The 57,077-nt window shown below is 72.3% G+C and carries 48 protein-coding genes (1 of these 48 running past the window's edge); 18 read left to right on the top strand and 30 right to left on the bottom strand.

All coding sequences use genetic code 11. From position 1 onward, the window contains the following. Positions 1-132 precede the first annotated feature (132 nt). On the bottom strand, positions 133-1,245 hold the full coding sequence (locus ACWGH0_RS07145) for a hypothetical protein (protein ID WP_453403145.1): 1,113 nt from the start codon (positions 1,243-1,245) through the stop codon (positions 133-135). A gap of 75 nt (positions 1,246-1,320) precedes the next feature. Here ACWGH0_RS07145 and ACWGH0_RS07150 point away from each other — a divergent pair, with 75 nt between their 5' ends. Next, positions 1,321-2,220: a hypothetical protein gene (locus ACWGH0_RS07150; RefSeq protein ID WP_453403146.1), complete on the top strand. Its 900-nt coding sequence runs from the start codon at positions 1,321-1,323 to the stop codon at positions 2,218-2,220. On the opposite strand, the gene ACWGH0_RS07155 is transcribed toward ACWGH0_RS07150, so the two are convergent. Continuing rightward, on the bottom strand, positions 2,153-3,538 hold the full coding sequence (locus tag ACWGH0_RS07155; RefSeq protein ID WP_453403147.1) for a transcriptional regulator: 1,386 nt from the start codon (positions 3,536-3,538) through the stop codon (positions 2,153-2,155). The genes ACWGH0_RS07150 and ACWGH0_RS07155 overlap by 68 nt on opposite strands. Before the next feature lie 323 nt (positions 3,539-3,861). On the opposite strand from ACWGH0_RS07155, the gene ACWGH0_RS07160 reads away from it, so the two are divergent. The 3 genes from ACWGH0_RS07160 to ACWGH0_RS07170 all read left to right on the top strand — a co-directional run bounded on the left by ACWGH0_RS07160 (position 3,862) and on the right by ACWGH0_RS07170 (position 7,170). After that, positions 3,862-4,548, top strand: coding sequence for a bifunctional DNA primase/polymerase (locus ACWGH0_RS07160; RefSeq protein ID WP_453403148.1), 687 nt, complete (start codon positions 3,862-3,864; stop codon positions 4,546-4,548). Positions 4,549-4,591: 43 nt separating this feature from the next. Next, positions 4,592-5,413, top strand: coding sequence for an ABC transporter ATP-binding protein (locus ACWGH0_RS07165; RefSeq protein ID WP_453403149.1), 822 nt, complete (start codon positions 4,592-4,594; stop codon positions 5,411-5,413). A gap of 113 nt (positions 5,414-5,526) precedes the next feature. After that, positions 5,527-7,170, top strand: coding sequence for a transporter (locus tag ACWGH0_RS07170; RefSeq protein WP_453403254.1), 1,644 nt, complete (start codon positions 5,527-5,529; stop codon positions 7,168-7,170). Positions 7,171-7,272: 102 nt separating this feature from the next. On the opposite strand, the gene ACWGH0_RS07175 is transcribed toward ACWGH0_RS07170, so the two are convergent. Together ACWGH0_RS07175 and ACWGH0_RS07180 are read right to left on the bottom strand one after the other, a co-directional pair. Next, on the bottom strand, positions 7,273-8,163 hold the full coding sequence (locus ACWGH0_RS07175; protein ID WP_453403255.1) for an alpha/beta fold hydrolase: 891 nt from the start codon (positions 8,161-8,163) through the stop codon (positions 7,273-7,275). A 501-nt stretch (positions 8,164-8,664) separates the two neighbouring features. Continuing rightward, the gene (locus tag ACWGH0_RS07180) at positions 8,665-9,357 is read right to left on the bottom strand and encodes a metal-dependent transcriptional regulator (protein WP_453403150.1); all 693 of its coding nucleotides are present in this window, start codon (positions 9,355-9,357) and stop codon (positions 8,665-8,667) included. 175 nt (positions 9,358-9,532) lie between these two features. Between ACWGH0_RS07180 and ACWGH0_RS07185 the strand changes: the two genes are divergently transcribed. Continuing rightward, positions 9,533-10,288 carry an SIS domain-containing protein gene (locus ACWGH0_RS07185; RefSeq protein ID WP_453403151.1) on the top strand — a complete coding sequence of 252 codons (756 nt, stop codon included), beginning with the start codon at positions 9,533-9,535 and terminating at the stop codon, positions 10,286-10,288. 271 nt (positions 10,289-10,559) lie between these two features. On the opposite strand, the gene ACWGH0_RS07190 is transcribed toward ACWGH0_RS07185, so the two are convergent. Both ACWGH0_RS07190 and pdxH read right to left on the bottom strand, forming a co-directional pair. Then, positions 10,560-11,918 carry a PAS domain S-box protein gene (locus ACWGH0_RS07190; RefSeq protein ID WP_453403152.1) on the bottom strand — a complete coding sequence of 453 codons (1,359 nt, stop codon included), beginning with the start codon at positions 11,916-11,918 and terminating at the stop codon, positions 10,560-10,562. 366 nt (positions 11,919-12,284) lie between these two features. After that, positions 12,285-12,911, bottom strand: coding sequence for a pyridoxamine 5'-phosphate oxidase (gene pdxH / locus ACWGH0_RS07195; RefSeq protein WP_453403256.1), 627 nt, complete (start codon positions 12,909-12,911; stop codon positions 12,285-12,287). Between the two features lie 358 nt (positions 12,912-13,269). On the opposite strand from pdxH, the gene ACWGH0_RS07200 reads away from it, so the two are divergent. Further along, positions 13,270-14,370 (top strand): citrate synthase 2, encoded by a 1,101-nt coding sequence (locus tag ACWGH0_RS07200; protein WP_453403153.1) that lies wholly within the window; start codon positions 13,270-13,272, stop codon positions 14,368-14,370. A gap of 101 nt (positions 14,371-14,471) precedes the next feature. Here the strand turns inward: ACWGH0_RS07200 and ACWGH0_RS07205 are convergent, their stop codons facing one another. From ACWGH0_RS07205 to ACWGH0_RS07250, 10 genes are all read right to left on the bottom strand, one after another. Beyond that, positions 14,472-15,197, bottom strand: a complete 726-nt coding sequence (locus tag ACWGH0_RS07205; protein WP_453403154.1) for a TetR/AcrR family transcriptional regulator — start codon at positions 15,195-15,197, stop codon at positions 14,472-14,474. Then, a complete protein-coding gene (locus ACWGH0_RS07210) occupies positions 15,185-15,922 on the bottom strand; it encodes an enoyl-CoA hydratase family protein (protein ID WP_453403155.1) in 738 nt (245 codons plus the stop codon). Before ACWGH0_RS07210 ends, ACWGH0_RS07205 begins: the two co-directional genes overlap by 13 nt. Then, on the bottom strand, positions 15,919-17,517 hold the full coding sequence (locus ACWGH0_RS07215) for a 4-coumarate--CoA ligase family protein (protein WP_453403156.1): 1,599 nt from the start codon (positions 17,515-17,517) through the stop codon (positions 15,919-15,921). Before ACWGH0_RS07215 ends, ACWGH0_RS07210 begins: the two co-directional genes overlap by 4 nt. Before the next feature lie 44 nt (positions 17,518-17,561). Beyond that, positions 17,562-18,725, bottom strand: coding sequence for an acyl-CoA dehydrogenase family protein (locus ACWGH0_RS07220; RefSeq protein ID WP_453403157.1), 1,164 nt, complete (start codon positions 18,723-18,725; stop codon positions 17,562-17,564). Next, a complete protein-coding gene (locus ACWGH0_RS07225; protein WP_453403158.1) occupies positions 18,722-20,707 on the bottom strand; it encodes an acetyl/propionyl/methylcrotonyl-CoA carboxylase subunit alpha in 1,986 nt (661 codons plus the stop codon). Before ACWGH0_RS07225 ends, ACWGH0_RS07220 begins: the two co-directional genes overlap by 4 nt. Positions 20,708-20,718: 11 nt before the next feature. Then, a complete protein-coding gene (locus ACWGH0_RS07230; protein WP_453403159.1) occupies positions 20,719-22,317 on the bottom strand; it encodes an acyl-CoA carboxylase subunit beta in 1,599 nt (532 codons plus the stop codon). Positions 22,318-22,375: 58 nt separating this feature from the next. After that, on the bottom strand, positions 22,376-24,079 hold the full coding sequence (locus ACWGH0_RS07235) for an acyclic terpene utilization AtuA family protein (protein WP_453403257.1): 1,704 nt from the start codon (positions 24,077-24,079) through the stop codon (positions 22,376-22,378). 80 nt (positions 24,080-24,159) lie between these two features. Further along, positions 24,160-24,963 (bottom strand): TIGR03084 family metal-binding protein, encoded by an 804-nt coding sequence (locus ACWGH0_RS07240; RefSeq protein ID WP_453403160.1) that lies wholly within the window; start codon positions 24,961-24,963, stop codon positions 24,160-24,162. A gap of 113 nt (positions 24,964-25,076) precedes the next feature. Further along, positions 25,077-26,054, bottom strand: coding sequence for an EamA family transporter (locus ACWGH0_RS07245; RefSeq protein WP_453403161.1), 978 nt, complete (start codon positions 26,052-26,054; stop codon positions 25,077-25,079). A 100-nt stretch (positions 26,055-26,154) separates the two neighbouring features. After that, a complete protein-coding gene (locus ACWGH0_RS07250; protein ID WP_453403162.1) occupies positions 26,155-29,013 on the bottom strand; it encodes an FAD-linked oxidase C-terminal domain-containing protein in 2,859 nt (952 codons plus the stop codon). Positions 29,014-29,170: 157 nt separating this feature from the next. On the opposite strand from ACWGH0_RS07250, the gene serC reads away from it, so the two are divergent. Then, entirely contained in the window at positions 29,171-30,289 is a 1,119-nt protein-coding gene (gene serC, locus ACWGH0_RS07255) for a phosphoserine transaminase (protein ID WP_453403163.1), read from the top strand. A 310-nt stretch (positions 30,290-30,599) separates the two neighbouring features. Next, entirely contained in the window at positions 30,600-31,280 is a 681-nt protein-coding gene (locus tag ACWGH0_RS07260; RefSeq protein ID WP_453403164.1) for a DUF4360 domain-containing protein, read from the top strand. Positions 31,281-31,489: 209 nt separating this feature from the next. Here the strand turns inward: ACWGH0_RS07260 and ACWGH0_RS07265 are convergent, their stop codons facing one another. The 3 genes from ACWGH0_RS07265 to ACWGH0_RS07275 form a co-directional block, all read right to left on the bottom strand. Then, positions 31,490-32,779: an ATP-binding protein gene (locus tag ACWGH0_RS07265; protein ID WP_453403165.1), complete on the bottom strand. Its 1,290-nt coding sequence runs from the start codon at positions 32,777-32,779 to the stop codon at positions 31,490-31,492. A gap of 430 nt (positions 32,780-33,209) precedes the next feature. After that, on the bottom strand, positions 33,210-33,401 hold the full coding sequence (locus tag ACWGH0_RS07270; protein ID WP_453403166.1) for a DUF6381 family protein: 192 nt from the start codon (positions 33,399-33,401) through the stop codon (positions 33,210-33,212). A 95-nt stretch (positions 33,402-33,496) separates the two neighbouring features. Then, a complete protein-coding gene (locus ACWGH0_RS07275) occupies positions 33,497-34,531 on the bottom strand; it encodes a WD40 repeat domain-containing protein (protein ID WP_453403258.1) in 1,035 nt (344 codons plus the stop codon). Positions 34,532-34,574: 43 nt separating this feature from the next. Between ACWGH0_RS07275 and ACWGH0_RS07280 the strand changes: the two genes are divergently transcribed. Beyond that, complete coding sequence (locus tag ACWGH0_RS07280; RefSeq protein WP_453403167.1) at positions 34,575-35,285, top strand: GDSL-type esterase/lipase family protein; 711 nt, start codon at positions 34,575-34,577, stop codon at positions 35,283-35,285. Positions 35,286-35,457: 172 nt separating this feature from the next. Here the strand turns inward: ACWGH0_RS07280 and ACWGH0_RS07285 are convergent, their stop codons facing one another. After that, a complete protein-coding gene (locus tag ACWGH0_RS07285; RefSeq protein ID WP_453403168.1) occupies positions 35,458-35,883 on the bottom strand; it encodes a DUF6281 family protein in 426 nt (141 codons plus the stop codon). A 330-nt stretch (positions 35,884-36,213) separates the two neighbouring features. Beyond that, positions 36,214-37,131 (bottom strand): class I SAM-dependent methyltransferase, encoded by a 918-nt coding sequence (locus ACWGH0_RS07290; protein WP_453403169.1) that lies wholly within the window; start codon positions 37,129-37,131, stop codon positions 36,214-36,216. A 372-nt stretch (positions 37,132-37,503) separates the two neighbouring features. On the opposite strand from ACWGH0_RS07290, the gene ACWGH0_RS07295 reads away from it, so the two are divergent. Further along, positions 37,504-38,502, top strand: a complete 999-nt coding sequence (locus ACWGH0_RS07295; RefSeq protein ID WP_453403170.1) for an aldo/keto reductase — start codon at positions 37,504-37,506, stop codon at positions 38,500-38,502. A gap of 223 nt (positions 38,503-38,725) precedes the next feature. On the opposite strand, the gene thpR is transcribed toward ACWGH0_RS07295, so the two are convergent. After that, positions 38,726-39,295 carry an RNA 2',3'-cyclic phosphodiesterase gene (gene thpR / locus ACWGH0_RS07300; protein ID WP_453403171.1) on the bottom strand — a complete coding sequence of 190 codons (570 nt, stop codon included), beginning with the start codon at positions 39,293-39,295 and terminating at the stop codon, positions 38,726-38,728. Between the two features lie 111 nt (positions 39,296-39,406). Between thpR and ACWGH0_RS07305 the strand changes: the two genes are divergently transcribed. Then, positions 39,407-39,655: a hypothetical protein gene (locus ACWGH0_RS07305; protein WP_453403172.1), complete on the top strand. Its 249-nt coding sequence runs from the start codon at positions 39,407-39,409 to the stop codon at positions 39,653-39,655. After that, complete coding sequence (locus ACWGH0_RS07310) at positions 39,652-40,023, top strand: fic family toxin-antitoxin system, toxin component (protein ID WP_453403173.1); 372 nt, start codon at positions 39,652-39,654, stop codon at positions 40,021-40,023. The genes ACWGH0_RS07305 and ACWGH0_RS07310 overlap by 4 nt, the downstream gene beginning before the upstream one ends. Positions 40,024-40,076: 53 nt before the next feature. On the opposite strand, the gene ACWGH0_RS07315 is transcribed toward ACWGH0_RS07310, so the two are convergent. Next, positions 40,077-41,456, bottom strand: a complete 1,380-nt coding sequence (locus tag ACWGH0_RS07315; protein ID WP_453403174.1) for an MFS transporter — start codon at positions 41,454-41,456, stop codon at positions 40,077-40,079. 31 nt (positions 41,457-41,487) lie between these two features. After that, positions 41,488-41,925 (bottom strand): MarR family winged helix-turn-helix transcriptional regulator, encoded by a 438-nt coding sequence (locus tag ACWGH0_RS07320; RefSeq protein WP_138898141.1) that lies wholly within the window; start codon positions 41,923-41,925, stop codon positions 41,488-41,490. A 120-nt stretch (positions 41,926-42,045) separates the two neighbouring features. Between ACWGH0_RS07320 and ACWGH0_RS07325 the strand changes: the two genes are divergently transcribed. Then, positions 42,046-42,228, top strand: coding sequence for a toxin-antitoxin system HicB family antitoxin (locus ACWGH0_RS07325; protein WP_453403175.1), 183 nt, complete (start codon positions 42,046-42,048; stop codon positions 42,226-42,228). A 64-nt stretch (positions 42,229-42,292) separates the two neighbouring features. On the opposite strand, the gene ACWGH0_RS07330 is transcribed toward ACWGH0_RS07325, so the two are convergent. Then, entirely contained in the window at positions 42,293-43,750 is a 1,458-nt protein-coding gene (locus ACWGH0_RS07330) for an NCS2 family permease (RefSeq protein ID WP_453403259.1), read from the bottom strand. Positions 43,751-43,958: 208 nt separating this feature from the next. On the opposite strand from ACWGH0_RS07330, the gene ACWGH0_RS07335 reads away from it, so the two are divergent. Both ACWGH0_RS07335 and ACWGH0_RS07340 read left to right on the top strand, forming a co-directional pair. After that, entirely contained in the window at positions 43,959-44,291 is a 333-nt protein-coding gene (locus ACWGH0_RS07335; RefSeq protein ID WP_453403176.1) for a DUF2530 domain-containing protein, read from the top strand. A gap of 173 nt (positions 44,292-44,464) precedes the next feature. Beyond that, positions 44,465-46,903 carry an HAD-IC family P-type ATPase gene (locus ACWGH0_RS07340; protein ID WP_453403177.1) on the top strand — a complete coding sequence of 813 codons (2,439 nt, stop codon included), beginning with the start codon at positions 44,465-44,467 and terminating at the stop codon, positions 46,901-46,903. On the opposite strand, the gene ACWGH0_RS07345 is transcribed toward ACWGH0_RS07340, so the two are convergent. The 5 genes from ACWGH0_RS07345 to ACWGH0_RS07365 all read right to left on the bottom strand — a co-directional run bounded on the left by ACWGH0_RS07345 (position 46,885) and on the right by ACWGH0_RS07365 (position 54,065). Next, positions 46,885-47,718, bottom strand: coding sequence for a calcium-binding protein (locus ACWGH0_RS07345; RefSeq protein WP_453403178.1), 834 nt, complete (start codon positions 47,716-47,718; stop codon positions 46,885-46,887). The genes ACWGH0_RS07340 and ACWGH0_RS07345 overlap by 19 nt on opposite strands. 99 nt (positions 47,719-47,817) lie before the next feature. Next, entirely contained in the window at positions 47,818-48,561 is a 744-nt protein-coding gene (locus ACWGH0_RS07350) for a calcium-binding protein (protein WP_453403179.1), read from the bottom strand. Positions 48,562-48,787: 226 nt separating this feature from the next. Then, positions 48,788-49,615 (bottom strand): DUF5707 domain-containing protein, encoded by an 828-nt coding sequence (locus tag ACWGH0_RS07355; RefSeq protein WP_453403180.1) that lies wholly within the window; start codon positions 49,613-49,615, stop codon positions 48,788-48,790. Positions 49,616-49,723: 108 nt separating this feature from the next. Further along, the gene (locus ACWGH0_RS07360; RefSeq protein ID WP_453403181.1) at positions 49,724-52,855 is read right to left on the bottom strand and encodes a sacsin N-terminal ATP-binding-like domain-containing protein; all 3,132 of its coding nucleotides are present in this window, start codon (positions 52,853-52,855) and stop codon (positions 49,724-49,726) included. A 286-nt stretch (positions 52,856-53,141) separates the two neighbouring features. Then, positions 53,142-54,065 (bottom strand): DUF3027 domain-containing protein, encoded by a 924-nt coding sequence (locus ACWGH0_RS07365; protein ID WP_453403182.1) that lies wholly within the window; start codon positions 54,063-54,065, stop codon positions 53,142-53,144. Between the two features lie 474 nt (positions 54,066-54,539). On the opposite strand from ACWGH0_RS07365, the gene ACWGH0_RS07370 reads away from it, so the two are divergent. The 3 genes in view from ACWGH0_RS07370 to ACWGH0_RS07380 are tightly spaced (at most 27 nt apart) and all read left to right on the top strand, a layout consistent with a single transcriptional unit that may run on beyond the window. After that, positions 54,540-55,925 carry an MFS transporter gene (locus ACWGH0_RS07370; protein ID WP_453403183.1) on the top strand — a complete coding sequence of 462 codons (1,386 nt, stop codon included), beginning with the start codon at positions 54,540-54,542 and terminating at the stop codon, positions 55,923-55,925. Positions 55,926-55,952: 27 nt separating this feature from the next. Then, positions 55,953-56,447 carry a DUF2771 domain-containing protein gene (locus ACWGH0_RS07375; protein ID WP_453403184.1) on the top strand — a complete coding sequence of 165 codons (495 nt, stop codon included), beginning with the start codon at positions 55,953-55,955 and terminating at the stop codon, positions 56,445-56,447. Positions 56,448-56,449: 2 nt separating this feature from the next. Beyond that, a protein-coding gene (locus tag ACWGH0_RS07380) for a futalosine hydrolase (protein WP_453403185.1) crosses the window boundary here: on the top strand, positions 56,450-57,077 show its 5' portion. The gene runs 41 nt beyond the window's last position; 628 of the gene's 669 nt are visible here — the first part of the coding sequence; its start codon is at positions 56,450-56,452; the stop codon falls past the right edge of the window.

Below are 57,077 nucleotides of genomic sequence, written 5' to 3' on the forward strand. Positions count from 1 at the left end.
GGCGCGGAGTACGACGCGCCCGCCCCCTTCTCCGTCCGCCGTCGGCTGTCGGCTGTTTCGGCTGTCCGTGCCGGCTTTCGCCGGTGCGGTGGCCGCCGAGTGCCGGCAGGGGGGTGACCCTGCCGGCCGCTGTCAGAGCTGCGTGGCGTCGCGTTCCGTGAGGCCGTGGCGCCTGGCGATGCTGTTCCACATGCCGACGGCCTCCTTCTTGGCCTGCGACGCCTTGCCGCTCTCGCGGTTGCCCGCCTGGTGCTGCGGCGTCGACCTCGCCTGGCCCTTGTGGCAGCCCTTGCGGCCGGCGACCTGGTCGGCCCAGGCGGCGTAGTGGTTGTCGGCCGCTGCCGACGCCTTCCACGCGGTGGTGAGCGACACCGAGAGTTCCTGGTGCTTCGGCAGCTTGTCGATGGTCAGTTCCTGGAGACGGGTCACCAGTTCGTTGCGCTGCTTGGCGGCGGCGCGCAGGTCGCTCGCGGCCTTCGGCAGGTTCTTGCACGTTCCGATGGCCTTGACGGCGCTGATCACCGAGGCGCGGCTGTCGTTGCTGTCGGCGAGCAGCGCGTCGAGCGACTTGGCCTGCGGTTCCGCGGGGTCGGCGGCGGCCTGCGGCGAGGCGTCGGCCCCCGTCGAACTGGGCGCGGCGATCGGCTTCTTGGGCGCGGGCTTCTCCTCGCCCCCGCTGAGCAACGCGCCCGCGCCGAGGCCGAGTACGGAACAGCCGACGACCACGGCGGCGATCAGCACGAGCGGCGAGTTGCGCTTCTTCGAGGCGGACCCGCCCGAGGACGCGGGTCCCCCGGACGCCGGCGGCCCGGCCGGGGAGTGGCCCGGCAGCGGGGAACCGTACTGCTGCTGGTGGTACGGCTGCTGCTGGTGCGGGGACCGCGCGCCGACGGGCGGCATCTGCTGCGTCGGGTCCGCCGGGGCGGCGTCCGCCCTGAAGAGGTTGTCGAACTCCGCGGGCGGCTGCCGGTCCTCCGGAGCGCCCGGGCGGATGCCGAAGGGGGCGCCGGGGGGCGCTTCGGGCGCGCCCTGAGCGTCCACGACGGGCGGGAGGTACTGGGTGGCGTCGCCGTCGCCCCCGGGGGCCGCCGGCCCCTTCGGGTGCCGGCCGAGGAACTGCGTGGACTCCGCCGGGCTCTCGGGCGGCAGCGCGCCGGGCCCGGCGGGCGGCACGTACGGGAGGTACTGGGTCGCGTCCGCGTCGGCAGCCCCGCCTCCGGCGGGCGCCTCGGGAGGCAGCGGCAACGGCTGCGCCTGGGGCTGCCCCGGCCCCTGGTGAGCGCCGTACTGCTGCTGCGGCGGCGGGAGAGGAGCGGAGGAGTGCGGCTGGGGCGCCTGGTGCTGCTGGTGCTGGGACGCCTGGTGCTGCTGCTGAGGCGGCTGGTGGTGCTGCTGGTGCTGCTGGTGCTGCTGGTGCTGCTGTGGTGCCTGGTGCTGAGGCTGGGACTGCTGAGCGCCGTACGGCTGCTGTGCCTGCTGCCCCTGCTGTCCCTGTCCCGGTTGCTGCCCGTGCGGCGAGCCGTACTGCGGCGTCTGCGGCTGCTGGGACGGGTGCGGCTGCTGTACGGGCTGCTGAGCACCGTATTGCTGTGGCTGCGGCTGCTGAGCGCCGTACTGCGGCTGCGCGCCGGGCTGCGGCAGGGGGCCCGGTCCCTGCTGCTGCGGCGGAGGCAGCGGCGCACCCGGCTGCGGGGCGCCGTACTGCTGCTGGGCTCCGTACTGCTGCTCCCCGTACTGCGGCTGCTGCTGCGGCGCGCCGTACTGCTGCTGCGGCCGGCCGGCGGCCTGCTCCGGCCCCCACGGCTGGCCCCACGGCTGTCCACCCGCCGGAGCGACCTGCTCCTCGGGCGCCCCGGGTATCCAGGGACCGCTGCCGTCTGCGGGCAGCACGACACCTTCGTGCGCGGGCGGCCGCGCGGCGGGAAGCCGCGACTCGTCACCCTGTCCGCTCTGCGTCACCGGGACTCCTACGTGTGGACGTATGTGTGGACCTACGGAACCGTCGGTTCACGCTACCGGGTGACGGCGAGCCTCTGCCACGCGCCCACGGTCCCCACACATACCGCCGGAGCCCCGGCGGGCGGCCCCGCTGAACGATGCGCCCCCTATCGGTGGTCAAGGGGCGTTTCGTACGCGTACCGCTGCTGCCTTCCTAGGCCGCCTGCATCTCCATCCGCGCACCGAATTCCCGGACGGCGGGTTCGTCGCGGTACGGCGTGAGCCGCTGCTGGAAGTCCTCCAGATACTCCGTTCCCCGGTTCGACCGCAGTGTGCCCAGCAGGCGCACCGCCTCCGAGCCCGTGTGGCAGGCCTGCTCGACCTCGCGCTGCTGGACCTGCGCCGTCGCCAGCAGGAGGAGCCCGATCGCCCGGCGGCGCGCCCGCCCCTCCGGGTGCCCGTCCAGCGCATCCTGGGCGCGCCGCGCCGCCGCCTGCCCCTGCCCCAGGTCACGATGGCAGTGCGCGAGTTCGTCGGCGAGGTACGCGTGGTCGAAGTGGGCGATCCACACGGGATCGTCACCCGCTCCCTCCTCGGCGCGCTCCAGTGCGGCCAGTGCCCTGCCCGCCACCTGGTTGCAGGCCCGGGCGTCGCCCATCAGCGCGTGCCCGCGCGCCTCCGCCGCGCAGAACATCGCCTCCGCCCGGGGCGTCACCCGCCCCCGCGCGCCCTCCTGGGCGGCCCGCGCCAACTGCGCGATCTCGCGGGGGTTCCCGAGCTGGGCGGCGAGGTGGCTCATGGAAGCGGCCAGTACGTACCCCCCGTAGCCGCGGTCGCCCGCCGCCTGGGCGAGCCGCAGCGCCTGGATGTAGTAGCGCTGGGCGAGCCCGGGCTGTCCCGTGTCGACGGCCATGTAGCCGGCCAGTTCCGTCAGGCGGGCCACGGCCGCGAAGAGGTCCCGGCCCACCGATTCGCGGTACGAGCCCGAGAGCAGTCCGGACACGACGCTGTTGAGGTAGTGCACGACGATGGGCCGCACGTGCCCGCTGCCGAAGCGGTGGTCGAGTTCCACCAGGGCGTCCGTCGTCGCCCGTACCGCCTCCACGTCCGACGGGCCGACCCGTCCGCCGCCCGCCGTCCTGGCGACCTGGCTGTCCGTTCCCGTGATCAGCCAGTCGCGGCTCGGCTCGACCAGCGCGGAGGCGGCCACCGTCGAGCCCGAAAGGAAGTCGCGCCGCCCCACGTCGCTGCGCCACAGCTCGCAGACCTGCTCGATCGCACCCGGCACGGTCGGCGAGAACTGGAGGCCGATCCCGGAGGACAGGTTCTTGCCGTTGGCCATCCCGATCTCGTCGATCGTGACCGTCCGGCCGAGTTTGCGCCCGATCGCCTCCGCGATGATGCCGGGCGCCCGGCCGCGCGGCTGCTGGCCGCGCAGCCAGCGGGCCACGGACGTCTTGTCGTACCGCAGGTCGAGGCCGTGTTCGGCGCCGCACATGTTCACACGCCGGGCGAGCCCGGCGTTGGAGCACCCGGCTTCCTGAATGAGCGCCTGCAACCGTTCGTTCGGCTGGCGGGCGACGAGAGGCCTGGCTGCCATTGACTACCCCCTGGTGCCGCAGTGGTCGGTGATGGTCCGTGAGTCGTGGTCCATTGGTCGTGGTCCGTGGATCCGTGAACTGATCACGCCGGTCCCGCTGATCACTGCCCGGCAGATATACAGAGAATGCGGAACATGCCGGACGAGACGGTATTGACGGCCTTTCGACCGCCATTCCCGCCCTTCCCCACATGTGGTTACCCGCCCGCCGCCCCGCGGCCTCGTGCGCGCCCCCGCCCATGCACCGGTGCGCCCCGCGTGCAGGATCGATGTTCCTCCGCAAGCCGACCGCACGCCCGTAACCCAAGGTGACGGCGAGAGTTGTGTTCATCGTGGAAGACACCATCGGAGTCACGGACGCCGCCCAGATCCCCAAGCAGCGCGGCGATCAACTGCTGGACAGCGCCGTGCGGTACGCGGAAGAGCGCCACTGGGACGTGTTCCCGGGCACCTGGCTGGAGGCGGACGAGGGTGTGGAGCGCTGCTCCTGCGGCGTCCCCTCCTGCGCCTCGCCCGGTGCGCACCCCGCCACCGCCGACTGGGCGTCGCAGGCGACGGGCAGCGCCACCGCGGCGCGCCGCATGTGGTCGAAACAGCCCAGGGCCTCGATCCTGCTGCCGACGGGCCGCTCCTTCGACGCCCTGGACGTTCCCGAGTCCGCCGGTTTCCTCGCGCTGGCCCGGATGGAGCGCATGGACCTGACGCTCGGCCCGGTGACCTGCACCCCGGACCGCCGGATGCTGTTCTTCGTCCTGCCGGGCGCCGGCGCCAAGGTGCCCGATCTCGTACGGAAGCTGGGCTGGACGCCGTCCGCGATCGACCTGGTCACGCGGGGCGAGGGGGACTACGTCGCCGGGCCGCCGACCCGGCTCGGCGGGATGGGTGCGGTGCAGTGGGCGCGCCGTCCCACCCCCGCGAACCGGTGGCTGCCCGACGTGGAGGAGCTGATCAGCCCGCTGGCGTACTCCTGTGGGCGGGAAGCAGCGGCGGCGCGCACACGCCGACCGTAGGGTGGCCCCGTAGCTGCACGGGGCCACGGGGAGGTTGTGCGACATGCCCGAGAACACAGCGGAACCGGACGAGGCGGGCGGAGCGCGGAACGCGCCGCCCGCCGCCGTACGTGTGGAGGGCCTGTGGAAGCGCTTCGGCGAGCAGATCGCCGTCGCGGGCATCGACCTGGAGCTGCCCTCGGGCAAGTTCGTCGGCCTCGTCGGGCCGAACGGCGCCGGCAAGACCACCACCCTGTCGATGGTCACCGGTCTGCTGCACCCCGACGCGGGCACGGTGCTGGTCGGCGGGCACGACGTGTGGCGGGACCCGGTGGCGGTCAAGGCCAGGATCGGCGTTCTGCCGGAGGGGCTGCGGCTCTTCGACCGGCTTTCGGGGCGTGAGCTCCTCGCCTACTCCGGCCGGCTGCGGGGGCTGCCCGGCGACGAGGTCGACAAGCGGGCGACGCAGCTTCTCGACGTACTGGACCTCGCGGGCGCGCAGCACAAACTGGTCGTCGACTACTCGACCGGCATGCGCAAGAAGATCGGTCTCGCGGCGGCTCTGCTGCACAACCCCGAAGTGCTCTTCCTCGACGAGCCGTTCGAGGGTGTCGATCCCGTGTCGGCGCAGACGATCCGCGGTGTGCTGGAGCGCTACACGCTGTCGGGCGCGACCGTCGTCTTCTCCAGCCATGTGATGGAACTCGTGGAGTCGCTCTGCGACTGGGTCGCGGTGATGGCCGCGGGCCGCATCCGGGCGCAGGGCACGCTCGCGGAGGTACGCGGCGCGGCGCCCTCCCTGCAGAGCGCCTTCCTGGAACTGGTCGGCGCGAACGACCGGGACACCGGGGAGAACCTGGACTGGCTGGGCGGCGGCGCCCGATGAGCGCGGACGGAACGGCCGTTCCCGGGAACGGTGGGGGACCTGCTGTTCCGGGGGACGGCGGTGAACCTGCTGTTCCCGGGAACGGCGCTCCGGACGTTCCCCGGCACGCCGCTCTGAACGCCCCCCGGAACAGCGTTCCGCACGTTCACGGGAACAGCGTTCCGCACGTTCCCGGGATCACGTCCGTGTTCGTGCGGCTCAAGCTGTCGCTGCTGCGCAACGGGTTGCGGCAGTCGTCCGGTCGCAGGACCGCGTACATCCTCTCCGGTGTGCTCGCACTGCTCTTCGCAGCGCTCCAGCTCATCGGCCTGGTCGCGCTGCGCGGGAACGAGCACGCGACCACGGTCGTGGTGCTGTTGGCGGCTCTTCTCGGGGTCGGCTGGGCGGTGATGCCGCTGTTCTTCCCGAGCGGCGACGAGACGCTCGACCCGACCCGGCTGGTCATGCTGCCGCTGCGGCCACGCCCGCTGGTGCGCGCGCTCCTGACGGCGTCCCTGGTCGGCATCGGGCCGCTGTTCACGCTCTGCCTGGCGCTGGGCTCGGTGGTCTCCGTCGCGCACGGCGCGGCGGCGGCCGCCGTCGGGGTCCTCGCCGTGGGGCTGATCCTGCTGCTGTGCGCCGCGCTCGCACGAGCCGTGGCCGCGGCCAACGTCCGGCTGCTGAGCAGCCGCAAGGGGCGCGACCTGGCCGTGCTGAGCGGTCTGGTGATCGCCGTCGGCCTCCAGGTGGTCAACTTCGGCGCCCAGCGGCTCAGCAGCGCGGGCGGCCTGGCCAGGCTCGACCCGGTCGCGGACGTACTGAGCTGGGTGCCGCCCGCGTCGGCGGTCGGCGCGGTGGCCGCGGTGAGCGAAGGGGCGTACGTCCGGTCCGCCGCCCAACTGCTGCTGTCGGTCGCGGCGCTGGCCGCGCTGCTGTGGTCCTGGGAACGCAGCCTGGTGAAGCTCATGACCTCGCCGGACGGCTCGACGCTCCGGGCTTCGGAGCCGGCCGGCAAGGGGGCGTCGCGCGGGTTCGGCGCAGGGGTCCTGCCGGACGGCCGTACGGGCACGGTGATCGAGCGCAGCCTGCGGTACGTGTGGCGTGACCCCAAGACCAAGGCCGCCTGGGTGACTTCGCTGGTGATCGGCCTCATCGTCCCGGTGTTCAACGCGCTCCAGGGGACGGGCACGATCTACTTCGCGTGCTTCGCGGCCGGAATGCTCGGCATCCAGATGTACAACCAGTTCGGCCAGGACACCTCCGCCTTCTGGATGGTGGCCATGACGATCTCCACACCGCGCGACGCGTACGAGGAACTGCGGGCGCGCGCACTGGCGCTGCTGGTGATCACCCTGCCGTATTCGGCGCTGGTCACCGTGGTCACGGCGGCGCTGGTGGGCGACTGGCAGGCCCTTCCCGAGGCGCTCGGGCTGTCGTTCGCGCTGCTCGGCGCGATGCTGGCGACGGGCGCCGTGGCGTCCGTGCGCTTCCCGTACTCGATCCCGCAGGGCAGTACGCACAAGAACGTCGCCCCGGGGCAGGCCGGTCTCGCCTGGATCTCGATCCTCGGCGGCATGATCGCGGCGGCACTGCTCTGCGCTCCGCTGATCACGACGACCATCTGGCTCCACGCGGCGGACGCGGAGGGCTGGTTGTGGCTGCTGCTGCCGCTGGGGGCGGCGTACGGCACGCTGATCGCCTGGGCGGGCGTGCGCTGGTCGGCGCCGCAGGCGGCGGCACGGCTGCCGGAGATTCTCACGGCGGTGGGCAAGGGCTGAGTCCCCGCCGAGCGTGACGCCCTGGGCGGCTGCCGTTCGTACGGCTGCCGCCCGGGGCGAAATGACCGGCGGGGCAGGGCCCAGGGACGGCTCAAAGGCGGCTCAGGGCCGGCCCAGGGGCGGGGCGATCTGTTCCTCGGCGGTTTCCTCCAGGAACGGCTCGATCGCGCTGCGCCAGCCGTCCGGTTGGTCGTAATGGACGAGATGGCCGGCGTCGACCACCTCGGCGTACTGACCGCGCGGCAGCACCCGCACCATCTCCTGGGCCTCCGCCCGGCCCAGTTCGCCGTCGAGGCCGCGCACCACCAGGGTCGGGCACCGGACCAGGGCCAGCTCCTCCCAGTGGGCCTCGTACACCCAGGTCGCGCGTGACGCGAGCATCTGGGGGCGGGAGAACAGCGGCCCCCAGCCGTCGCCCTGTTCGGTCATGACCTCGGCGAAGAACGCGCCGCGGGCCGGACTCGGGCGTTCCACCCAGGGGTCGTCCTCGCCGAACCACTTGCGCACGTCCGCGAGCGTGGCGAACGGGACGGGCCACGTCTTGAACCAGTCCTCCCACTCGCGCTGGGAGGCCGCACCGAGCGCGCCCGCCCGCATGTCGCAGATGACGACGGCCCGCACCAGGTCGGGGCGCTTGGCCGCGAGCTGCCAGGCCGTCAGGGCGCCCATGGAGTGGCCGATGAGCGTGACGGGCGCGAGGCCCAGTTGCTCGACCGCCGCCTCGGCGTCGGCGACGTACGCCTCGCGGGTGTACGCGCCGTCGGCCGGCTTGTCGCTGCGGCCGTGTCCGCGCTGGTCGAGCGCGACCGCGCGGTACCGCTCCGACAGCCAGCGCGCGGTGCCCGCCCAGTGCGAGGCGCGCCCCATCAGGCCGTGCAGCAGTAAGACCCCGGGGGCGCGGTCGGTTTCCCCGCTGCCCTTGGGAGGATCGGCGTACTCCCAGGCCGCCAGGCGTACGCCGTCGGCTCCGGTCACGTCGATGCGCCGCACCATATGTCCTGGCACCCCCTTCGTCCTCCGGGTGGTCCGTCCAATGAGTGAGTGGTCGAGTCCGGCCAGACTATCGAACCTGTATTCGAAAGTGCGGGTTCGGCGTGCAACACCCCTCGTTCGAGTGACCACGCTCAAGGGTTGACCGGCTCCGCCGAGGGGAGATCTTCAGCGGGAGGCGGGCCGCTCGGGGAAAACGGTCCGCGGGGGCCGACCCTGGGAGCTCGGGGCTCCGGGTCGGCGCAGGGGAGGACGGGCTCCGGCGTCTCAGGGCGCCGGAGCCGCCCCCCGCATCGCGAACAGGACGAATCTGCGGGTGATACCAGCGCGACGGGCGCATTCCCTGCCCCCTCCCCGACGGTCGTCGGACCGGTCGGCGATCTCACGTCATGTGCCTGGGTCACAGACTGGCACGCGATCCGCCCGGTCGCTGGGATTCCGGAGGATCGCCCGACCGGCCCCACCACCGCGGGGCCGGTCGACCGTGCCGCCAGGGCGCCGCTGTCAGCGCTTGGCGACGAAAACGTGCGAGGCCACCTCGGCGCCGAGCTCCGCCGCCTCGCCACTGCTGCCGACGAGCACCCCGCCGGGCGACTCGGTCACACTCACGACCGATCCGGGCTGCACACCCGCGCGCCGCAGCGTGTACATCAGCTGGGCGTCCGTCTGGATCGGCTCCCCGATCCGGCGTACGACGACGGTCTTGCCGTCCGGGCCGGGCGCCAGGTCGTTCAGGCTGACCATGTTGTCGTCGAGGAACGATTCCGCCTCGGCCTTCTCGCCCAGTTCCTCCAGGCCGGGGATCGGGTTCCCGTACGGAGACTCCGTCGGGTGGCGCAGCAGCTCCAGGACGCGCCGCTCCACCGCCTCGCTCATCACGTGCTCCCAGCGGCACGCCTCCGCGTGGACCTGCTCCCACTCCAGGCCGATCACGTCGACGAGCAGACACTCGGCGAGCCGGTGCTTGCGCATCACGCGGGTGGCCAGCTTGCGGCCCTCGTCGGTCAGCTCCAGGTGGCGGTCGCCCGCCACGGTCACCAGACCGTCCCGCTCCATGCGGGCGACGGTCTGACTCACCGTCGGTCCGCTCTGGTCGAGCCGCTCGGCGATACGGGCGCGCATGGGGACCACGCCTTCTTCCTCGAGCTCGAGGATGGTGCGGAGATACATCTCCGTGGTGTCGATCAGTCCGGACATACGTGCCCCTCGATTACTCGTGCGCTGGCCCTGCCCCAATTCTGACGCATAGCGCCGACAACCGTGTCGTGGCGACGGGAAGCGGTATTGACAGGGCACTGGTCCAGACCGCAACGTGATCCGCGCCACCGTCGCACGACGTTCGCACGACGACCGCTTGAAGGGGCTCCGCGCGATGAGCGAGAACAAACTGGCCGGCCAGTTCTTCGACGCCGCAATCGGCTTGCTGCACCGCGTCCGCGACGAGGAGGCCGGGAACGTGGCGGCCGCCGGAGCCGCCGTCGCCGACGCGGTGGCCTCGGGCGGGCGGCTGTTCGCCTTCGGCGCGGGCCACTCCTCGCTCGCCGCCCAGGACGTCGTCTACCGGGCCGGCGGCCTCGCCCTGATGAACCTGCTCGCCGTCCCCGGAACCGTCGGCGTGGACGTCGTACCGGCCACCCTGGGCTCCGCCCTTGAGCGCGTCGACGGGCTCGCGGCGGCCGTCCTGGACAGCAGCCCCGCCGGGCCCGGCGACGTACTGGTGATCATCTCGCTGTCGGGGCGCAACGCGCTGCCGGTGGAGATGGCGATGAACGCGCGGGCGCTCGGCCTGAAGGTCATCGGCGTGACGTCGGTGGCGTACACGCGCGAGACGAAGTCGCGCCACGCCTCGGGTACGTACCTCAAGGACCACTGCGACATCGTCCTCGACAGCAAGATCGCCGTGGGGGACGCCGAACTGACGGCCGAAGGCATCGAGGCGCCCTTCGCGCCCGCCTCGACGGTGGTCACGAGCGCGCTGATGCAGGCCGTCATGGCGAGCGCGGCGGGCGAGCTGGCGGAGCGCGGCATCGAACCGCCGCTGCTGCGCTCGGGCAACGTCGACGGCGGTCACGAGTGGAACGGCCGGGTGATGACGGAGTACCGCGACCGGATCTTCTACCGGCACTGAGTGCACGCACCGCACGGACCGTTCCCGGGAGCGCGCGCCTGTCGTTCCCGGGGAACGCGTCCTGCCGTTCCCGGGAAGGCGTCCTGTCGTTCCCGGGGAACGCGTCCTGCCGTTCCCGGGAAGGCGTCCTGTCGTTCCCGGGAACGGGTCCCGGCTGTTCCCCGGAACACGTCTCTTCCGTTCGCGGGAACTCCTTCGGCCGTTCCCCGGAACGCACGCTTGTCGTTCCCGGGAACGGGCGGAAAGCGTTCCCCGGCGGTGCGATTTCCTGTTACGGCTTGAGCGTCTGCGCCAGGTCGATCGCCGCCGCGACCCGCACGGCGATGTTCTCCGCGTACGTAGCGTCCGGGCGCTCGAACGCGGTGCGGCTCGGGCCGCGCAGGAAGGTGGCGACACCGAGCGTCCTGCCGCGGCTGCGCAGCACGGTGCACAGGGCGTGCACGGTGTCCCGCGGCCACTGGCGTCGCGCCGCCCAGTCCTGGGGGCCGCCGCTCGCCCGTACCGAGCCGAGGCGGTCCATGCACTGGAACGCCGGGTGGCCGGACGGGTACGGAACGGGGATGCCGGCTCCGCCGGTCACCGGGAGGCACGGCCCGGGGCCGCCCGACGGCGTGGCCGCCGCCCGCACCAGACGCGCCGGATGGTCCTCCTGGACCAGGTCGACGAGCGCGTGGTCGGCGAAGCCCGCGAGGGCGAAGTCGAGGTACGACAACGCGGCCTCCATCGGGTCCTCGCACTCGGCGGCCGCGCGCCCCGCACGGTGCAGCTGGTTGCCGCGGAAGCGCAGCTGCGCCGCTTCCTGCTCGGCGGTCTTCGCGTCGGTGATGTCCTGGAACAGCCAGGCGACCCCGAGCGGAACCGGTTCCTCCGCGAGCGGCGATGCCAGTCGCAGGAAGCCGCTGCGCCAGCACCGCCGGCGTTCGCCCCGGCCGCCCGGCTCCGCTTTGCGCAGCGTCACCCACAGCTCGGCGGGGGCCGGGGGCGCCCCTTCCGCCAGTACGTGCTGGAGAGCGCCCTCCAGTTCCTCCACGCCCTGGACGACGAGTTCACCCAGGGGGCGGCCGAGCAGCGTCGTGCGCCCCACGCCGAGCGCGCGGGCCGCGTGCGTGTTGACGACGGTGGGGCGCAGGTCGACGTCGACCAGGACGACGCCCCAGGAGGCGTCGTCGAAGAGCGCCTCGCTCAGCGCGATCGCCCGCTCCAGGTCGATCTGGGCGTGCACCTCGCTGAACGCGCAGTACACCCCGGCGGGCTTGCCCTCCGCCCCGGGAACGCCCGCCGACTGCGTCCGTACGAGTACGCGCCCGCCGTCCTTGCGGAGCAGGGCGAAGTCGTGCACCTGCCGGCCCGGGGCGTGCATCGCCGACATCAGCCGGCCCTGCACCTCGTCCGCGTCCTCCGGTCTCGCCGCCCATCCCGCGAGACCGGGCCGCCCGACCGCCTCGTCGGCGGTCCACCCGAGGATCCGCTCGGCCTCGCGGTTCCAGTGGGTGATCACCCCGTCCGCGTCGAAGGCGCAGAGCGCCGCGTCCATGCCGTCGAGAAGCGCGGCGAGGAGATCGTCGGACCCGGGTCCCGGCTCGTCGGGACCGTACGCGTCGGTGGTCTCGCCCATCCGGGAAGCACTCACCTGGCACCCCCTGCAGGTGTTCGCCTTTGCTGCACTGCTGAACCCGGGATCATTCAACTGGAACGTGACGCAGCACACACCTGGTTCGGAGAAAAAAATGCTCCCCCTTAATTCGGTTGTGGTGCGCGGGACGGGTTCCTAGGCTTGCAGTACACGTGAAGGGAGGTGGTTCGGAAGTGATGTCATTTCGGACTCGTGAGGTGACTGCGGGCTGACGGCCCGTCGTCGCATCCAGTGCGGGCCGGCAGGTCGCCGGCCGAAATCCCAGCAGTCACCGACCCGCGGGCTCGCCGGTAAGTCCGGCCGGCTCCTCCTCGGAGGAACCAGAGCCCGCGGGTTTCTGCGTTCGGCCGCGCATTCGCGGCCTCACGGGCAGAGGCGCTCCACGCGCCACGTGCCGCCGCCCTCGGCGACGTACCGCAGGCGGTCGTGCAGCCGGTTCGCGTGGCCCTGCCAGAACTCGACCGTCTCGGGAACGACCCGGTAGCCGCCCCAGTCCGGCGGCACCGGTACGCGTTCGGTCGGCGGGTAGCGCGTCGCGAGTTCGTCGTAGCGCGCGAGCAGCTCCTCGCGGGAGGCGATCACGGACGACTGCGCGCTCGCCCAGGCCCCGAGCTGCGATCCGTGCGGGCGCGTTCTGAAGTACGCCGCCGTCTCGTCGCGCCCGATCCGCGCGCACGTGCCGGTGACTATCACCTGGCGCGCGACCTGGTGCCACGGGAAGAGCAGCGAGACGTACGGATTGGTCTCGATCTCCGCGGCCTTGCGGGAGGCGTAGTTCGTGAAGAACACGAAGCCCTGGGGGTCGAACTTCTTCAGCAGGACCGTGCGGGAGGAAGGGCGGCCGTCCGCGTCGGCCGTGGAGAGGATCATGGCGTTCGGCTCGTGGAGGCCGCCGGTGGCCACCTCGCGGAACCAGTGGTCGAACTGGCCCATGGGCTCGGCCGCGAGCTGGGCCTCCGTGAAGGCTTCGCTGCGGTAGTGCTCGCGCATGGCGGCGGGATCGAGATCTCGGTTCGGCACGGTGCCATCCTGCCGCAGGGGTGCAGTGTGCCCGGCACCCGGTGCCATCAATCCTCCGCCGGAAAATGGGGCAGTGTGCCGGTAATCACGCTTCCCCGCATCGGCGGAACCCGCCAAAATGTGGGCGCCGGGCACTGTGACCTCCATACAGCAGGGGATATCGTGCCTGCTTCCGAAGCGGTTGGATGACCACCAGCCGCACGGGGAATCACCGGGGCGACCGATGGCACCTGGAACCTGACCGGTATTTGACCGGATCTGACCCCTGGTCATGAGCCGCCTGTCGCTAGTCGCCGCTTGTTTCGAACACATCATGAGGAGCCGCCTGATGTCCGACTTCGTACCCGGACTCGAAGGAGTCGTCGCGTTCGAAACGGAGATCGCAGAACCGGACAAGGAGGGCGGTGCGCTCCGTTACCGGGGGGTCGACATCGAAGACCTCGTCGGGCACGTGTCCTTCGGGAACGTCTGGGGTCTGCTGGTCGACGGCGCGTTCAACCCCGGGCTTCCGGCCGCCGAACCGTTTCCCATCCCCGTCCACTCCGGCGACATCCGGGTGGACGTGCAGTCCGCGCTCGCGATGCTCGCCCCCGTCTGGGGCCTGAAACCGCTGCTCGACATCGACGAGCGGACCGCGCGCGACGACCTCGCGCGGGCCGCCGTGATGGCGCTGTCGTACGTCGCCCAGTCGGCGCGCGGGCAGGGCCTGCCGATGGTTCCGCAGAAGGAGATCGACAAGGCGGAGACCGTCGTGGAGCGCTTCATGAAGCGCTGGCGCGGCGAGCCCGACCCCAAGCACGTCAAGGCCGTCGACGCCTACTGGACGTCGGCCGCCGAGCACGGCATGAACGCCTCCACGTTCACGGCCCGCGTGATCGCGTCGACCGGCGCGGACGTGGCCGCCGCCCTTTCAGGCGCGGTCGGCGCGATGTCCGGACCGCTCCACGGCGGCGCGCCCTCGCGTGTCCTCGGCATGATCGAGGAGATCGAGCGCACCGGGGACGCGACGGCGTACGTGAAGCAGGCTCTGGACAAGGGCGAGCGCCTCATGGGCTTCGGGCACCGCGTGTACCGCGCCGAGGACCCGCGTGCGCGCGTTCTGCGGCGTACGGCCAAGGAGCTCGCCGCGCCGCGCTTCGAGGTCGCCGAGGCGCTGGAGAAGGCCGCCCTCGAGGAGCTGCACGCCCGCCGGCCCGACCGGGTGCTCGCGACGAACGTCGAGTTCTGGGCGGCGATCGTGCTGGACTTCGCGGAGGTCCCGGCGCACATGTTCACTTCGATGTTTACGTGCGCCCGTACGGCCGGCTGGTCGGCGCACATCCTGGAGCAGAAGCGCACGGGACGCCTGGTGCGTCCCTCCGCGCGGTACGTCGGTCCTCCCTCGCGCAACCCGCACGAGGTCACGGGCTTCGACGACATCGCGCGCTGACACCGCGGCACGTCGGCTGCCCGGACGCGGGAACGGGTGCGCGCGGGCGTGAGGACCGCTGTGAGAGCCGGGGGTGAGGGGCCGGGCGCGCCGGCCCCTCATTACGGCGTACGGCCGGGCGCGCCGGGCCCCGGTCCGGTGTGTGTCCGGCCGAGCGCGCCGTCGAGCAGCGCCGCCCACTGCGTCACCACGCGCTCGCGCCGCGCCGCGTCGTCGGTGAGGAGATTGGCGAGACCCAGGCCGCGCGCCATGTCGAGCAGCCCCTGGACGGTCTCGCGTACGCCCGGCACCGATTCGTCGGCGTCCAGGAGGTCCACGGCGATGCGGTGGGTCTCGCGGCCGACGCGCGACTCCAGCTCGGTGACCCGGGCGCCCAGCTGGTCCTCGTTGGAAGCGGCGACCCACAGGTGCAGGGCGGCCCGGAAGAGCGGTCCCGTGTAGAGGTCGACGAGCGCGCCGACGACCGCGGCGCGGTCGGTGGCGCCGTCGGGGAACAGCGCGCGCAGCGCCGTGGAACGCTCCTCGGCGACGTACTCGACGGCCGCCGTGAAGAGGTCCTCCCGGGTCGGGAAGTGGTGCTGGGCCGCGCCCCGTGAGACGCCGGCCCGTTCCGCCACGACGGACACCGTGGAACCCGCCCATCCGCGCTCGGCCAGGCAGGACACGGCGGCTTCCAGCAGGCGCTGCCTGGTGGCCCTGGAGCGGTCCTGCTTGGGGGCCTTGCCGGTGACCGGCGCGTGTCCCGGCGTGCGGCCCGTGGCCGGGTCCGTGCCCGGCGTGCGGGCAGCGTCCGTGGCCCGGCCCGGTGTCGGGGTCACAGCGCCCATGCGGGGTCCCGTCGTTCGAGGAATGCCGTCACGCCCTCGGCCGCCTCCCGTGAGGCGAACAGGCGCGCGGACCGCTCGACGAGCGTGTCCGCGTCCCGGTCGAAGGCTGCCAGCACTGTAGCCGTGACCAGGCGCTTGGACTCCGCCAGCCCCTGTGGGGAGGCCCTGCGCAGCCCGTCGAGCACGGGTGCGAGCGCCGCGTCCACGTCGTCCCCGGACGCCACGGTGATCAGTCCCGTACGGGCCGCCTCGGCCGCGTCGAACCGCTCCCCGGTCAGGTAGTAGCGGGCGGCGGCGCGCGGGTCCAGGCGGGGCAGCAGCGGCATCGAGACGACGGCGGGCGCGAGCCCCAGCCGGGACTCGGTGAAGGCGAAGCTCGCCCCGGGACCCGCGGCGGAGATGTCGCACGCCCCGAGCAGTCCGAGGCCGCCGGCCCGTACGTGTCCCTCCACCCGTGCCACGACCGGCTTGGGCAGGGCGACGATCCTCCGCAGGAGGGCCACGAAGGCCGCCGGGTCGGGCGGGGACGTGAGGTCGGCGCCCGCGCAGAACGTGTTCCCCGTGTGGGCGAGCTGCACGGCCCGTACGGCGGGGTCCCGCGCGCACGCGGACAGTGCGTCGCCCAGCTCGCCGACGAGCCGCGCGGACAGCGCGTTGCGGTTCGCCGGCGAGTCGAGGGTCAGCGTGGTGATCCCGCGTTCGTGCGCGGTCGTTACCAGGGTCATGCGCCCTCCGTTTCGCGGGGCTCGCGCGCTGCGTACCGGTCCCGCAGTTCGCGCCTGAGGATCTTCCCGGACGCCGCCCTGGGGACGCTTCCGACGAACGCCACACGACGGACCTTCTTGTACGGTGCGACGCGCTCGGCGACGTACGTCCGCACGTCCTCCTCGGTCAGGCCGGCGGACGGCTGGGGGACGACGTACGCCATGGGCACCTCGTTGCCGTCCGCGTCGAGGACGCCGATCACGGCCGCGTCCGCGATCGCCTCGTGGGTGAGCAGCAGCGCCTCCAGTTCGGCCGGTGCGACCTGGAAGCCCTTGTACTTGATGAGTTCCTTGACGCGGTCGACGACGAACAGCCAGCCCTCCGCGTCGACCCTTCCGACGTCGCCGGTGTGCAGCCAGTCGTCGGCGTCGATCATCGCGGCGGTGGCGTCGGGGCGGCCGAGGTAGCCCTTCATCACCTGGGGGCCGCGGACGGCGATCTCGCCCTCCTCGCCGACGGCCACGTCCGTGCCGGGGTCGTCGAGGGAGAGGATGCGCATCTCCGTTCCCGGGAGCAGCTTGCCGACCGTTCCCGGGGGCGGGTTCGAGGCGTTCCGGGGAACGACGTGCGTGCCGGGCGACAGTTCCGTCATGCCGTACGCCTGGAGGACGGGCGGCAGCCCCAGACGGCTTGAGCACGCCTGGGCGAGTGCGGCGTCGAGCGGGGCGGCGGCGCTGACGATGTACTCCAGGCCGGACAGGTCGTACTTCGCCACGGCGGGGTGCTTGGCCAGGGCCAGGACGATCGGCGGAGCGACGTACAGGCCGTTGATGCGGTGCTTCTCGACCGCGCCGAGGAACTGGTCGAGTTCGAAGCGCGGAAGTACGACGACCGTCGCACCATTGCGCAGCGGGGCGTTCATGAGAGCGGTGAGCCCGTAGATGTGGAAGAAGGGCAGCACGGCGAGGATGCGGTCACCGGGGCCCATGGGGATGAACGGATCGAGCTGCGCCAGGTTGGTGGCGATGCTGCGGTGCGTCAGCATCACGCCCTTCGGGACACCCGTGGTGCCCGACGAGTACGGGAGCACCGCCACGTCCTCGGCCGGGTCGATGGTGAGGCGCGGCTCGGGTGCCGTCGAGGCGAGCATGTCGAGGACGGACCGGTGCCCCTCCGCGCTGTCGCAGACGAAGATCTCCTCGATGCCGCCGACGAGTTCGGCGGCTCTGCGCGCGACGCCGAGGAGCGGTGAGACGGTGACGATCCAGCGGGCGGAGGAGTCGGCGAGCTGTTTGGTGAACTCCTCCGCCGTGGACAGCGGGTGGATGGTCGTGACGGACGCCCCGGCGCGCGTCGCGGCGTAGAAGACCACGGGGTACGCGATGGTGTTGGGGCTGTGCAGGGCCAGCACGTCGCCCTGCCGTACTCCCGCCTCCGCCAGCGCGGCGGCGATCCGCCGGTGGAAGACGTCCAGTTGGCCGTACGTGATGGTGTCGCCGTTCGTTCCGTCGATCAGGGCGGGCGTTTCGCCGTACTCGGCGGCCCTGCCCAGCACCGCCTCGTGGATGGGCAGCTCGACGGGCTCTACGGACGCGTACTCGCTCTGGAACGCCATGACGGTCCCCTCCGCGGTATGGGTGGTGGCCAGAATCGCGCCTACTAGTACGACTTGGGGAGACCCAGGGACTGATGGGAGACGAAGTTCAGGATCATCTCCCTGCTGACGGGTGCGATACGGGCCACCCGTGCGGCGGTGATGAGCGAGGCGAGGCCGTACTCGCGGGTGAGGCCGTTGCCGCCCAGGGTGTGGACGGCCTGGTCGACGGCCTTCACGCACGCCTCGGCTGCGGCGTACTTCGCCATGTTGGCCGCCTCGCCCGCGCCGAGGTCGTCGCCGTCGTCGTAGAGGCGGGCCGCCTTCTGCATCATCAGGCGGGCCAGTTCGAGTTCGATGTGGGCCTGCGCGAGGGGGTGGGCGATGGCCTGGTGGGCACCGATCGGGTCCTTCCAGACGGTGCGCTCCTTCGCGTACTCGACGGCCCTGCCCACGGCGTGGCGGCCCATGCCGACGGCGAAGGCGGCGGTCATGACGCGCTCCGGGTTGAGTCCGGCGAAGAGCTGGAGGAGGCCGGCGTCCTCGTCTCCGACGAGCGCCTCAGCGGGCAGGCGCACGTCGTCGAGGACCAGCTCGAACTGCTTCTCCGGGGCCTGGAGTTCCATGTCGATCTGCGAGCGGTGGAAGCCCGGGGTGTCGCGGGGGACGATGAACAGGCACGGCTTGAGACGGCCCGTCCGCGCGTCCTCCGTGCGGCCGACGACGAGGGTCGCGTCCGCGATGTCGACGCCGGAGATGAAGACCTTGCGGCCGGTGAGGAGCCAGTCCCCGCCGTCGCGGCGGGCCGTGGTGGTGATCCGGTGGGAGTTCGACCCGGCGTCGGGCTCGGTGATGCCGAAGGCCATGGTGAGGCTTCCGTCGGCGAGGCCGGGCAGCCAGGCCGCCTTCTGTGCGTCCGTGCCGAAGCGGGCTATGACGGTGCCGCAGATGGCGGGCGAGACGACCATCATGAGGAGCGGGCAGCCGGCCGCCCCGAGCTCCTCCAGGACGATGGACAGTTCGGCGATCCCGCCGCCCCCTCCGCCGTACTCCTCGGGCAGGTTCACACCGAGGTAGCCGAGTTTGGCGGCCTCTGCCCAGAGCGTGTCGGGGTGCCGTCCCTCGCGGACGACGGCGGTCATGTAGTCGCGTCCGTAGCGCTTCCCGAGAGCGGCAACGGCGGAGCGGAGTGCGGCGTGTTCCTCGGTCTCTAGGACGGCGTTGCTCATGACTGCTGTTCCTCCTGGGACTCTTCGCCAGACTCTTCGGCCTGTACGACGGCGAGCAGGGCGCCGACCTCGACCTGGCGGCCGGGGGCGGCGTGGAGCGCGGTGAGCGTGCCGGAGGCGGGGGCGCGGACCTGGTGCTCCATCTTCATGGCCTCCAGCCAGAGCAGGGGCTGCCCGGCCGTGACGCGCGCGGCCTCCGTGAGCCCTTCGGCGACGCGGACGACGGTTCCGGGCATGGGCGCGAGCAGTGACCCCGGTTCGGCGCGGACCGTGGGGTCGGGGAACCGGGGCAGGGCGGTGAAGGTGTGCGACCCGCCGGTGGAGGCGTCGACGTACACCCGTCCCGCCGGGTACGTCCGCACGTCGAAGCGCGTGAGCACGCCGTTGGTTTCGAGCGACACGTGATCGCTCCGTACGGCGTGCACGTGAACGCCGTCGAAGCCTTCCGCGGTGCAGCCGTCACGGGTGTGCCGGTAGCGGACCTCGTGCTCGGTGCCGGCGGGCTCCGCGCGGTAGCTCTTCGCCTGCGCCTGGGACGGCACGTTCCGCCAGCCGCCCAGGCGTGCCCCTGCCGTCCCCGCGGCCCGCCGGGCGGCGGCGTCGGCCAGGGCGGCGGCGAGCGCGGCGAGCGCGGTGTCCGACGCGTCCACGGACGGCGTGGTGAGGGCGCCCAGGTTCCGGTCGTAGAACCCGGTGTCGAGCCGCCCGGCGGTGAAGTCGGGGTGCCGCAGGGAACGCACGAGCAGCTCCCTGTTGGTCACGGGGCCGTGGACGCGGGCCCGCTCCAGGGCGCGGGCGAGTTTGCGCACGGCCTCGGCGCGGGTGGGGGCGTGGGCGATCACCTTGGCCAGCATCGGGTCGTAGTGCACCCCCACGACGTCCCCGCCCTCGTACCCGGTGTCGAGCCGCAGCCCGGGCGCGTCGGGGACGCTCAGGGCGTGCAGGGGGCCCGTCTGGGGCTGCCAGTCGCGGGCGGGGTCCTCCGCGTACAGGCGGGCCTCCACGGCGTGGCCCGAGGGGGCGGGCGGTTGGGCGGGAAGGGCCTCCCCTTCGGCGACGCGCACCTGGAGGGCCACGAGGTCGAGGCCGAACACCGCCTCCGTCACGGGGTGCTCGACCTGGAGGCGCGTGTTCATCTCCAGGAAGTACGGGCGGCCCTCGGCCGAGACGAGGAACTCGACCGTTCCCGCGCCCCGGTAGTCGACCGCCCTCGCCGCCGCCACCGCCGCGTCGTGCAGCGTGGTCCGCAGGGCGTCGTCGAGGCCGGGCGCGGGGGCCTCCTCGACCACCTTCTGGTGCCGTCGCTGGAGCGAGCAGTCGCGGGTTCCGAGCGCCCACACCGTGCCGTGCGCGTCGGCCATCACCTGGACCTCGACGTGACGGCCGTGTTCGACGTACGGCTCCGCGAACACCTCGCCGTCCCCGAACGCCGCGCGCGCCTCCGCGGTGGCCGCCGTGAGCTCTCCCGGGAGCGCCGCCAGGTCGCGTACGACGCGCATGCCGCGGCCGCCGCCGCCGGCCGCGGCCTTGAGGAGGAGTGGCAGGTCCTCGTCGGTGGCCTTCTCGGGCGGCACGGGGGCCAGCAGGGGCACTCCGGAGGCCGCCATGAGTTCCTTGGCGCGCGTCTTGGAGGCCATGGCGTCGATCGCGCCGGGCGGCGGCCCGATCCACACCAGTCCGGCGTCCAGGACGGCGCGGGCGAACTCCGCGTTCTCGGACAGGAACCCGTACCCGGGATGCACCGCGTCCGCCCCGGCCGCCAGGGCGGCCTTCACGACGAGATCGCCGCGCAGGTAGGTGTCGGCCGGAGCCGTTCCCTCCAGGCGTACGGCGGCGTCCGCGGAACGGACGTGGAGCGCTCCCGCGTCCGCGTCGGAGTACACGGCGACCGTGGTGATGCCCAGGTGCGCGCACGTGCGGAAGATCCGGCAGGCGATCTCGCCGCGGTTCGCCACGAGGACCGAGGAAATCGTCGAACTCATGGGAAGGCCCCTCACATCCGGAAGACGCCGAAGCCGCCGCGCGCGCCCTCGACCGGTGCCGTGTGGATCGCGGACAGGCAGAGCCCCAGCACGGTCCTGGTGTCGCGCGGGTCGATGACCCCGTCGTCGTACAGGCGTCCCGACAGGAACATCGGCAGGGACTCCGACTCGATCTGCTGCTCCACCATGGCGCGCAGCCCCGCGTCGGCCTCGTCGTCGTACGGCCGGCCCTTCGCGGCGGCCGACGCCCGGGCGACGATCGACAGGACGCCGGCGAGCTGCTGGGGGCCCATGACGGCGGACTTGGAGCTCGGCCAGGCGAAGAGGAAACGCGGGTCGTAGGCGCGCCCGCACATGCCGTAGTGACCGGCTCCGTAGGACGCGCCCATGAGGACGGACAGGTGCGGGACCCTGGAGTTGGACACCGCGTTGATCATCATCGCGCCGTGCTTGATGATGCCGCCCTGCTCGTACTCCTTGCCGACCATGTAACCGGTGGTGTTGTGGAGGAACAGCAGGGGCGTGTCGCGCTGGTTCGCCAGCTGGATGAACTGGGCGGCCTTCTGCGACTCGGCGCTGAACAGCACGCCCTGCGCGTTGGCGAGGATGCCCACGGGGTGGCCGTGGAGGCGCGCCCACCCGGTGACCAGGCTGGTGCCGTAGAGCGGCTTGAACTCGTCGAAGTCGGAGGCGTCGACGATCCGGGCGACGACCTCGCGCGGGTCGAAGGGCACCTTGAGGTCGCCGGGGACGATACCGGCGAGCTCCTCCTCGTCGTACTTCGGCGGCTCGGCCGGCGGCGGATCGGCGTGCGCCTTGCGCCAGTTGAGACGGGCGACGATACGGCGGGCCTGGCGCAGGGCGTCGTACTCGTCGACCGCGAAGTGGTCGGCGAGGCCGGAGGTACGGGCGTGCATCTCGGCGCCGCCGAGGGACTCGTCGTCCGACTCCTCACCGGTGGCCATCTTGACCAGCGGCGGCCCGCCGAGGAAGACCTTCGAACGCTCTTTGATCATGACGGTGTGGTCGGACATCCCCGGGATGTAGGCCCCGCCGGCCGTGGAGTTGCCGAAGACGACCGCGACGGTCGGGATTCCGGCGGCGGAGAGGCGGGTGATGTCACGGAAGAGAGCGCCGCCCGGGATGAAGATCTCCTTCTGGGACGGCAGGTCCGCGCCGCCGGACTCGACGAGGCTGATGCACGGGAGGCGGTTCGCGTACGCGATCTCGTTCGCGCGCAGGGCCTTCTTGAGGGTCCACGGGTTGGACGCGCCGCCCCGGACGGTGGGGTCCGTCGCGGTGATCAGGCACTCGACGCCCTCGACGACGCCGATGCCGGTGACCATGGACGCGCCCACGGCGTAGTCGCTGCCCCACGCGGCCAGCGGCGACAGTTCGAGGAACGGGGTGTCCGGGTCGAGCAGCAGCTCCACGCGCTCGCGCGGGAGCAGTTTCCCGCGAGCGCGGTGGCGGGCGACGTACTTCTCGCCGCCTCCGGCGAGCGCCTTGGCGTGCTCGGCGTCCAGTTCGGCCAGTTTGGCGAGCATGGCCGCGCGGTTGGCGGCGTACTCCGGGCTTCGCGGGTCGAGGGCCGTGGGGAGCACGGTCACGGCGTCACCGCCGGGCGGAGAGCCGGTCGGAGAGCCGGTCGGCGAAGAGCTGCGAGGGTCACAGGAGTACCTCCGGTATGTCGATGTGGCGGCTGCGCAGCCATTCGCCCAGCGCCTTCGCCTGCGGGTCGAAGCGGGCCTGGGAGGCGACGCCCTCGCCGAGGAGCCCCTCGATCACGAAGTTGACCGCCCGCAGGTTCGGCAGGACGTGCCGCGTCACGGGAAGGGCGGCCGTCTCGGGCAGCAGTGCGCGCAGCCGCTCCACTGTCAGCGCGTGCACCAGCCACCCGTACGCCTCTTCGGTGCGCACCCACACGCCGACGTTCGCGTCCCCGCCCTTGTCCCCGCTGCGGGCCCCCGCGACCGCGCCCAGCGGGACCCTGCGGGTCGGTCCTTCCGGTACGGGCGGCGGGGCGGGTGGTGCGACGACCGGCTCCAAGGGGCGCGTCTTCGCGGGATGCGGCACCCGTACCCGCTCACCGTCCGGGAGCACCGCGATGTGCTCGACCCGGGACGCGTCCACGTGGACCGCCTCGAAGACGCCGTACGGCGCTCCCTTTCCCGGCGGTGCCGTCACGTGGAATCCCGGGTAGCTGCCGAGGGCAAGCTCGACGGCCGCTCCGCTGATCACGCGGCCGACGTTCGCCGGGTCCGGGTCCCGTACGGCGAGCCGCAGCAGGGCGCTCGCGCGTTCCTGGGTGTCGGCGTCGGGGCGGTCGGTGCGCACCAGCTCCCAGCGGACCTCCGCCGGACGGCTCTCGGCCGCCGACAGCGCGTCCTCCACCTGGGCGCGGACCAGTTCGGCCTTCTCCTCGACGGCGAGGCCGGTCAGGACGAACACGACCTCGTTGCGCCACCCGCCGATCCGGGTCACGCCGGCCTTGAGGGTGGGCGGCGGGGCCTCTCCGCGTACGCCCGAGATCCGGACCCGGTCGGGGCCGTCCGGCGTCAGCCGTACGGTGTCGAGCCGCGCCGTGACGTCGGGGCCGGCGTACCGGGGGGCGCCCGTCTCGTACAGGAGCTGCGCGGTGACCGTTCCCGTGTCGACGCGACCGCCCGTTCCCGGGTGCTTCGTGACGACGGCGGCTCCGTCGGCGTGGATCTCCGCAAGGGGGAAGCCGAAGCGCCTTTCCGAGCGCCCTTCCGGGCTGCCTTCCGAGTGTCCTTCCGAGCGGCCTTCCGGGCGCTTCTTCGGCTGTTCCCGGGAACGGCCGGAGAAGCCGCCGAAGAACGCGTAGTTGCCGCCCGTAGCCTGCGTGCCGCACTCCAGCACATGTCCGGCCACCACCGCTCCCGCGAGGCGGTCGTACTCCTCGGGCCCCCACCCGAACCACCAGGCGGCCGGTCCCGTGACCAGTGCCGCGTCCGTGACGCGTCCGGTCACCACCACGTCGGCGCCCGCCCGCAGGCACTGGGCGATGCCTGCGCCGCCCAGGTAGGCGTTGGCCGTCAGCGCCCCTTCGGGCAGCGGCAGGCTGTCGCCCTCCACATGGGCGACGCGCACGGGAACGCCGATCCGGCCGGCGAGTTCCCGTACGGCGCCGGCGAGCGCTCCCGGGTTCAGCCCGCCGGCGTTGGCCACGATCCGCACCCCGCGCTCGTGCGCGAGGGCCAGATTCCCTTCGAGCTGCCGCAGGAAGGTCTTGGCGTACCCGAGGCGGGCGTCCTTCAGCCGGTCGCGCCCGAGGATGAGCATGGTCAGTTCGGCGAGGTAGTCCCCGGTGAGCACGTCGAGTTCGCCGCCGGTGAGCATCTCCCCCATGGCGTCGAAGCGGTCGCCGTAGAAGCCCGAGGCGTTGCCGATCCGCAGCGGACGGCGGCCCTCCCGAGCGGCCCCCTCGCTCACGCCGCTCCCCCGCCGGCCCTGGGCTCGCGCCCCGGGCCCGCCGGTCCCGCGAACGCCTGGGCGATGTCGAGCCACCGGTCCGCGTCGGCGCCCTCCGCCCGTACCGCCACGTCGTCGCGGTGGACCCGCTGGGTCATCAGGAGGCAGAAGTCGAGCGCCGGCCCGGTCACGCGCTGCCGGGCGTCCTCGGGGCCGTACGTCCACAGCCCGGAACCGTCCGGTGCGGTCAGTTCCACCCGGAACTCCTCGTCCGGCGGCGTGAGTCCGCGCACCGCGAAGGCGTACCCGCGTGCCCGTACGCCGATCCGGGCCACGTGCCGCAGCCTCGCCGTCGGCTCCCTCCGTACGCCCAGCGCGTCCGCGACGTCCTGGCCGTGGGCCCAGGTCTCCATCAGCCGCCCGGTCGCCATCGAGGCGGCGCTCATCGGCGGGCCGTACCAGGGGAACCGCACCCCGGCGGGGGCCGCCCGCAGCGCGCGCTGGAGTTCCTCGCGCCCGTCCCTCCACCACGCCAGCAGCTCGTCGGCCGGCAGTTCGGCGCCCGCTTCGGCTCCGTCGTCGACGAACCGGTCGGGCGCGGCCATCGCCTCCCGCGCCTCCGCCGCGAAGCCCTCGGGGTCGGTGACGGACAGCAGCGCCGCCGTGTCCGTCCACGCGAGATGCGCGATCTGGTGGGCGACGGTCCAGCGTGGTGCGGGCGTGGCGAGCGACCACTGTTTCTCGCTCAGGCCGCCGACCAGCTGGTCGAGTACGTCCCCTTCGGCGCGGAGATCGTCGAGCACGGCTGCCGGATCGGACACGGTGCGCTCCCCTCGGGGTAGGGCGGTGTGTCCGGAGCATGGCAGCCCGTCAGGAAACAAGCAAGCATGCTTGCATTATTTTCCGCAGCCAGTCGCAGCCGATCGCAGCCGGGTCACGCGGCGGCCGAATCCGCCCCTGCCCGCCGCTTATGACGCGCCTGGCTGCGCATCGCTCCCATGCTCGCCCCGATGACCAGCGCGATCGCCAGCGCGTCCGTCGTCGACAGCGCCTGGTGCAGCACCAGGAACCCGGCGACCGCCGCGATGGCCGGCTCCAGGCTCATCAGCACGGCGAAGGCGGCGGCGGGCAGCCGGCGCAGCGCGAGCAGCTCCAGCGTGTACGGCAGCACGGACGACATCAGCGCCACCGCCGCACCCAGCGCCAGGGTGCGCGGCTCCAGCAGCGCGCCGCCCGCGCCGGCGATCCCGAACGGCAGGCTGAGGACCGCGGCGACGGCCATCGCGAGCGCCAGCCCGTCCGCCTGCGGGAACCTGCGGCCCGTCCGGGCGCTGAAGAGGATGTACGCCGCCCAGCAGCCGCCCGCCCCCAGCGCGTACGCCGCGCCGACGGGGTCCAGCCGGTCGAAGCCCCCGCCGCTGAGCAGCACGACGCCGCCGAGGGCCAGCGCGGCCCATACGACGCTCATGGCGCGGCGGGAGGCGAACACGGACAGCGCGAGCGGGCCCAGGACCTCCAGGGTCACCGCGACACCCAGCGGGATGCGGTCCAGCGACTGGTAGAACAGGCCGTTCATGCCGGCCAGGGCGAGCCCGAAGGCGACGACCGTCCACCAGTCGGCGCGGGCGTAACCGCGCACCCTGGGACGGCAGACGACGAGCAGGATGACGGCGGCGGCGGCGAGACGCAGGGCGACGACACCGGCCGCTCCCGCGCTCGGCATGATCGTCACCGCGAGGGCGGAACCGAACTGCACCGACAGGCCGCCGGCCACCACCATCGCCACGGGCCCGAGCCGCGCCCCGAGCCGCCCTTCGGGCCGGCCTCCGCCGGGTACGCCGCCGCCCCCGGCTGGACCGGTGCCGGACGACACGGGGGCGGGGGCGGGAGTGGCGGAGGTGGGCTGATCCATATGTTCCACGGTAAGCGGACACGACCGTCCGCCGCCCGGGCCCCTGACACCGGCGTACGGACGCCCGCCGCACACTGCCGGAGCACGCCCGCCGGGGCCGTTACGGCAGGCCCTCGGCCAGTACCTCCGCGAGGTGGCGGGCCCGGCGGCCCGCGAGGTGGTCCAGTTGCGTGCGGCAGGAGAAGCCGTCGGCCAGGAGCTCCGTTCCCTCCGGCGCCTCGCGTACCGACGGCAGCAGCTGCTCCTCCGCGCAGGCGACGGACACGTCGTAGTGGCCGCGCTCGAAGCCGAAGTTGCCCGCGAGGCCGCAGCAGCCGCCGCTCAGGGCGCCGGTGAGCCCCGCCCGCTCGCGCAGCCGCCGCTCCGCCGCGTCGCCCAGCACCGCGTGCTGGTGGCAGTGCGTCTGGCCCGCCACCGGGCGGTCGATCCGGGGAGGCCGCCAGTGCGGGGCGTACTCCTCCAGCACCTGCGCGAACGTGCGTACCGAGGAGGCGAGGGCGGCCGCTCTCGGGTCGTCCGGCAGGAGCTCGGGGAGGTCAGTCCTGAGCGCTGCCGCGCAGCTGGGTTCGAGGACCACCACGGGCAGCCCCGCGGCCCGCTCCATCCCGTCCAGGGTGCGGCGCATGACCGCGCGGGCGCGGTCGAGCTGCCCTGTGGAGACGTACGTCAGGCCGCAGCACAGCTGCCCGGGCGGCATCGCCACCCGCAGACCGGCCGCTTCCAGTACGCGTACGGCGGCCCGGCCGACGTCCGGGGACAGGTGGTTGGTGAACGTGTCCGGCCACAGCACGACCGTGACGGCCCCAAGGGCGACCGGGGCGGTCGTCGCAGTCCTGTTGCGGGCCCGCCACCAGCTTCTGAACGTCCGGGCCGCCGGGGCGGGCAGGTCGCGTTCCGGGGCGATGCCGCCCAACCGCTTCACGAGAGCGGCCAGCGGACGTACCCGGGAAGCGGCCCGGAGCACGCCCGCGAACGGAGCGGCCGCGCGCAGCCACACGGGAAGCCACCCCATCGCGTAGTGCGCGGCGGGACGCACACGGCCCGCGTAGTGGTGGTGCAGGAACTCTGCCTTGTACGTCGCCATGTCGACGCCCACCGGACAGTCGCTCCTGCATCCCTTGCAGGACAGGCACAGGTCCAGTGCGTCCCGCACCTCCGGCGAACGCCAGCCGTCCGTGACGACCTCGCCGGCGAGCATCTCGTGCAGCAGACGCGCGCGCCCGCGCGTGGAGTGCTGTTCGTCTCCGGTGACGCGGAAGGAGGGGCACATGACGCCCGCTCCCCCCGCCGACTCGGTACGGCACTTGGCGACGCCCACACAGCGGCGTACGGCGGCCGTGAAGTCACCGCTGTCCTGCGGGTACGCGAAGGCCACGTCGACGCGCTCGCGGGGCAGCACCGTGAAGCGGAGGTTCTCGTCCAGCCGGGCGGGGCGGGCGAGCATGCCCGGGTTCATTCCGCCGGCCGGGTCCCACACGTCCTTGTAGCGTCCGAAGAGGGCGACGAGTTCGTTCCCGTACATCGTCGGAAGCAGTTCGGCGCGCGCCTGTCCGTCGCCGTGCTCTCCGGAGAGCGAACCGCCGTGCGCGACGACGAGTCGCGCCTGTTCCTCGGAGAAGGCGCGGAAGCGCCGTACGCCGTCGTCGCCGAGCAGGTCGAAGTCGATGCGGACGTGGATGCAGCCGTCGCCGAAGTGGCCGTACGGCGTGCCGCGCAGCCCGTGCTCGGCGAGCAGGGACCGGAAGTCCCGCAGGTACGCGCCGAGCCGGGCGGGCGGTACGGCGCAGTCCTCCCAGCCGGGCCATGCCTCGCTGCCGTCGGGCATCCGCGTCGCCGTGCCGCTGGCGTCCTCCCGTACGCGCCACAGGGCGCGCTGTGCGGCCGTGTCCGTGACGACCGCCGCGTCCAGCGCCTGGGCGGCCTTCACCAGCCGTTCGGCGGCTGCGAGCGCCTCGGCGCGCGACTCTCCCCCCGTCTCCACGAACAGCCACGCCGAGCCGCGCGGGAGCAGCCCGCGCTCGTTCTCGGGAACGAGGTCCTGCGCCATGCCCTCCACGGTGAGGGGCCCGTACGGGAGGAGCGCGGGCGCGGCGTCGGCGGCGGCGCTCTCGCCGGCGTACCCGAGAACGGCCAGTACGCGTACCCGGGGTGCTGCCACCAGCCGTACGGTCGCCTCGCCGACCACGCCGAGCGTGCCCTCGCTTCCGCAGAACGCGCGCGCGAGGTCCACGCCGTTCTCGGGAAGCAGCGCGTCCAGCGCGTAACCGGAGATGCGGCGCGGCAGGTCCGGGAAACCGGTGCGCAGGAGCGTCAAGTTGTCGTTCACGAGAACGCTCAGTCCTTCGGGTGCTCCCTGCCAGCCCCGTCCCAGGCGCCGTACGTCGCCGCCGTAACCCACGACCGTCAGGCGGTCGATGTTGTCGGCCGTCGTTCCCCAGGCCACCGAGTGGGAACCGCACGAGTTGTTCCCGATCATGCCGCCGAGGGTGCAGCGGCTGTGCGTGGACGGATCGGGGCCGAAGGTCAGGCCGAACACCCCGGCGGCGGCCCGCAGGTCGTCGAGTACGACGCCGGGCTGCACCACGGCGGTACGGGCCTCTGGGTCGAGGTCCGTGATGGCACGCATGTGGCGGGTGAGGTCCAGGACTACGCCCGTGCCGGTCGCCTGGCCGGCGATCGACGTACCTCCGCCGCGCGGCACGACCGGCACCCCGTGCGCCCGGCAGACGGCGAGCGCGGCGGCCAGGTCGGCGGCGTCGCGGGGGGCGACGACGCCGAGCGGCACGCGCCGGTAGTTCGAGGCGTCCATCGTCACCAGGGCACGCGCCGCGGCGCCGAAGTCGACCTCGCCGCCCACGGCCCGGCGCAGCTCCCGCGCGAGCGCGGCCGTGCCGGCCGGGCCCGGATTCCCGCCACCGGTCCCACCGCTGTCCCCGCTCACGTCCCTGTGATCAGACATGCAGCCAAGGATGCCCGCGCGCCCCCGCCCCCGAACCCGCACGAGCCACTCGGCCGCCCCGCGCCCTCCCCCGCCCGCGTCTCAAGCCCCGGAGTGCGTGTCTCACGCCCCGGACGCGCGTCTCCGCCACGGCCCGCGACCGGCTACGCTCCGGCTCGTGGCTGAGATCCAGATTCCCGCTGACATGAAGCCCGCCGACGGCCGTTTCGGCGCGGGCCCCTCCAAGGTGCGTACGGAGGCGCTGGACGCCCTGGCCGCCACCGGCACCTCCCTCCTCGGTACGTCCCACCGCCAGGCCCCGGTCAAGAACCTGGTCGGCTCGGTGCGCGACGGCGTACGCGACCTCTTCCAGTTGCCCGAGGGTTACGAGGTGATCCTGGGCAACGGCGGTTCCACCGCCTTCTGGGACATCGCGACCCACGGCCTGATCGAGCGCAAGTCCCAGCACCTGAACTTCGGTGAGTTCTCGTCGAAGTTCGCCAAGGCCGCCAAGCTGGCGCCGTGGCTGGACGACCCGACCGTGATCGCCTCCGACCCCGGCACGCACCCGGACCCGCAGGCCGAGGCGGGTGTCGACGTGTACGCCTTCACCCACAACGAGACCTCGACCGGCGTCGCGGCGCCGATCAAGCGTGTGGCCGGCGCCGACGCCGGGTCCCTCGTCGTGGTCGACGCCACGTCCGGCGCGGGCGGCCTGCCGGTCGACATCGCCGAGACCGACGTCTACTACTTCGCCCCGCAGAAGTCCTTCGCCTCCGACGGCGGCCTGTGGATCGCGGCGTTCTCCCCCGCCGCCCTGGAGCGCGCCGCGCGCGTCCACGCGTCCGGCCGTCACGTCCCGGAGTTCTTCAGCCTGCCCACGGCGATCGACAACTCCCTCAAGAACCAGACGTACAACACCCCCGCGCTCGCGACCCTCTTCCTGCTCGACAACCAGTTGAAGTGGATCAACTCGCAGGGTGGTCTCGACTGGTCGGTCCGCCGCACGGCGACCTCGGCGGCCAACCTGTACGGCTGGGCCGACGAGTCCAAGTACGCGACGCCGTTCGTCACGGACCCGGCCAAGCGCTCGCAGGTCATCGGCACGATCGACTTCTCCGACGAGATCGACGCCACGGCGGTCGCCAAGGCGCTGCGCGCCAACGGCATCGTCGACACGGAGCCGTACCGCAAGCTCGGCCGCAACCAGCTGCGCGTGGCGATGTTCCCGGCGATCGACCCGGCCGACGTCCAGGCCTTGACGGCCTGCGTCGACTATGTGATCGAGAAGCTGTAGCGGTACGCCGACCAGTACGCAGCGCGGGGCCCGGCCGACACTGTCGCCGGGCCCCGCCCGCGTTCCGCCGCCGCGCCCGCTTCGTACCGCCCCGCGCGGCCGATAACCGCTCTACCCAGGCCGCGTCCGGCTGCCTACAGTCCGTAGGGCTTCCGGCGCTTCCACCACCGGCCGGAACCGCTTGAATGTTTGACATGCTCATGGCATTTCAGCGCGACCAACGCACGTACGCCGTACCGCAGCACCCGCACCACACCGCAGTTCCCTCGGTTGGACCCCCCAAGTTCGCCCGACGACCGATCGGAGCACCATGCCCAGACACACGTCAGGACGGCGAGCGTTATTCGTCGGCGGTGCGGCCGCCGCGCTGCTCGCCTCCACCCTGTCCGCACAGAGCACCCCGGCGACCGCGCATCAGAAGATCGTCGCGCCCCCCGACAAGATCGTCATCGAGATAGCGACGGTCAACGGATCGGGCTGCCGCCAGGGAACGGCCGCGATCGCCGTCTCCCCGGACAACACGGCCTTCACCGTGACGTACAGCGACTACCTCGCACAGGTCGGCCTCGGCGCCAAGCCGACCGACTTCCGCAAGAACTGCCAGCTCAACCTGATCGTGCACGTCCCGCACGGTTTCACGTACGCCGTCGCCAGCGCCGACTACCGCGGCTACGCCCGGCTCCAGGCGGGCGCCACCGCCGTCCAGAAGGCGTCGTACTACTTCCAGGGCTCGCCCGACACCGCGTCGCGCAGCCACCCGTACAGCGGGCCGTACGACAACAACTGGCAGGCCACCGACGAGACCGACTGGGGGCAGCTCGTCTGGGCGCCCTGCGGGGTGAAGCGGAACTTCAACATCAACACCGAACTCCGGGTCAACGCCGGGACGTCCGACCCGGCGAAGACCAACAGCTTCATCGCCATGGACTCGACCGACGGCGACATCAGGACCATCTACCGGCTGGCCTGGAAGGAGTGCCCGGACCGGTGAGACCGGGGTGGGCCCGCAACCCCTCCCGGGCCCACCCCTCCGACCGGGCCTCCGGATCAGCAATTGACCGGCTCAGCGCCTGGAACCGCCGTACCGCGAGCGGCAGGAACACCGCGCAATCCGAAGGCCATCGCCGAGGCGAACATGCCGGGCATCAGGAACTCCCGATAGTCCCCGTCACCGGGGCACTCGCCCGGCCACGCGTCGGCTCAGAACCGGGCGTGTGCCGTGATGTCCGCGTCGAACTGGTCGATCATCGCGGGCGTGACCGTCGGCCGGCACTGCCCGATGGCCGCCAGATAGTCGTCTGTGGACGCACCGAGCGCACGCGGATCGCCCGTACCGGCCCCGATCTCCTCCAGGTCCCGCTCGAACGCGGCCTGGGCGGCGATGCGGGCCGCGTGCTCGATGTCGGCCGGCGTGAACAGTTCGCTGGCCTTCACCAGCCTCGCCACGTCCACGTCCGCCCTGCCGTCCGTGTAGCGGGCCCAGATCGCCGCCCGCGCCGCCGTGTCCGGCGTACCGATCGGGATCAGGTAGTCGAACCTGCCGGGCCGCAGGAACGCCGGATCCAGCGACCGAATGGAATTGGTGGCGCACACCAGCAGCCGCTCGTCCCCCTCCCGGAACCCCGGTATGAGCTTGAGCAGCTCATTGGTCACTCCGTGCATGCCGCCGGGCTGCGCGGGCTCGGTCCGTACGGGGGCGATCTCCTCGACCTCGTCGATGAACACCAGCACCCGCTCCAGCTCCGCGATGCGCGCGAACGCGTCCCGCAGCGCCGCCGCGAGATTGCCCTCGTCGGCCAGCCTCGACGGCAGCAGCTCGACGAACGGCCAGCCGAGCTTGGAGGCGATGCCTCTCGCGAACGTCGTCTTGCCGGTCCCGGGAGGCCCGAAGAGAGCGACCGCGCGCGGCGGCCGGACGCCGTGCCGGGCGGCTCGCTCGGGCTGCGCGAGCGGCAGTACGACGCGCCGCTCGATCAGGTCCTTCTCCGCCTCCATGCCGGCCACCTTCGCCCAGAGGTCGCTGGGCAGGAAACGCCCGCCGAGGTCCTCCAGGAGGTTGGCCGAAGGGCCGTGCAGCGGTTCGACCTTCTCGAAGTACGCGACGGCCGGCTGGCGCGTGTACCCGGCGTTGAGCAGCCCCTCACCGAGCAGGTCCTCCTCGGGCAGCACGTACGCGATGCGCCCGACGCGCGCGGCGACGAGCCGCCGCTCCAGCTCGACGAGGAGCGCACTGGCCAGTCCGCGTCCGCGCCAGGCGGAGGAGATCGCGATACGCATCACCCAGGCCCGCTCACCGGCGACGCAGGCGAGCGCCGCACCGATGGGCACGCCCTGGTGCACCGCGACGACGGCGGGCTGCCGCGAGGTGAGCGCACCGATGCACTCGGCGAGCGAGAAAACGGACTCCTGCCCGAGCTCGGCCGTGGTGTCGATCAGGTGGACCACTGCCGCGAGATCGCTCTCCCGGTAGTCGTGGATGAGCCAGTTCACCGATACCGCCCCTCATAGGTGCTGGTGCTGTTCCGGTGAGGCTAGGGGCGCCACCACGACGGGTCCTGCGCCACTGTGCACAAAGCCCACAGGCAAGTCGGACGATCCGTCTCTAGCCAGGAGGGGACGAGCGGCGGGAAGGGGCTTTCGACCGTTTCCGGGATCCACGGGATCCAACAGCGGCTGTTCCCGGGAACGAACGGCGACGCGACCGTTCCGGGGAACGACAACAGCCGTTCCCGGGAACGAACAGCGGCCGTTCCGGGGAACGAACAACGACTGTTCCCGGGAACGCTCGGGGTGCGTCCTAAGAACAGCCGCGAACAGCCGCGAACAGCCGCAACGCAGCAAGCCGATGGCTCCGCCGCCCGCTCGCGCGGGGCGGAAAGCCATCGGCTCACTATGAGGCGAGGCCGGACAGGCAGTCCGATTACTCGGGCAGGAGACCCTGCTGGCCGCCCATCGAGCTCTCCTGCCGGCTCTGCTCCTGCAGCCGCTGCGCCTTCTCCTGGAGCTTCTGGCGCTCCTGCGGGTCGGTCGCACGCTCCGCCGCCTGCTTCAGCTGCTCGGCCTTCTCGCGCATCTGCTGCACACGGCCACTGGATTCGCCTGCAATGCTCATCGTCACTCCTTGACGTTGGAAGAGCGGTCCCCTCCAGCAGAGCAGTGGTTCGTCACGCCCGCACGCCGAACGGTCACTCTCCGTTACGCTCCCGCCTAGGACCGGCGCCTCAACCGCCGCAGCCCCAGGAAAAGCGCCACGACACCCCCGACCACCACCAGCCCCAAGGTGGTCTTCCCGTCACCCCCCACGACGTCATCACCGCCACCCCCGGTGCCCTCGTCCCCCGCACCGCCTCCCGAGGACGGCGAGTCACCACCGGAGCCGGAGCCGGAACCGGAACCGCCCCCCTCGCGCCCCTCCACGGCCACCCGCTGGACATCGCTCTGGGCGCCCTCGGAGCCGAACATCATGGCCGCACCGTCGGCCGTGTACGTGACCGACTCCGCCTGCCCCTGGAACGGCGCGCTCACCGCCCGGTCGGCCCCCAGCCGCCCGTTCTGCTTCCACGCGTACGCGCGGGCGCTGAAGTAGGACCGCAGAACGAGTTCCTTCCCGTCCGGGGAGAACGCCCCGTCCGTCACCCACGGCACCTCGCCCACCCGCCGGAACACGTTCGTACCGCCGGCCGACAGCCGGGCGGGCCCCTCGTAGAGCCCGCCGCCGTCCTCGTTCTTGCTGGCGATGTAGACGCGGCCGGTCTTCGGATGAACCATCAGCGCCTCGGCGTTGCGGGCCCCGTCGGCGTACTTCACGGTGAACTGCGCCGCGTCGACCGTGGCGTCCACGAGCCGCTTCGGCTCGGGGAAGCGGTAGATCCAGACGTGGCTCCAACTGCCGTCGAGGTTGTCGCCGATGTCACCGACGTACACGTTCCCGTCCGGCCCGATGGAGATGCCCTCGACGTCGCGCGGCGACCCGATCCCGCGCAGCGTGAGGGTGGCGACCGTCTCACCGCTCTTGGAGTCGACGGCATAGACGTACGCCCCGTCGTCGCTGTCGTTGTGCGTCCAGTAGACGCCCGGGTGGATGCGGCTGGCGGCCAGGCCGCTGGACTCGGTGATGCGCGGGTCCTTGATGACGAAGCCGTCGTCGGCGACGGCGGCGCCACCGGACGCGAGCAGGAGAAGGACGGCTGCGGCACTGGGGGCGACGACGTACGAGAGCGGGCGCATGGTCCAAGTGTTCATCATCACGTCGCAGGCCACGGCAGTGATCCGGGATGATGACGCAATGCGCTTCCTGTTCGTCGGCGACTCCATGACCATCGGGCGCGCCGGCGACTTCACCTGGCGTTATCGCATGTGGCAGCACCTGGTGGCGTCGTACGGCGGCCCGTTCGGGATCGTCGGCCCACGCACCGAGCTGTACGACACCGGCGCGAACGCCCCGCTCTCGTACGCGTACGCCGACCCCGCCTTCCCGGAGCACGCCCGCCGCCACCTGTCGGGGTGGGGCGAGGGCTGGCTGCACATGGCGCCGCTGATCGGCGAGACGGTGTCGTCGACGAAGGCGGACGTGCTGCTGGTGTCGCTGGGCCTGATCGACCTCGGCTTCTACACGGACGCGCAGCAGACCGCCGAGAACACGGAACGCTTCATCGCGGAGGCGAGGGCGGCCAACCCCGCGATACGGATGGTGATCCACCCCGTCATCCCCAACGTGCGGGCCGAGTCCGACGCCCCCTTCGCCGCCGAGTGCGACCGCTTCAACGAGCTGCTGGCCAAGGCGGTGGCGAACCTGGACGCGCCCGGCACGTCCCCGCTCGTGCTGGCGTCGCCGCACGCGACGTACGACATCCACCGGGACACCTACGACGGCACGCACCCGGGGCCGACGGGCGAACACAAGCTGGCCGCCGCCTTCGCCGACGCGATGCACACTGCGTGGGGGGTGGGCGGCCCCTACGCGCCCGCCCCCGCGGAGGCCCTGACCCGCGCGTGAGGCGGGCGCGCGCCCGGCGACGGCTGCCGACGCCCCTTCAGCGGAGCGGGAGGAACCGCGCAATGGACGCAGACCCCCGCCCCATTCGCACCATTTCCGCCGATTCGCGACCCGGCGCTCCGCGCCGACTGTCGACTTCCTCTCCCAGCGGCCGGACGTGAACCGACGGGCGTCAGGAGCCGTTGCGCCGCAGCTTCTCGACCTCGGCGGGCAGTTTCCTGCCAGGATCGACGGCGACGAAGATCGCATCCTCGGGCGCCGAGCCCACGGCGATGGCGACAGCCGGGTCGAGCCCCTCGACCGCGTAGGCGACGGACTCCGTCGGTTCCACGGCCTTCTCCTGCGACCCGGTGTCGTCGCAGGGCGGGAGACTGACGGTGCCGATCTTCTTCCCGACCTCGAAGTCGATGTTGGCGACATCCCCGTACGTGCGGCCTTCGTACGTCACCCTGTACGCGCAGGACGCCGATCCTCCGCCGCCATGCGCGTCCCCGCCGCCGCTCGACGACGTACAGCCGACGGCGGCCGTCGTGGCGGCGGCCGCCAGCACGAGCGTGCGTACGAGCCGGCCTCGGGTGATCGTGAAGTGGACGCTCATCGGTACGTTCCCCCTGACGGAATGCGGGCTGTCGGCGGTCCGCGGTCAGCGGCCGGTGGCCCGCAGCCGGCCGGTGGTCCCGATCGGCCGGGCTCCCCTGCCCGTGGCCGTGACTCTACAAGCAGCGAGCGGCAATCAACTCGGTTCCGGCCAGGGGTGGGAGGGGCGCACCAGCACCCGTCGACTCCGCCGCACAGCGCGGCAACCTGCAAGGCACGTACATGCTCAAATCGCACCGCTGGGTCGACGGCTCCTGCGGCTGACCTGGCGATCGCTGCCGCTGCCCCCGCCGCGCGGCGCGGTGGGGGCAGCGGGCGTGCCGCCGGGGCCCTACCCCTTCTTTCGGAACAGTGCCGTCCAGAGGAACGGTTCACCGAACGACGGGGACTCGGGCGGTTCGTCGCGCATGCGGCGCAGCTCTACCTCCGTCAGGCCGTGGTCGTGGGCGTGGTCGTGGGCTTGGTCATGGTCATGGTCATGGTCATGGTCATGGTCATGGTCGCGATCCTCGTTGTGGTCGTGGTTGGAGAAGATCCATCGCAGTGACTCCGGTGTGTAGGCCAGGCCGCCGTGCAGTCCGCCGTTCGCGGTGCCGTAGAAGTCCGCGTCGGGAAGCTCCGAACCCATGCCGCCCTCGCCCGCAGCGAAGCACGTCAGCGCGAAGTGACCGCCCGGCGCGAGGACCCGGTCCAGCAGCGCGAGGTAGCTGACGCGGCGATGCGGCGGCAGGTGGTGGAAGCAACCGGAGTCGTACACGAGGTCGTACGGGCCGCCTCGCTCCGCCAGCTCCTCCTCGGTGAGGGAGAACACGTCGGCACACCGGAAGCGCACCCCCGCACCCGAAGCCGAACCAGAACCCGAAGCGGAACCCGAACCCGCAGGCCCACCCGGCTCCCCCGAGTCCGCCAACACCCCCGCGGCCTTCGCCCGTTCCTCGGCCCAGGCGATGGCCTGCGGGGACAGGTCGATCGCGTCCACCTGCCAGCCCGACGAAGCGAGATGGACGGCGTTACGGCCCGGTCCGCAGCCCAGGTCGAGGGCGCGCCCCGGGGTGATCAGGCCCCGCTCGGCGTACTGGACGAGGTTCTCGTCCGGCTTGGGCACGAAGAACGGAACCGGCTTCTCCCGGTCCGCGTAGAAGCCGTCCCACCACTTCGCCGCGCCAGCCGTCCAGCGGTCGGCGTCCCGCGCGAACAAGCTGTCAAGAAGCCTCAGCACATCGTCGACCGTGCGCATGGTGCGGTCCATCTCGGCCCCCCTTGTCGATGGATTCTCCGGTGGTTCGACCCTAGACGGAGAAGGCATGAAAGCCCAGGTCAGGTGGGGTGAAGGGCCGGGGCGGGGACCGCGTTGGCAGGCGTCTGGCGGGCTCTCGGGTGATCGGTGAGGGTGCGGGCCGCGGGCCTGTTCCTCCGGCGTGTGCGTGCCCGCCGGAGGCCGTTACGGGGGCGCCGCGGGGCGCGTCGGAGCTGGTTTTCCGGGCCGGGGTCCGGGACCGTCGCGTACCGAGCCGGCCAGGTCAACTCGGGGACGGCAAACGGCAGTAAGCGGCAACGAGGAGGCCGGTTGCCCGCACGTCCCCTTGCTTCGAGCGCGCTCGAAGGCGTTGGCTTGGCAACCATGAAGTACACGCAACTCGGACGCACAGGACTCAAGGTCAGCCGCCTCGTCCTCGGCACGATGAACTTCGGGCCCCAGACCGACGAGGCCGACAGCCACGCCATCATGGACGCCGCGCTGGAAGCCGGCGTCAACTTCTTCGACACCGCCAACGCCTACGGTTGGGGCGCCAACAAGGGCCGGACCGAGGAGATCATCGGTTCCTGGTTCGCGAAGGGCGGCGACCGGCGGGACAAGACCGTCCTCGCCACCAAGGTCTACGCCAACATGTCGCTCGACGACTCGCCGCCCTGGCCCAACCACGACCGCCTCTCCGCCCTGAACATCCGCCGGTCCGTCGAGGCCAGCCTCAAGCGGCTGCGCACCGACCACATCGACGTCTACCAGTTCCACCACGTCGACCGGCACACCCCGTTCGAGGAGATCTGGCAGGCCGTCGACGTACTCGTGCGGCAGGGCAAGATCCTGTACGCCGGGTCGTCGAACTTCGCCGGCTGGCACATCGCGCGGGCGAACGAGACCGCGCGGCGGCTCGGGTCGTACGGGCTCGTCAGCGAGCAGTGCCTCTACAACCTCGCCGAGCGGCGCGCCGAGATGGAGGTCGTTCCGGCCGCCCAGGAGTACGGGCTCGGGGTCATCCCGTGGTCGCCGCTGCACGGCGGGCTGCTCGGCGGCGTACTGCGCAAGGAGCGCGAGGGCGGGGCGGCACGCTCCGCGTCCGGGCGTTCGGCGGACGCGCTGGCCAACACCTCGGTGCGCGCGCAGGTGCAGGCGTACGAGGACCTGCTCGACAAGCACGGCATCGAACCCGGCGAGGCGGCCCTGGCCTGGCTGCTCACCCGGCCCGGGGTCACCGGGCCGATCGTCGGGCCGCGCACGGCCGAGCAGCTGGAGTCGGCGCTGCGGGCGGTCGAGCTGGAGTTTTCGGAGGAGGTGCTGGCGTCGCTGGACGAGATCTTCCCGGGGCCGGGACCGTCCCCCGAGGCTTTCGCCTGGTAGGTACCGCGAGGTCGTCGTCCGGTGGGTGCCGCCGCTGGACGGGTCGCCGCGGGCGTCACGCGCCGCGGCGGCCCCGGCCGGCCCGTCACCCTCCGAGCGCGGCTCCGACGGCGACGACGACGAACATCAGCACGAGTACACCGGCCATGATCCGGTTTCTGCTTTTCGGGTCCACGCATCGAGCGTAACCGCCGCCGGCGCGGGCCCTTTGCGCCGCCCCGCCTCAGTGCCCCAGCGGCCAGCGGCGCAACGGCTCGTACCGCGGCTGCGCTCCGGGCACACCTGCGGTCGGCGGGTTGCTGCGTACGAGAGCAAGCTCACGCACGGTCCACGCCGTGCCCTCGAAGCCGGCGAGGACGTCGACGTACGGCCGCAGGTCGGTGTCGAAGCCGGTGCGGGTCCGGGCGACGGTCAGGTGCGCCTTGTACGCGCGGTGCTCCTCCATCGCCACCCCCGCCCGCCGCGCCGCCGCGTCCGCGCGGCCGGCGAGCAGCCGCATGGCGTCGAGGCCGCCCGCCGCCCCGGCCCACAGGGCGCGGCGGCCGAAGTGGCCGCCGCCGTGGACGCTCAGGGGGAAGGGCTCGTGGCGGGAGGCGGCGCGGGCGAGGCGTTCCTCGACGGAGGGGAGGAGTTCCCCGTCCACCTCGCCGAGGAAGGCGAGCGTGAAGTGCCAGCCGTCGTGCCCGGTCCAGCGCAGACCGTCGTGCCCGGGCAGGGTGTGCAGCCGTCTCACGGCGACGGCGAGTTCGTCGACGGCATCGGCGGGCGGCAGCACGGCCGCGAAGAGTCTCATACGACCAGTTTCCGGCACCGGTTCGACCCTCGGTGATCGGCTGCGGTCACTCCCCCACCCGAATGTGCACCTCCGCTTTCACCTGCGCAGACATCGTGCAAGCATGGCCGCATGGCTACCAGGATGCTCAGCGTGCGCATAGACAGCGACACCCTCGCCTCGGTCAAGGAGCAGGCCGCGGCCCGTGACATGTCCGTGCAGGAGTACGTCGTGTCGACGCTCCAGCGGGAGGGCTTCCACCAGCGGTACATGGCCGCCGTCAAGGAGAGCATCGACGTCTACCACGAGGTCCTCGCCGAAGCCGACGCGCGGTGGGACGCCGGCCGGCCGCGGGCCGATGCCGCCGGGGAGCGCGTGTGATCCACCCTCCGGAGCTGGCGGAGCTTCTGCACGTGGCGGAGAGCATCCCGGGAGATCCCCAGGTGGACGACTACGGGGCACTGGTCACCGCCGTGGCGCGTCCGTCGGCCTCCGTCGGCGGCATCGAGTGCTACCAGACTCTGACGGGCAAGGCCGCCGTTCTGCTCCAGACCCTCGCACTGCTGGGTCCCCTCGAACACTCGAACCTGCGCTTCGGGTGGTACGCGGCCGTCGGTTTCCTGGAGGCCAACGGCGTGCGGCTCAAGCCCGACCCTGCCAGAGCGACGGCGCTGCTCTCCCGGGTGGCTCCCGGCATGCCGGGCGTGCGCGCCCTGGCGCGCGATCTGCGCGAGTGGGCGGAGATGTGAACGACGACGGGCCCGGGCGGGTGCCCGGGCCCTGATCGTCTCTCCAGGACGTGTCACGCCACCGTCGTGAGTTCCTTCGCGCGTACCGCTTCCTCGTGCCGCGCCTTCGGGACGAACGACACGTGCCGGCGCCCCCGGCGCAGGTCCAGCTTCAGCCGCAGCCCGCCGAGGCGGGCCAGTACGACGGCCACGCCGATGCCCGCGAGCAGCGAGATGACGCCGCCCGTGGCGAAGCCCACCCGGGCGCCGTAGGTGTCGGTCACCCAGCCCAGGAGGGGCGCGCCCAGCGGCGTGCCGCCGGCGAAGACCATCATGTAGAGGCTCATGACGCGGCCCCGCATCAACGGGTCGGTGGCCATCTGGACGCTCGTGTTGGCCGTGACGTTGACCGTCAGGCCGAGCATGCCGATCGGCACCAGCAGCAGCGCGAACAGCCACAGGGACGGCGAGAACGACGCCGTGATCTGGAGCAGCCCGAAGGCCATCGCGGCGGCCACCAGCATCCGCAGCCGCGAGGAGCGGCGGCGGGCGGAGAGCAGCGCGCCCGCCAGGGAGCCGGCCGCCATCAGGATGTTGAAGAACGAGTAGAGCCCGGCTCCGCCGTGGAAGACGCCGTCGGCGAAGGCGCTCAGCCAGATCGGGAAGTTGAAGCCGAACGTGCCGACGAAGCCGACCAGGACGATCGGCCACATCAGCTCGGGGCGGCCCTTGACGTACCGCAGGCCCTCCCTCAGCTGGCCCTTGCCGCGCGGCACCCGTTCCACCTTGTGCATCTCGCTCGGGCGCATGAGCAAGAGACCGGCGATCGGCGCCAGGAAGGACAGGCCGTTGAGCATGAACGCCCAGCCGCTGCCGACGGTCGTGATCAGCACACCGGCGACGGCGGGGCCGATCAGACGGGCGGACTGGAAGTTCGCCGAGTTGAGGCTGACGGCGTTGCGCAGCTGGCCGGGGCCGACCATCTCGGACACGAACGACTGCCGTGCCGGGTTGTCGACGACCGTGACCATGCCGAGCAGGAACGCGATCAGGTACACGTGCCAGACCTGGACGTGGCCGGAGAGCGTGAGGGCGGCGAGCGCCACTCCGCACAGGCCGAGGGCGGCCTGGCTGAACAGCAGGAGGGTGCGCTTCGGGCAGCGGTCGGCGATGACGCCGCCGTACAGGCCGAAGAGCAGCATCGGCAGGAACTGGAGGGCCGTGGTGATGCCGACGGCCGCGGCCGACCCGGTGAGGTCGAGCACCAGCCAGTCCTGGGTGATGCGGGACATCCAGGTGCCGGTGTTGGACACGACGGCGCCGGTGGCGAAGAGCCGGTAGTTCCGGATCCTCAGGGACGAGAACATGCCCGTCGTCCCTCGGTGTTCCTTGGTGAGAGTCTCGTTGTGGGTGTTCGGTGCGGGGGCGGAGTCTGCTCCGGATCCCGTACTCAAAGTGGGTTCGCCTCCTTGGCGGCGCGCGGGGTCAGAGGTGTGCGAGCTTCTCCAGGACGGGGGCGGCAGCGCGCAGCTTCGCCCATTCGTCCTCGTCCAGACCCTCGGCGAGGCCGGCCAGCCAGGCGTTCCGCTTGCGGCGGCTCTCTTCGAGCATCGCCTCGGCGGTCTCGGTCTGGCTGACCACCTTCTGCCGGCGGTCGTCGGGATGAGGCTCCAGCCTGACCAGTCCCTTGGCTTCGAGCAGCGCCACGATGCGGGTCATCGAGGGCGGCTGCACATGCTCCTTGCGGGCCAGCTCACCGGGGGTGGCCGAGCCGCAGCGGGCGAGTGTGCCGAGCACCGACATCTCGGTGGGGCTCAGCGATTCGTCGACGCGCTGATGCTTCAGGCGCCGGCCCAGCCGCATGACGGCCGAGCGCAGGGAGTTCACGGCGGCAGCGTTGCCGTCGTGCGACAGGTCAGGCATGTATTTAGCCTAACTCATTACCCACACTAAAGACCAGCGCGATGACAAGCTCACCCGTACGAGTGAGTCGACCGCGGAAAGCGACGCGCCGCCGGGGACGGGAACGTCACCCTGTCCCCCATGGGATCGACAGTGCTCAGCCTGCGGATAGACGGGGAACTGCACGACCGTCTCCGGGACCATGCCGCCAAACGCGGAATGAGCGTCCAGGACTATGTGGTCCGGACGCTCATGCGCGACGACTTCGACGAGCGCTTCAAGACGGCGGTCGACGAGACGGAGAAGTTCTACGGCCTGACGTGAGGCCGCCCTCGTGCCCGACGGGCCTGCGCGGCGTGAGGCCGCCCGCACACCCGATGGGCGTGCCCTACGTGAGCCGCAGCGCCGGCATCAGGTAGTAGAAGGCGAAGACGGCCGACACCGCGTACATGGCCACCGGCACCTCGCGCCCGCGTCCCGCGGCCAGGCGCAGCACGCAGAAGGCGACGAAGCCGATGCCGATGCCGTTCGTGATCGAGTACGTGAACGGCATCATCACCATCGTCAGGAACGCCGGGATCGCGAGCGTGTAGTCGCTCCAGTCGATGTCCTTGACCGAGCCCGACAGGATGAGGAAGCCGACGGCGACCAGGGCCGGCGTGGCGGCCTGCGACGGCACCATCGTGACCAGCGGCGTGAGGAACAGGCCCACGGCGAACAGACCGCCCGTGACGACGTTCGCCAGGCCCGTGCGCGCGCCCTCGCCGACTCCGGCGGTGGACTCCACGAAGCAGGTGGTGGCGGAGCTGGAGCTGGCGCCACCGGCGGCGACGGCGATGCCGTCGATGAGCAGCACCTTGTTGACGCCGGGGAGGTTGCCCTTCTCGTCCAGCAGCTTGGCCTCGTCGCTGACGCCGAGGATCGTGCCCATCGCGTCGAAGAAGCACGACAGCAGCACGGTGAAGACGAAGAGGACGCCGGTGAGCAGGCCGACCTTCTCGAAGCCGCCGAACAGGCTGACCTGGCCGACCAGACCGAAGTCGGGCGAGGCGACCGGGTTGCCGGGCCACTCGGGCGTGGTCAGCCCCCAGCCGCCGGCCGGGATGTCGGCCACGGCGTTGATCACCAGGGAGACGACGGTCATCACGACGATCGAGATGAGGATGGCACCCGGCACCTTGCGGACGATCAGCGCCAGCGTCAGCAGCACGCCGAGGACGAAGACCAGCACCGGCCAGCCGTTGAGGTGGCCGGTGGCCCCGAGCTGGAGCGGGACGGTGGTGTGCGCGGCGTCCGGGATGCGGGAGACGAAGCCGGAGTCGACCAGGCCGATCAGCATGATGAAGAGGCCGATGCCGATCGCGATGCCCTTGCGCAGGCTGTTCGGCACCGCGCTCATCACGCGCTCCCGGAGTCCGGTCGCCACGAGCAGCATGACGACGAAGCCGGCGAGTACGACCATGCCCATCGCGTCGGCCCAGCTCATGCGGGGTGCGAGCTGGAGGGCCACGACGGTGTTGACGCCGAGGCCGGCCGCGAGCGCGATCGGTACGTTGCCGATGACACCCATCAGCAGCGTGGAGAACGCGGCCGTCAGCACGGTGGCGGTGACCAGCTGGCCGCCGTCGAGCTGGTGCCCGTACATGTCCTTGGCGCTGCCGAGGATGATCGGGTTCAGCACGATGATGTAGGCCATCGCGAAGAAGGTGGCGAGACCGCCCCGGATCTCGCGGGCGACGGTGGAGCCCCGCTCGGAGATCTTGAAGAAGCGGTCGAGACCGCTCCGCTGCTCCGAGGGGGACGGCGGCTGCTTGTCGTCGACCGGAGCCGTGACCGAGGGGGACATGCGTGACCTCATGCGGAAGAAGGGAAGCTCAGGAAGTGAACCGGAAGCGGTCGACCTTGGATGTTCAGCCGAACAAAACCGGTCAGACCAAAGCCGTTTCAGTATGAATACATAAGGGAAAGATCGCTATCTCCGCGCGTAGACCCCTGCGCCCACTGGCCCGCGCCGGGGCCGCCGCGGGCGCGTACGCCCCGCCTACACTGTTCCCATGGCGAAGTGGACCCCCAAGCACGAGGCACCCGAGCCCCTTGAGGGGCCCGTCGTCGCCACCATCGTCGGCGGCACGATCCTGTGGTTCGCCCTCTTCCTCGTGCAGGTCCCGTTCTACGGCTGGTTCGACGACCGGGGCTGGGCGGGATGGGTCTGGACCTGCCTGGCCGGCGGCGGACTCGGCCTGATCGGCATCTGGTACGTACGGGGGCGCGACGCGGCGATCAAGCGCGCGCAGGCCGCGCAGGCCACCGGAACGGCGGACACGGCAGAAGCGGCAGAGACGCCAGGCCCCACAGGACCGGCCGACGCCGGGCCCGACCCCCGCTGACGCCCCCGACGGCCCCCACCGGAGGCCGGGCACACTCCCCGGGCACACCCCCACCGGAAGTCGGGGAAGCCGTACGACCGAAGGACGGTGCCCGCCGTCCCGCCGTCCTCCCCCGGTCCCGTCTGCCGCCACTCGACGGGTCAACCGGCACATCCGGTCGTACCGTCGGAACCATGACGCAGCGGGCAGAGATCGACACGCACGGGACCGTCGCGGGGCCCGGGCCCACCGGGCTCACCGCGGCCGAGGTCGCCGAACGGGTCGCCCGGGGCGAGGTCAACGACGTACCGGTGCGCAGCTCGCGCTCGGCCGTCGAGATCGTCCGGTCCAACGTCTTCACCCGTTTCAACGCGATCATCGGCGTGCTGTGGGTGATCATGCTCTTCGTCGCGCCGATCCAGGACAGCCTCTTCGGCTTCGTGATCGTCGCCAACACCGCCATCGGCATCGTCCAGGAGCTGCGCGCCAAGAAGACCCTGGACAACCTCGCCGTCATCGGCGAGGCGAGACCCAAGGTCCGCCGGGACGGCGTCTCCGCCGAGGTGACGACCTCGGAGATCGTCCTCGGCGACCTGGTGGAGCTCGGTCCCGGCGACAAGGCCGTCGTCGACGGCGAGGTGGTCGAGGCCGACGGCCTGGAGGTCGACGAGTCCCTGCTGACCGGTGAGGCGGACCCGGTGCTCAAGCAGCCGGGCGACCAGGTGATGTCGGGCAGCTTCGTCGTCGCGGGCGGCGGCGCGTTCACCGCGACCAAGGTCGGCCGCGAGGCGTACGCCACCCAGCTCGCGGAGGAGGCGTCCCGCTTCACGCTCGTCCACTCCGAGCTGCGCAACGGCATCAACCAGATCCTCAAGTTCGTGACCTGGCTGATGATCCCGACCTCGATCGGCCTGGTCGTCAGCCAGCTCGTCGTCAAGGAGAACGAGCTCAGGAACTCCGTCGCGCGGACGGTCGGCGGCATCGTCCCGATGATCCCCGAGGGCCTGGTGCTGCTCACCTCGGTCGCCTTCGCGGTCGGCGTGGTCCGCCTCGGCCGCAAGCAGTGCCTGGTGCAGGAGCTGCCCGCGATCGAGGGCCTCGCCCGGGTCGACGTGGTCTGCCTGGACAAGACGGGCACGCTCACCGAGGGCGGCATGGACGTCACCGAGGTGCGGGCGCTGGACGGCTCCGGCGCCGACGAGGCGTACGTGCACACCGTGCTCGGCGCCCTGGGCGAGTCCGATCCACGGCCGAACGCCAGCCTCCTGGCGATTCGCGGCGCCTACCCGGACGACGGCTCCTGGCGCTGTACGGGGTCCCTGCCCTTCTCGTCCGCCCGCAAGTACAGCGGGGCGAGCTTCACCGAGGGCGACGGAGGCAGCAGTTCGTGGCTGCTCGGCGCCCCCGACGTGCTGCTGCCGGAGAACGACCCGTACCTCGACGAGATCGACCTGCTCAACCAGCAGGGCCTGCGGGTGCTGCTCCTCACCCGCGTCGAAGGGGCGCTCGACGACCCGGCGGTCAGGGACGGTTCGCACGCGACCGCCCTGGTGGTCCTGGAGCAGCGGCTGCGCCCCGACGCCGCCGACACCCTCCAGTACTTCGCCGACCAGGACGTCGCCACGAAGGTGATCTCCGGCGACAACGCGGTGTCGGTGGGCGCGGTGGCGGACAAGCTGGACATGCCGGGCGCGGCGAACACCGTCGACGCCCGCAACCTGCCCGCCGAGCGCGCCCGGATGGCGCAGGCACTGGACGAGAACGCGGTCTTCGGCCGGGTCACCCCGCAGCAGAAGCGCGAGATGGTCGCGGCGCTCCAGTCGAACGGCCACACGGTCGCGATGACGGGCGACGGCGTCAACGACGTGCTGGCGCTGAAGGACGCCGACATCGGGGTCGCGATGGGTTCCGGCTCGGAGGCGACCCGCGCGGTCGCCCAGATCGTGCTGCTGAACAACAGCTTCGCGACGCTGCCCTCGGTGGTGGCCGAGGGGCGCCGGGTCATCGGCAACATCACACGGGTCGCGACGCTCTTCCTGACGAAGACGGTCTACTCGGTGCTGCTGGCGATCCTGGTGGTCTGCTCGCAGGTCGAGTACCCGTTCCTGCCCCGCCACCTGACGCTGCTGTCGACCCTGACGATCGGCGTCCCGGCGTTCTTCCTGGCGCTGGCGCCCAACAAGGAACGGGCCCAGCCGCACTTCGTCCGCCGGGTGATGCGGTACTCGATCCCCAGCGGCGTCATCGCCGCGTGCGCGACCTTCTGCACGTACCTGCTCGCCCGCTCCCACTACTCGGGTCCGGACGCCCTGTCCGCCGAGACGAGCGTGGCGACGCTGACGCTCTTCCTGGTGTCGATCTGGGTACTGGCGATCATCGCCCGCCCGTACACCTGGTGGCGCCTCGGCCTGGTGGCCGCGATGAGCCTGTGCTTCGTGGTCGTGCTCGTGGTGCCGTGGCTCCAGGACTTCTTCGCGCTGCGCCTGGTCGGTACGACGATGCCGTGGTTGGCGGTGGGCGTCTCGGCGGTGGCGGCGGCCGCCCTGGAGCTGGTGTGGCGCTGGGTCGGCCGCCGCTTCTCCGGCTCAGCCGGAGGAGTCGCCCACGAGGGCGGTCAGCGCACGTCGACGTAGTCGCCGGTCGCGGTGACGGCCGCGGTGGTGGACGAGCCCGCGAACGTGTAGCGGAAGTAGCCGTCGACCGTGGCCGTGGTGGTGGCCGAGAGGTTGCCGGTGCTGCCCGACGTCACCGTCTTGACCGTGGTGTACGTGGTGCCGGTCTTCTTGCGGAACTGGAGCTGGACCTTCTGGTTCGAGTAACCGGCGTAACGGAGTTCGTCCCAGTTGGCGCGCGACAGCTTGCCCTTGACGGTGACGGTCTTGCCCTTGCGGACCGGCTCCGGGGAGGCGTCGGTCGTCAGCTTGCCGGCGCGCAGGATCTTGAAGGTGGCGGCGGTGGCGTTGGTGACGGAGTCGCCGTCGGCGCCGATGCCCACGGTCCAGAGCTTCCAGGTGCCGGCGATGTCGTTCCTCAGGAGCAGCGGGTCGACCTCGAAGGTGTACTTGCACTTCGTGGTGGTCGCGTTGACCTCGGTGCAGGTGCCCGTCTGGCTGTCCGCGCCGATGAAGCCCTTGGCGTTCTCGAAGTCGCTGCCCGCGCCGTTCCACAGGGCGGCGTGGATCTCGTAGATGCCGTCGGGGTCGGTAGCGGTGACCTCGGCGGTGACGGTCTTCACCGCGGTGGTGCCGACGGTCAGGTTCTTGCCGCCGTTGACGACAGCCTTGGTGATCTTGGTGTCGCCCGCGGCGGCCTTGACGTCCGGCTGGGCGGCGAGGGCCGCCGAGAGGCCGGCCGGCCTCGGGCTGTGGTCGGCCTGGGCGGCCGGTACGGCGAGGGCGGAGAGGGCCAGGGCGCCAGAAACGGCGGCCACGGTGGTGCGTATGCGCATGTGGTGATGTCCCCATTGGGTGAGAGTCGGTACGTGCCCCGCCGCGTTTTCCCCCCGGCGGGGCCCGTGCTGTGGTGGTACGGGTGGAGCGAACGCCGCCTAGCGCACGTCGACGTGGTCGCCCGCCGCGGTGGCCGCGGGGGTGGTGGACGTGCCGGCGAAGGCGTAGCGCCAGTAGCCGTCGGAGGCCGCCGTGGCGGTCGCCTTCAGCGCACCGGAGCCGTTGGACGTCACCGTCTTGACGGTGGAGTACGTGGTGGTGCCGGCCTTGCGGAACTGGAGCTTCACCGGCTGGCCGGTGTAGCCCGCGTACGTGTACGTCTCCCAGTTGGCGCGGGCCAGCTTGCCGGTGATCGTGATCGTGCCGCCCTTGGCGACCGGCTCGGGCGCGGCGTTGACCGAAAGGGTCGACTGGCGCTGGAGCTTGAAGGAGGCCGCCTGCTGCCTCCAGACGTGGTCGCCGTCTGCGGCGTCCACCCAGGCGTCGACGTACCAGGTGCCGGCCTTGTCGTTGGCGTACGCGAGGTCGGCACGGGGGTCGACCGAGAAGGTGCCGGTGCAGGTGTTGTCCAGGCAGTCCACGTCGGTGGGCTCCAGGGACCCGAAGCCGGGGCCGTTCAGGGTGAGGTCGGCGCCGATGACGCCCGAGTCGTCCGTGGCCGTGACGGCGACGGTGAAGGTCCTGACCTCGGTGGTGCCGATGACGACGTTCTTGCCGCCGTTGACGACCACCTCGGTGAGGGCGGTGTCGCCGTGACCACCGTCCGCCAGGGCGGACGGGACGGCGAGGGCCGACAGGGCCAGGGCGCCGGAGACGGCGGCCGCAGTGGCACGAAAGCGCATGTTTTCCCCATGGTCGACCCACCTCCCGCCGCGTGTTCCCCCCGGCCGGGAAGGTGAGGTGTTGAGCGAAGCCCCGTGAAGTGGTCCTGGTACGGCGACGCCGCCACCGCCCCGGATCCTGTGTGGTTCCGGGGCGGCGGCCGGTCGCCCGGCCGGTCGGGCGGTCAGCCCGTCAGCCGGTCGGGCGCCCGTGTGCGGCGCCCGGTGTCAGTGCTCGGTGCTCGCGTCAGCGGACGTCGACGTAGTCACCGGCCGCGGAGACCGCGGGGGTGGTCGACGTACCCGCGAACGAGTAGCGGAAGTAGCCGTCGGAGGCCGCGGTGACGGTCGACTTCAGGCTGCCCGTGCTGCTCGACGTGACCGTCTTCAGCGTGGTGTACGTGCTGGTGCCGGCCTTGCGGAACTGGAGCTTCACCGGCTGGCCGGTGTAGCCCGCGTACGTGTAGGTCTCCCAGTTGGCGCGGGACAGCTTGCCCGTGACCGTGATGGTCTTGCCCTTGACGACCGGCTCCGGCGAGGCGTTGACCGTCAGCTTGGAGAACCGCTGGACGCGGTGCGTCTTGTACGCGTCCTTCCAGATGTAGTCGGCGTCGTTGCCCTCTGCCGCGGCCTCGACCTTCCAGGTGCCCGCGAGCGAGTTCATGTACAGGTCGAGCTGCGGGTCGATCGTGATCGTGAGCTTGCACGTCGACGTCGTGGCGTTGACCGCCGTGCAGGTGGCGGTTTCCTCGTTCGGGATGAGGTAGCCGTCGACGTTGTCGGCGGTGCCGTGCCAGAGCGCGACGAACGCGTCGTTGATGCCGGACGCGTCGGTCGCCGTCACGGAGACGGTGATCGTCTTGGGGTTCGTGGTGCCCAGGACGATGTCCTTGCCGCCGTTGACGACGACGTTGGTGATCTTGGTGTCGCCGACGACGTCGTCAGCGGGAGCCTGCCCGGCGAAGGCCGCGAGGCGGCCGGGCTTCGGAGCGTCCACGGCCGTGGCGGCCGGGGCGACGAGAGCGGACAGAGCCAGGGCGCCGGTGACGGCGGCCACGGTGGCACGTATGCGCATGTATGTATGTCCCCACAGGTATGCGACCCCGCCGCTTTTTCCCCCCGGCGGGATCTTTGAGTGTCGAACGAAGTGTAAGGAGGGGGCGGAGAGTTCGTAAACACGAAATCAGTCGAACCAGCGGTCCCGTTCGAGTTCGTCCGTCCGCGACGGGTCCTCGATGAGCGCCGCCACCTCGAACCGGCGCGGCCACTGACCCGCCGACCAGGCAAGACCCGCCGCCACGCCCTCCAGCGTGGCCGCGTGGACGACTCCGTCGGGCGTGCGGCGCCAATCCAGCTCGACCCCGCCCGCCAGCAGTTCCTCGTGTTCGAAGTACGACGACGGTGTACCGGCACCGAGCAGGATGCGCACCGCTTCCGGCACCTCCCGCTCCACGCCTTCCGACGTCACCTCCGCCTCGGCCGACTCGCTCAGCCGGCGGACCTGGAGCAGGTCGGCCAGGTCGGCGGCGCGCGAAGGGGCGACCGGCAGCAGGGGCAGCCCCGAGGTGAGCGGGAGCAGGTCGGGGGCGTCCGCGACCACCGCGTCCGCCGCGTCGACCACCCGCACCTCGCCGTCCACCACCGCGCGCAACTCGTCCGGCAGCGTCACCTGTTCGGGGTCGAGGTCGGCCAGGGCGCCGTACAGCGCGTGCAGTTGGGCGGCGGTGACCGTGCGGTCCGGGTCCGCGAGGCGGCCGAGGAGTTCGGCCGCGCCGCCCGGCTCGTCCAGCAGCGCCGCCACGGAGGTCCGTACGCCGAGCGCCCTCAGCACCTGCTCGTCGTCGAAGCCGGTGGCGTCCGCCGAGGTGTAGAGCCCGTCCAGGAGCGGATCGCCGCCCGCCGACCGCAGGCCGGCCGGACGCCGCCCGTCGAGCACCGGGTGGTCGCGCAGCCACCACGCGGTGTACGGGCGTACGGACTGCGTCGTCCCGTCCGGCAGCAGGACCCGTACGGGCTGCGTCAGCGCGTCCCGCAGCGGCGGCTGCGCGAGCAGCGCGAGGGCCTGCGGCCACTTGTCGTCGTCGACGAGGTCCAGGTCCCGTACGGCGACGATCTCGGTGGCCACCGGCGGCACGGAGGTCTCCGGCAGCTGGTCGAGGATGTCCTCGCACCACACGTCGACGGCGTCCAGCAGACCGGCGTCGTCGGGCTCGGCGAAGTCGCCGTCCCGTGGCTCGAATTCGTCCGGGTCGAGCACGATGTCGGTGGTGCGCACGAGCGCGAAGCCGGCCAGCACGCCGCAGGCCGTGAGCGGCTGCTCGCCCCAGCGGTCGGCCAGTTCGGCGTCGCACAGGGCGAGTTCGCCCTCGCGCATGATCCGGGCGAACGGGCTGCCGGGCAGCACGAGTTCACCGGCGGGCGACAGTTCGCCGTCCTCGTCGGGCAGCGCCAGCGCGCCGAGCCACGGCTCGTCCCCGGGCGACAGGTCGGCGTCCCGTACGAGCGCCAGCACGGTCTCCGCGAGTTCGTCGGCGTCCGGGGCGTCCTCGTCCCAGATCTGGCCGCCCTCGTCGAGGGAGGCGGCGACGGCGGCCCGCACCTGCGGGGTGGTGAGGACGGCGCGGGGGGTGGCGGGGAGCGCGCCGAGCTTCTCCAGGAGGGGGTGGGTGGCGTCCGGGTGGGCGACCTTGAGGCCGAGGCGGGCGAGCTGCTCGGGGGCGGCGGTGTCCGGTTCGGCGCCGGTCAGCGGCAGCAGCACCTGCCGGGGGCCGATGACCGTACGGCCACTGGCCAGCGGCACCGGCAGGCCGGACAGGCGGTCCGGGTCGACGCCGGCCAGCGACTCGTACAGCCGCCGCCACCACGACGGCTCGCGCTCGACGCCCGCGAGGCGCTCGATGGCGTCACCCAGCGGCAGCCGGCCGACGCCCAGGGTGCGCAGCTCGGCCCGGCGTTCCAGACCGGCGGGGAGCAGCGTCGGCAGCACCTCGGCCATGACGCGCACGGTGTCGGCGCCCGCTCCCTCGACGACCTCCGCCTCGAAGGGGCGCAGCGCGGTCAGTTCCTCGGACGGCGCGGCCGGTGCGAGGAACGCGACGCGGGGCAGCCGGGCGATGACGGCGGCGCGCAGGGCGCCGTCCAGCTCGCCCCTGCCGAGCGGGCCGGGGACCAGGTCGACCGTGCCGGTCGACACCGGCTCCCAGTCGCCGAGCAGTTCGGCGTACGCGTCGGCCGCGCGCTCCACGAGGAAGTCGGTCAGCGGTCCCGGCGCGGGGTGGCGGCGGGTGGTGTCCAGGGGCAGCGAGGCGATGAGGAGCGCCGGTACGCCGAGCGGTTCGTCGGTCGGGGTCGGGGCGTGCACGACGGGCGCGGTGGCGGGCCGCTGCGGCGCTCCTTCGCCGTCCACGGGGACGGCCCAGGTGACGGCCCAGTGGGGGCGCAGACGCTCTTCGACGGGCCGGTCGGCGAGGAGTTCGGGCCGCAGGGCGCCGGAGCGGGTGACGGTGCGCCAGCGGGTGGTGCGGGTGGCGCCCCGGGCGGTGTCGTCGACGTGGACGTAGGCGTCCCGCTCGGCGCGCGTGAGCGTACGGGTGGTGCCGTCCGGGGTTTCGACGACGATCTCGGCGAGGCCGGGAAGCGTCAGCAGCAACGCGTCGTCGATGGCGTCGAGGAGGTGCTGGACGAGGTCCACGGCGCCGCCGTCGCGCAGCGGAAGGACCACGACGGTGTCGTAGCCGTCGGGGGCCGATCCCTCGGCGGGGAGCGGCAGGCGCAGCAGCGGTACGTGGCCGTCGCGGCGGCGCAGTTCCTCTCCGAGCCCCGGGGCGGCCTGGGCGGCGTCCACGGCCAGTTCCCTGGCCTCCGCCAGGGACCAGCGGACGCCGCCGTGCCGGCCGAGGACGGCGGGCTCGTCGCTGACGGCGAGCACGGCCGCGAACCCGACGCCGAAGCGGCCGACCGCGTTGTCGGTGTCCTCGCGCTTGGCCGACGCCCGCAGGGTGCTGAGCGATTCGACGCCGGCGGCGTCGAGCGGCGCGCCGGTGTTGGCGGCGGCGAGGATGGCGGGCGCGTCGGCGGTGGCGGCGTGCAGGGTCAGGCGCAGCCGGCCGGTCACGCCGGCGCGGGCGGCGGCGTCGGCGGCGTTCTGGGCCAGCTCGACGACGAGGCGGTCGCGGTAGCCGCCGAGGGCCAGGTCCTCCTCGGCGTTGGCGTCCTCACGGAAGCGGGCGGGACTCGCGCTCCAGGCGTCGAGCACCCCGCGTCGCAGCCGCGCCGTCCCGAAGGGGTCGGCCTCGTCGGTGGCCCTGACGCTCACGCTGGTCTCCGCTCGTCCTGAGGTACGGATGGCTGGTCGTGCCTGATCTTCATGTGACGCCTACCCGCGTGTCCGGGGCCCAAGTATCCCGCGCGAACGCCCCCGGCGGCGGTCACCGGGTGGCCGTGCCGGGCCGGCGGCGACGGGAGGCCGCCCTTCCGTCGGCGGACGGGAGGAGGCCGGAGGCCCTGACGGCGCCACGGCCGTGCCGGCGCGCGCCGGACCGGCCGCCGGCCCCGTGAAGCCCCCCGTCGTGCGGGGAGGGGTGCGGAGCCGGCCGGGCGGGTCAGGAGTGACCCAGGTCCTCCGACGGGTCCGGTACGGCCGGGACCGAGCCGCCCTCCGGGTCCGGGCGGAGCGGGAACGCGTCCGTGGCCATCGAGTCCAGCACCGGCGGCGCGGGGCGCATCGGCTTCGGCATGACCGCCGCCTCCGAGTGCCCGCCGCAGCCGTAGGCGAGCGAGACGACCCGACCGTCGGCGGGCGAGTACTCGTTCGCGCAGACGCCGAACGCCTGCCGCAGCGATCCGGTCAGCGGCACCAGGAAGGCGCACGACACGCAGGTCGCCGGCGCGGCCTGGGCCATCGGGGTCTTCGCGCCGTACGCCTCGTCCCAGCGGTCCGCCGCGATGTGCAGCCCGTAGCGGGACAGGACGCGCGCCCGCCGCATCCCGAGCTCCTCGGCGACCGCCGCGATCGACCCGCGCGAGGGGACCAGCGGCAGCGTCGCCGGCGCTCCGCCCGCGACCTCGGCGTCCTCCGCCTCGACGAGCTCCGCCATCTCCTCGGAGACGGCCGAGTCCGGCGGCGGGACGTCCGCGCCGGTGTAGCCCGGCTCCAGGCGCAGGTCGTCGGCCTCGGTGGGGAGCAGGTCGCCCGGCCCCATGTCCCCGGGGCGCAGCCGCTCGCTCCACGGCACCCACTCCGGCGCCAGCAGCGAGTCCGGCCCCGGCAGGAGCACGGTCTCGTTGAGGGTGACCAGCTTGGCCCGCGAGGCGCGGGTGACCGTCACCGCCCAGCGCCAGCCCCGGTAACCGGGTTCCTTGCATTCGAAGAGGTGGGTGACGACCCGGTCACCCTCGGCGAAGAGGGAGACATGCTCGCCGACCACCCCGGGAAAGGCGGCCTCCTCGGCCGCCGCCCGGGCAAGGTCTACCGCCTCGGCGCACAGGCGGTCAGGGGTTCGGCTTCGCGTCGTCGCAGCACTCACAGGTCTCGCTTCTCTCCTACGCCGTCTCACGGGTGCGCCAACGGATGCCCGTACGAGGTACGAGATACGAGGTGCGAGCTGCGGGCGGAGCGGACCGAAGGGCCGCGTCGACGTCCGCGCCTCGCCCGACCGTCTCGGTCTCGGGCGCACTTTCCACCACCCATTCTGCGGGATGACGGAGAGGCGCGCGGCCGAGGACAACCGCCGGTGGCGCGCTACGCACGCTACCCCCTTCACCGCCCCCGGCCCACCTGCACGCCCGTCTTTGCGGCCGGAAGGCCCGACAGATCCGGTGGAGATCCGGTACGGGACCGGCGTCGGAGCGGGCGGGGAACGGCGGCGGAACAGGGACGGAACGGGCCCGGACGCGTCGCGGTGGCGGTGATGCGTCCGGAATGCCCGGAGTGATGGTCCGTCCGCGTCGCCCGCCATGTTTCACGTTCGACCCGGGGAGGGTTGGGGCACTATGGCGGGGTGGCTGCCGCAAAGTCGTCCGACGGATCCGGTCCACTCAGCAGGAGGGCCCGGGCGATCGGCCGTGCCCTCCACCTGCCCTTCTCCGGTACGGCGAAGGGCATTCGGCGCGCCACGCACGCGCACGGCGCGGGCGAGTCGGGCCTCGGCAAGCTGATCGAGCTGCATGCCGTGAACGGCGCGGGCGACGTGATGGTCACGGTCGCCCTCGCCTCCACCGTGTTCTTCTCCGTCCCGACGGACGAGGCGCGCGGCCGGGTGGCCCTGTACCTGGCCGTCACCATGGCGCCCTTCACCCTGCTGGCCCCGGTGATCGGGCCGCTCCTGGACCGGATCCCGCACGGCCGCAGGGCCGCGATGGCCGGCGCGATGCTGGCCCGCGCGCTGCTCGCCCTGGCGATGTCGGGCGCGGTGGCGACGGGCGGCCTGGAGCTCTATCCGGCGGCACTTGGCGTACTGGTGTCCTCGAAGGCGTACGGCGTCGTACGGAGCGCCGTCGTCCCGCGCCTGCTCCCGCCCGGTTTCTCCCTGGTGAAGGCGAACTCGCGGGTGACGCTGGCCGGCCTGCTGGCGACGGGCGCCGCCGCGCCCATCGGGGTGGGACTCCAGCAGCTCGGTCCTGCGTGGCCGCTGTACGGGGCGTTCGTGCTGTTCGTCGCCGGTACGGTCCTGGCCTTCTCCATGCCGCACAAGGTCGACTCCGCCAAGGGCGAGCGGAAGGCCATGCTGCTGGAACACGGCCACGGGCACCTCGGGCACGAGCGCGCGAACGGCAGGGCGCCGCGCCGCCCCGGCCTGCGGACCGTCGGCCCTTCCGTACTGCACGGCCTCCAGGCCAACGCGGCGCATCGCGCGCTCTCCGGATTCCTGATCTTCTTCCTGGCGTTCCTCATCCGCGAGCATCCGCTCTCCGGGCAGAGCGCGGCCGTGTCGCTCGCGGTCGTGGGCATCTCGGCCGGGGTGGGCAACGCCTGCGGGACGGCCATCGGGGCCCTGCTCAAGTCCCGGGGCCCCGAGCTGATCATCGCGACGGTCCTGCTGCTGACGCTGGGCGTGGCCGTCTGCGCGGCGGTGTTCTTCGGCGGGCTCATGGTGGCGGTGCTCGGCGCGACGGCCGGACTGTGCCAGGCGCTGGCCAAGCTGTCGCTGGACGCGCTGATCCAGCGGGACGTGCCCGAAGAGGTGCGGACGTCGGCGTTCGCGCGGTCCGAGACGCTGCTCCAGATGGCCTGGGTGGTGGGCGGCGCCATCGGGATCGCGCTGCCGCTGAACGGCGCGCTCGGCATGTCGGTCGCCGCGGGGCTTCTCGCGACGGGCGCGGCCCTTTCCGTACGGGGCCTCCTGGGGGCGGCCCGGCGCGGCACGCCGCACCCCCGCGTCGCGTGAGGAGGAGCGGGCGATAGCCTTCGCCCCATGACCGTTGCGCTCCCCTCTGGTAAGGCCCGCCGCACCGCCACCGTGATCGGTGCCGTGTCGGCCGGACTCCTCGTCCTGTCCGCCTGCGACAAGCCGACGCCGCTCGCGACCGTGACGGTCGGCACGAACTCGGTGAACACCGAGGCCGCCTGCTACAACGACGGCTCCGCGATCAAGGAGTCCCTGCTCCAGGGCTGCCTGAACAAGAAGGCCGAGAAGACCGTCAAGGTCTCCATGGACGACAAGGTCCGCTTCGGCGTCGACCCCGAGATCGCGGACAAGGGCTGGACGCTCTTCATCAACGGCCAGCAGGCCGAGCAGGAGCCGTTCAAGAAGACGTACCGGACCATCCCGGGCAGCGCCTTCTTCGCCCAGCAGCAGCAACAGCAGCCGGGCGCGCCGAGCCCCGACGAGGCGCAGGTCAGCGTCGTCGAGACGAAGGGCAAGAAGCTCACCGGCATCTGGCACTTCAAGCTGGAGAAGACCTCCTGACGATGCGCGTACTGGTCGTGACCGCGGTTCCCGCCGAGCGGGACGCGGTCACGCGCGCGTGGGAGACCCTTCCCGGCCCGGTGGACGTGGACGTCGTCGCCGCCGGGGTCGGACCGGCCGCCGCTGCCGCCACAGCCGCCACCGCGCTGGCGTCGGCCTCCGCGACACGCCCGTACGCGCTGGTGATCTCCACCGGGATCGGCGGCGGGTTCGAGCGGGTGGCCCCGCTCGGCTCCCTCGTCGTCGCGGACGCGATCGTCGCCGCCGATCTGGGCGCCGAGACGCCCGACGGCTACCTCCCGGTGACCGCCCTCGGTTTCGGCACGGTGGAGCACCTGCCGCCCCCCGCTCTCGTACGCGCCGTGGCCGGCGCGACGGGCGCGGCCAGGGGCACCGTGCTGACCGTCTCCACCGTGACCGGGTCCGCCGCCCGCGCCGCCGAGCTGCGCGCCCGGCACCCGTACGCCGCCGCCGAGGCGATGGAGGGGTTCGGGGTCGCGGAGGCCGCCGCGCGGCACGGGGTGCCGGTGCTGGAGATCCGCGCGGTGTCGAACGCCGTGGGGCCGCGCGACCGGGCGGCCTGGCGCATCGGGGAGGCGCTGGAGGCGCTCACCGAGGCGTTCGGGAAGC

The organism is Streptomyces sp. NPDC054887, assembly GCF_053610585.1.

Bases quoted from the DNA above. Each gene is read 5' to 3' on its own strand.
- ACWGH0_RS07155 (WP_453403147.1), bottom strand. From the start codon at position 3,538: ATGGCAGCCAGGCCTCTCGTCGCCCGCCAGCCGAACGAACGGTTGCAG.
- ACWGH0_RS07165 (WP_453403149.1), top strand. From the start codon at position 4,592: ATGCCCGAGAACACAGCGGAACCGGACGAGGCGGGCGGAGCGCGGAAC.
- ACWGH0_RS07175 (WP_453403255.1), bottom strand. From the start codon at position 8,163: ATGGTGCGGCGCATCGACGTGACCGGAGCCGACGGCGTACGCCTGGCG.
- ACWGH0_RS07180 (WP_453403150.1), bottom strand. From the start codon at position 9,357: ATGTCCGGACTGATCGACACCACGGAGATGTATCTCCGCACCATCCTC.
- ACWGH0_RS07185 (WP_453403151.1), top strand. From the start codon at position 9,533: ATGAGCGAGAACAAACTGGCCGGCCAGTTCTTCGACGCCGCAATCGGC.
- pdxH (WP_453403256.1), bottom strand. From the start codon at position 12,911: ATGCGCGAGCACTACCGCAGCGAAGCCTTCACGGAGGCCCAGCTCGCG.
- ACWGH0_RS07200 (WP_453403153.1), top strand. From the start codon at position 13,270: ATGTCCGACTTCGTACCCGGACTCGAAGGAGTCGTCGCGTTCGAAACG.
- ACWGH0_RS07205 (WP_453403154.1), bottom strand. From the start codon at position 15,197: ATGGGCGCTGTGACCCCGACACCGGGCCGGGCCACGGACGCTGCCCGC.
- ACWGH0_RS07210 (WP_453403155.1), bottom strand. From the start codon at position 15,922: ATGACCCTGGTAACGACCGCGCACGAACGCGGGATCACCACGCTGACC.
- ACWGH0_RS07215 (WP_453403156.1), bottom strand. From the start codon at position 17,517: ATGGCGTTCCAGAGCGAGTACGCGTCCGTAGAGCCCGTCGAGCTGCCC.
- ACWGH0_RS07220 (WP_453403157.1), bottom strand. From the start codon at position 18,725: ATGAGCAACGCCGTCCTAGAGACCGAGGAACACGCCGCACTCCGCTCC.
- ACWGH0_RS07225 (WP_453403158.1), bottom strand. From the start codon at position 20,707: ATGAGTTCGACGATTTCCTCGGTCCTCGTGGCGAACCGCGGCGAGATC.
- ACWGH0_RS07235 (WP_453403257.1), bottom strand. From the start codon at position 24,079: ATGGGGGAGATGCTCACCGGCGGCGAACTCGACGTGCTCACCGGGGAC.
- ACWGH0_RS07245 (WP_453403161.1), bottom strand. From the start codon at position 26,054: ATGGATCAGCCCACCTCCGCCACTCCCGCCCCCGCCCCCGTGTCGTCC.
- ACWGH0_RS07250 (WP_453403162.1), bottom strand. From the start codon at position 29,013: ATGTCTGATCACAGGGACGTGAGCGGGGACAGCGGTGGGACCGGTGGC.
- ACWGH0_RS07260 (WP_453403164.1), top strand. From the start codon at position 30,600: ATGCCCAGACACACGTCAGGACGGCGAGCGTTATTCGTCGGCGGTGCG.
- ACWGH0_RS07270 (WP_453403166.1), bottom strand. From the start codon at position 33,401: ATGAGCATTGCAGGCGAATCCAGTGGCCGTGTGCAGCAGATGCGCGAG.
- ACWGH0_RS07275 (WP_453403258.1), bottom strand. From the start codon at position 34,531: ATGAACACTTGGACCATGCGCCCGCTCTCGTACGTCGTCGCCCCCAGT.
- ACWGH0_RS07280 (WP_453403167.1), top strand. From the start codon at position 34,575: ATGCGCTTCCTGTTCGTCGGCGACTCCATGACCATCGGGCGCGCCGGC.
- ACWGH0_RS07285 (WP_453403168.1), bottom strand. From the start codon at position 35,883: ATGAGCGTCCACTTCACGATCACCCGAGGCCGGCTCGTACGCACGCTC.
- ACWGH0_RS07290 (WP_453403169.1), bottom strand. From the start codon at position 37,131: ATGGACCGCACCATGCGCACGGTCGACGATGTGCTGAGGCTTCTTGAC.
- ACWGH0_RS07295 (WP_453403170.1), top strand. From the start codon at position 37,504: ATGAAGTACACGCAACTCGGACGCACAGGACTCAAGGTCAGCCGCCTC.
- thpR (WP_453403171.1), bottom strand. From the start codon at position 39,295: ATGAGACTCTTCGCGGCCGTGCTGCCGCCCGCCGATGCCGTCGACGAA.
- ACWGH0_RS07305 (WP_453403172.1), top strand. From the start codon at position 39,407: ATGGCTACCAGGATGCTCAGCGTGCGCATAGACAGCGACACCCTCGCC.
- ACWGH0_RS07320 (WP_138898141.1), bottom strand. From the start codon at position 41,925: ATGCCTGACCTGTCGCACGACGGCAACGCTGCCGCCGTGAACTCCCTG.
- ACWGH0_RS07325 (WP_453403175.1), top strand. From the start codon at position 42,046: ATGGGATCGACAGTGCTCAGCCTGCGGATAGACGGGGAACTGCACGAC.
- ACWGH0_RS07330 (WP_453403259.1), bottom strand. From the start codon at position 43,750: ATGTCCCCCTCGGTCACGGCTCCGGTCGACGACAAGCAGCCGCCGTCC.
- ACWGH0_RS07335 (WP_453403176.1), top strand. From the start codon at position 43,959: ATGGCGAAGTGGACCCCCAAGCACGAGGCACCCGAGCCCCTTGAGGGG.
- ACWGH0_RS07340 (WP_453403177.1), top strand. From the start codon at position 44,465: ATGACGCAGCGGGCAGAGATCGACACGCACGGGACCGTCGCGGGGCCC.
- ACWGH0_RS07345 (WP_453403178.1), bottom strand. From the start codon at position 47,718: ATGCGCATACGCACCACCGTGGCCGCCGTTTCTGGCGCCCTGGCCCTC.
- ACWGH0_RS07350 (WP_453403179.1), bottom strand. From the start codon at position 48,561: ATGCGCTTTCGTGCCACTGCGGCCGCCGTCTCCGGCGCCCTGGCCCTG.
- ACWGH0_RS07355 (WP_453403180.1), bottom strand. From the start codon at position 49,615: ATGCGCATACGTGCCACCGTGGCCGCCGTCACCGGCGCCCTGGCTCTG.
- ACWGH0_RS07375 (WP_453403184.1), top strand. From the start codon at position 55,953: ATGACCGTTGCGCTCCCCTCTGGTAAGGCCCGCCGCACCGCCACCGTG.